We start from the raw sequence: 53,650 nt of genomic DNA, 5'->3' as shown, positions 1-53,650 counted from the left end.
GGCGATGGCGGTGTTGAAGGTGTAGCGGCGGCCGATGTCGTCGCCGGCCTTGGCGATGGTCTCGTGGATCTTGCGCCGCAGCGCCCGCTGCGCCTCGTCCAGCGCCCCCTTGTCCAGGGCCGGCGCGGGGCCGCGGCCGACGTGCGCCGCCGCCAGCCGCCAGAGCCGGCGCAGGAACCGGAAGGCGCCCTCGACGCCGGCGTCGGACCAGTCCAGGGACTGCTCGGGCGGGGCGGCGAACATCATGAACAGGCGCACGGTGTCGGCCCCGAAGCGCTCGATCATCTCCTGGGGGTCCACCGTGTTGCCCTTGGACTTGGACATCTTGGCCCCGTCCTTGAGGACCATGCCCTGGGTGAGGAGGTTGGTGAAGGGCTCGTCCGAGTGCACCAGCCCCTCGTCGCGCATCAGCTTGTGGTAGAAGCGGGCATAGAGCAGGTGCAGGATGGCGTGCTCGATGCCGCCCACGTACTGGTCCACCGGCACCCAGAAGTCGGCGCGCCGGTCGAGCATGGCCTCGCGGTTGTCGGCGCAGGCGAAACGGGCGTAATACCAGGACGACTCCATGAAGGTGTCGAAGGTGTCGGTCTCGCGCCGCGCCGCCGCGCCGCACTGCGGGCAGGTGGTCTCGTAGAACGACGGCATGCGCGCCAGCGGCGAGCCCTCGCCGGTCAGCTCCACGTCCTCGGGCAGGCGTACCGGCAGGTCCTCGTCCGGCACCGGCACCTCGCCGCAGGCGGGGCAGTGGATGATGGGGATGGGGGCGCCCCAGTAGCGCTGGCGCGAGATGAGCCAGTCGCGCAGGCGGTAGTTGACCTTGCGCTCGCCGAGGCCCCGCGCCTCGAGCCAGCCGGCGACGGCGTCGAAGGCCGCCTCGTAGTCGAGGCCGTCGAAGGGGCCGGAGTTGACGCACACGCCGCGCTCGGTGAAGGCGCCCTGCGTCAGGTCCACCGCGGAGCCGTCGGCGGGGGCGATGACCTGCCGGATGGGGATCCCGTGCCGGCGCGCGAACTCCCAGTCGCGCTGGTCGTGCCCGGGCACCGCCATGATCGCGCCGGTGCCGTAGCCCATGAGCACGAAGTTGGCCACCCACACCGGCACCTCCTCGCCGGTGACCGGATGCACGGCCTTCATGCCGGTGTCGACGCCGCGCTTCTCCATGGTCTCGAGCTCGGCCTCGGCCACCTTGGTGCGCCGGCACGACTCGATGAAGGCGGCGATGGCGGGATCGGCCTCGGCGGCCTTGAGGGCCAGCGGGTGCTCGGCGGCGACGGCGACGAAGGTGATGCCCATGATGGTGTCGGGACGCGTGGTGAAGACCCGCAGCGGCTCGTCCCAGCCCCGCACCTGGAGGCTGAACTCCACGCCCTCCGAGCGCCCGATCCAGTTGCGCTGCATGGTGCGCACCTGCTCCGGCCAGCCCTCGAGGCGGTCGAGGTCGGCGAGCAGCTCCTCGGCGTAGGCGGTGATGCGCAGGAACCACTGCGGGATCTCGCGCCGCTCCACCTCGGTGTCGCAGCGCCAGCAGCGCCCGTCGATGACCTGCTCGTTGGCGAGCACGGTCTGGTCCTTGGGGCACCAGTTCACGGGCGCCTTCCTGCGGTAGGCGAGCCCCTTGCGGAAGAGCCGCGTGAACAGCCACTGCTCCCAGCGGTAGTAGTCGGGGTCGCAGGTGGCGAACTCGCGCGACCAGTCGTAGCCGAAGCCCAGGCGCTTGAGCTGCTCGCGCATGTAGGCGATGTTGTCCCAGGTCCAGCGGGCCGGGTGGACGCCGCGCTCGATGGCGGCGTTCTCCGCCGGCAGGCCGAAGGCGTCCCAGCCCATGGGCTGCAGCACGTTGCGCCCCCGCATGCGCTGGTAGCGGGCGATGACGTCGCCGATGGTGTAGTTGCGCACATGGCCCATGTGCAGCCGCCCGCTGGGGTAGGGGAACATGGACAGGCAGTAGTACTTCTCCCCCGGGGCATCCTCGCGGGCACGGAAGGTGCCGTGCGCCTCCCAGTGGCGCTGGGCCTCGGCCTCCACCGCGGCCGGATCGTAGAACTCCTGCATCGCCTCCCCTCGCAAGCCCTTGAAGAGGCGGAAGGATACCGCAGCCGGCCCGGCTCGGCGAGGCCCGGCGCGCAGGCACGAGAAGGGCCCGCCGGGGCGGGCCCTGGGTCTCGCCTTGCGGCCGGGTTCAGGCGGCGCGGCGGCGGGCGAAGCCGAGCCCGGCGAGACCGGCGCCGAGCAGCAGCAGGCTCGCGGGCTCCGGCAGCTCGCCGGTGATCTCGAAGCGCAGCTTGCGCTCCAGCACCGGCTGCAGGTCGCCGAACGTGGTGGCGGCGAAGTCGGTGCCGTTGCCGTCGTTCCACGAGCAGTCCGCGCCGGCGCCGATGCCGAGGCAGTTCACCGCCTGGTAGCCTGCGGCGATGGCGGCGGCGGTGGCGGTGGCGGGATCCGTGCCGGTGTTGTGGAAGCCGTCGGTGGAGACGTCGATCAGCTTGCGAAAGTCCGCGCTGAACTCGCTCGCGCCGATCCCGGCAAGGAACGCATCGAGGTCCGACACCGCGAGATCGATGCCGCCGCCGATGTTGGTCAAGCCGCCGAGCTGGGACATCCCGTTGACGGCGTTCAGCACCGTGGTGCGGTCGGCCTCGCTGGAGATCCGGATCGCGGTCTGCTCGAGCTGGGCAGAGCTCGAGAACTGCACGAGGTTGATGACCACGCTGCCGTCGGCCGGGACGATGGTGGGATCGCCCAGGACCGCGGCATAGGCCGACTTCTGGGTCGCGAAGTCGGTCGCCGAGATGCTCCCGGAGCCGTCGATGACGATGCCCAGGGCGACGTTGATGGGCACGGCCCGGGCGCTGCCCATGCCCAGGGCCGCCAGCGCCGCCAGCGCGATCCCCTTGGCCCAGTGTTTCCTGTTCATGCTTCCTTCCTCCTGTGGGTGGGTGGCCCGTCCGAGACCCCGCTCCCGACGGGACAGGGTGGACACCCAAGTCCATGCACGCCCCGTGCCACACGAAAAAAGATCCGGGAAATCCGGCCCTTGCGCAGATCCCGCAGCACCCTGCGAGGGGCGGCTGTAAAGAAACCCGACACCCGCGCGCGGCAGGCACGAGAAGGGCCCGCCGGGGCGGGCCCTGGGTCTCGCCTTGCGGCCGGTTCAGGCGGCGCGGCGGCGGGCGAAGCCGAGCCCGGCGAGACCGGCGCCGAGCAGCAGCAGGCTCGCGGGCTCCGGAACCGTCGTGGGCCCGCCGGTGACGGTGATGTGGTCGTCCTCGCTGATGCTGCTGAAACCGGTCACGCCGACGGTGAAGTCGTAGGTCCCGGGAACGAGGCCGGTGATGGTCATGGAGAAGGTGCGCGACTCGCCGCCGGTCACGTCGTCGCAGCCCGCCGGGTCGGTGCAGGCGAAGCTGACGTTGAGGCCGGAGGTGTCACCGCCGGAGACGAAGAGCGAGAGGTCGAAGGTGGCGGTGGCCGTCCCCACGGCGCTGACGATGGTGCTGACGAGATCCCCGGTCGGCACCGAGACGAAGTCGTTGACCAGCGCGCCCCCCGTGGCCGTGGTGATGGCCGAGGCCTGGTTCCGCCCATCGCCGGTACCGTCCGCGAACGACCCGTCGATGCCGGTCCCCGCAGCGGTGCTGTTGAAGCCGACCACGATCACGCCCTCGCCGGTCAGGGTGGCGATGGCATCGGCGAGGGTCACCGTGTCCTGGTGGCCGAAGATATCGCCGAACCACAGGATCACCTTCTGCGCCCCGGCACGCCAGCCGGTGGCCTCGCCGCTGCCGGTCCCGGGCCCTGCGGTATCGGCGCCGTCGGTGGCCGCCTGGTGGAGGGCGTAGAGGTTCGCCTCCGCGGCGTCGCCGCCGCCGAACGCGATCCAGTTCCCCATGGCGGTGGTGGCCGCGGTGGTGCTGGTGGTGATGGGCTGGAGGACGTCGTAGGCGTTGTCGAACCCGACCCCCTCGCTGGGGTCGCCGAAGTAGCGCCCGACGCCGAAGGCGGCGTTGCTGTAGGTGGTGCTGAGGGAGCCGAGCAGGCTCGTCGCCACGCTCTGCACGTTGCCGATGACGGTGCCCATGCTGCCGGTGTTGTCGGCGAGGAAGTAGAAGTCGACGAAATCCAGGGTCGGGTCGGTGGTCACCGTCTTGCTCACCACCACCGTCTCACCCACCGCGAGGGTGTCCGTGTAGCTCGCCGGTGCGATGGCGGCGGCGTGGGCGAGACCCCACCCGCCGAAGGCCAGGGCCGCGGCCAGGCCCAATCGTGTTCCGCCTCTCATGGCGACTCCTCCTTTGCCTGCGTGGACTCCACGGCAGTCCATGCACGCGGCATGCCAGGCACGCAACCCTTTGTTTTTCCAGGATCGTTCAGGAAATCCCCGGGCGCGCTGTAAAAAAAACTGACACCGCGCAGGGGCTCGGCGGGCCCGCCCTCAGCGGCGCCTGCGGGCGGCGGCGGCCGCCACCAGCCCCAGGAGGCCGGCCAGCGCCGGCCCGTCGCCCAGCCGCGCATAGGGCCCGCGCCCGGCCATGGGCCGCACCGCGGCCCGCACCACGGCGGGGGCGAACTGCGGGCCGCGGGCGAGCACGCGCCCGTCCGGACCGATGACGGCGGAGACGCCGGTGTTGGTGGCGCGCACCAGGTAGCGGCCGGCCTCGCGGGCGCGGGCGCGGGCGATCTGCAGGTGCTGGTGGGGGGCCAGCGAGTCGCCGAACCAGGCGTCGTTGCTGACGTTGACCAGCAGCGCCGCGCCGCCGTCGCCGTGGACCAGGGCCGGAAAGGCGATCTCGTAGCAGATGGTGATCCCCAGGCGCATCCCCGCCGCCGCCACCGGCGCGGGGTCGGGGGGGCCGGGGGCGAAGTCGGACATGGGCACGTCGAGGATGCGGAACAGCCCCCCGAGCCAGGCCCGCCCCGGATAGTACTCGCCGAAGGGCACCAGATGGCGCTTGCGGTAGACCGCCCCGGCCCCGCCCCCCGCGACCACGACCCCGTTGTAGTAGGGCCCGCCGGGGGCGTCGCGCAGGGGGATGCCGGTGACCAGGGTGGTGCCGGCGGCGCCCGCCTCGGCGGCGAGGGCGTCCAGGAACCCGGCCTCCACCTCGTCCAGGAAGAGCGGCACCGCGGTCTCGGGCCAGACCACCAGGTCGGTGCCCCAGAGCGGACGGCTCATGCCCAGGTAGCGCTCCAGGGTCGGCAGCACCGCCTCCGGCGCCCACTTGACGTCCTGGGCGATGTTGCCCTGCACGACGGCGACGCTGCGCGCCGGCCCCGCAGGCCGTGTCCACGGCACCGCCCCGAGGACCGCCCCGCCCGCCACCGCCGCGGCCAGCAGGGCCGCCCCCGCCCACCTGTCGGATTTCTTGACACCCGCCGCGAACACCGCCGCCCCGGCCAGGGCCACGCCCCCCGTGCCGTAGGGGCCGAGCACGGCAAGCCAGCCCCCGAGGGGGCCGTCCACCTGCGCCACCCCCACCTCGAGCCAGGGAAAGCCGGCCCACAGCCGCGCCCGGACCCATTCGGCGAGGGCCCACAGGGCGGCGAAGGCGAGCCCCGCGCGCACCCCCCCCGCGGGCGCGAGCCGCCGCCACAGCCCCGCCGTCAGCGCCGGGAAGAGGGCGAGGAGGGCGACGAAGGCGGCGGTGGCGGCCCACGCGGTGGCGGCCCCGGTGTTGCCGTAGCGGGCGATGCTGATCCAGACCCAGGAGACGCCGACGCCGAAGGCGCCGAGGCCGAAGAGCCAGCCCCGCAGCAGGGCGCGCCCGGGGGTGGCGCCGCGCGCGAGCTGCGCCAGCGCCGCCGGCGCCAGGATCGCCAGCGGCCACCACGCCAGCGGCGCGAACCCGGCGGGGAAGACGGCGCCGGCGGCGAGGGCGGCGAGATCGGCGGCGCGGGCGCGCCCCCGGGCCGCCGCCACTCAGCCCTCCGCGCCGCCGGCGGGGGCGGGCGGCGTCACCTGCAGGAGGTGGACACGGCGGCTGTCGGCGCGCACGACGCGGAAGCGGAAGCCCTCGGTCTCGTAGACCTCGCCCGGGCGCGGCACGTGGCCGAGGCCGTGCAGCACCAGCCCGCCCACGGTGTCGAAGGTCTCGTCGTCGAGGCGGGCGCCGAAGCGCTCGTTGAAGTCCTCGATGGGGGTGACCGCCTTGACCATGAAGGTGCCGTCGTCGAGGGCGCGGATGTGGCCCTCCTCGGCGACGTCGTGCTCGTCCTCGATCTCGCCCACGATCTGCTCGAGCACGTCCTCGATGGTGACCATGCCGGCCACACCGCCGTACTCGTCCACCACCACCGCGAGGTGGTTGCGGCTGGTGCGGAATTCCTTCAGGAGCACGTTGAGGCGCTTGCTCTCGGGGATGAACACCGCCGGCCGCAGGACCTCGCGGATGTCGAAGGATCCGCCCCCCGCGGGGCAGTAGGCGAGCAGGTCCTTGGCCAGGAGGATGCCCACCACCTCGTCGCGGCTCTCGCCGATGACGGGGAAGCGCGAGTGGCCCGAGGCGACGACGTGGGCGAGGATCTCGTGGAAGGGGGCGTCACGCTCCACCACCGCCATCTGCGCGCGCGGGATCATGATGTCGCGCACGCGCATGTCGGAGACCGCGAGCACGCCCTCGATCATGGCCAGGGCGTCGGCGTCCATCAGGCCGCGGCGCTGGGCCGCGCGGAGCACCTCCACCAGCTCCTCGCGGTCGCGCGGCGCGCCGGCGAGCATCTGCCCCAACCGCTCGATCCAGGATCGTTGCGACGCCCCGTCGCCGGACCGCTCCTCGCTCACGCCCCCGCCTCCTCCGCATAGGGGTCCGGGAACCCGAGGCGGCCGAGGATCTCGCGCTCGAGCCCCTCCATCCGCGCCGCCTCCGCCTCCTCCTGGTGGTCGTGGCCGAGGACGTGCAGCACCCCGTGCACCACCAGGTGCGCCCAGTGCGCCGCCTCCGGCTTGCCCTGCTCGGCGGCCTCGCGCGCGGCCACCGGGGCGCAGAGGACGATGTCGCCGAGCAGCCCCGTCCCCGGCGCGTGGGGGAAGCTGAGCACGTTGGTGGGGCCGTCCTTGCCGCGCCAGGCGCGGTTGAGCTCGGCGCCCTCGGCCTCGTCGACGATGCGGATCACCAGCTCGCCCTCGGCCTCCCGGCCCGCCAGCGCCGCCTGCGCCCACGCCCGCAGCGCCTCGTCGCCGGGTCCGCCGGGGGCGGCCCGCTGGATGACGATCTCCACGCTCATTCCCGCCCGCCTCCGCGCTCGGCCCGCTCGTAGGCGGCGACGATGCGCTGCACCAGGGGGTGGCGCACGACGTCGCGGGAGGTGAAGAAGGTGAAGCGGATGCCCTCGACGTCGCGCAGCACCTCGATGACCTGGCGCAGCCCCGACAGCTCCGGCCGCGGCAGGTCGATCTGGGTGACGTCTCCGGTGACCACCGCGCGGGAGCCGAAGCCGATGCGGGTGAGGAACATCTTCATCTGCTCGACGGTGGTGTTCTGCGCCTCGTCGAGGATGATGAACGACTCGTTGAGGGTGCGCCCGCGCATGTACGCGAGCGGCGCCACCTCGATGACGTTGCGCTCGAGCAGCCGCGCCACGCGCTCGAAGCCCAGCATCTCGTAGAGGGCGTCGTAGAGCGGGCGCAGATAGGGGTCCACCTTCTGCACCAGGTCGCCGGGCAGGAAGCCGAGCCGCTCGCCCGCCTCCACCGCCGGGCGCACCAGCACCAGCCGCCGCACCTGCTCGCTCTCCAGCGCCGCCACCGCGCTCGCCACCGCGAGGTAGGTCTTGCCCGTGCCGGCGGGGCCGATGCCGAAGTTGAGGTCGTGCTCGGCGATGGCGCGCAGGTAGCGGCGCTGGTTGGGGCCGCGGGCGCGGATGAGGGCGCGCCGGGTGCGGATCACCACCTCCTCGCCGTCGGCCGCCGGCGCCTCCTCCCCCTCGCCCGCCCCCGCCTGCTGCAGGGCGAGGTGGACGCGCATGGGCGTGAGCGCCTCCTCGGCCGCGGCGGCGTAGAGCCGGCGCAGGACCTCCACCGCGGTGGCCGCGGCCGTGCCCTCGCCGATCACCTGGAAGTGGTTGCCGCGGTTGTTGATCTCGACGCCGAGGCGGCGCTCCACCTGGCGCAGGTGCTCGTCGAACTGCCCGCACAGGTTGGCGAGTCGGCGGTTGTCGGCGGGCTCGAGGACGACGCTGAGGGATTGCGGACGCGCGCTCAAGGGCTCGAAGGATCAGTTCCAGCCGGCCGCCTCGCCGCCGTGCGCGAGCACCCCGCGCAGGGAGTTGGGCAGGGCCTCGGTGATGCGCACCTCGACGAAGCGGCCGATCAGCGACGAGGGGGCGGGGAAGTTGACGACGCGGTTGTTCTCCGTGCGCCCGGCGAGCTCCCCCGTGCCGCGCCGGGCGGGGCGCTCGGCCAGCACCCGCTGCACCGTCCCCACCATGGCCGCGGCGATGGCCTGCTCGCTCGCGCGCAGCCTCGCCTGCAGCCGCGCCAGCCGCGCGCGCTTGACCTCGTCCGGGACCTGGTCGGGATAGGCCGCGGCGGGGGTCCCCGGCCGCGGGCTGTACATGAAGCTGAAGGAATGGTCGAAGCCCACCTCGTCCACCAGCCGCAGGGTGGCCTCGAAGTCGGCCTCGGTCTCGCCGGGGAAGCCGACGATGAGGTCGGTGGAGAGGGTGAGGCCGGGGCGGGCCTCGCGCAGGCGGCGCACCTTCTCGAGATACTCGGCCACGGTGTGGCCGCGCTTCATGCGCGCGAGCACCCGGTCCGAGCCGCTCTGCACCGGCAGGTGCAGGTGCGAGACCAGCTCCGGGACGGTGGCGAAGGCCTCGATCAGGTTCTCGTCGAGCTCCACCGGATGCGAGGTGGTGAAGCGGATGCGGCCGATGCCGTCCACCGCCGCCACCGCGGCGACGAGCATCGCCAGGTCGGCCTCGCCGCCGTCGGCGCGGGGGCCGCGGTAGGCGTTGACGTTCTGCCCGAGCAGGGTCACCTCCCGCACGCCCTGGGCGGCGAGGGCCCGCACTTCGGCCAGCACGTCCTCGAAGGGGCGGCTGACCTCGTCGCCGCGGGTGTAGGGGACGACGCAGTAGGTGCAGTACTTGCTGCAGCCCTCCATCACCGAGACGTAGGCCGTCGGCCCCTCGGCGCGCGGCGCCGGCAGGCGGTCGAACTTCTCGATCTCGGGGAAGGAGACGTCCACCGCCGCCCGCCGCTGCCGGCGCGCCGCCTCGATCATCTGCGGCAGGCGGTGCAGGGTCTGCGGCCCGAAGACCACGTCCACGTAGGGGGCGCGGGTGCGGATCGCCTCGCCCTCCTGGCTTGCGACGCAGCCGCCGACCCCGATCACCACCTCCGGGCGGGCGGCCTTGAGGGCGCGCCACTGGCCGAGCTGCGAGAAGACCTTCTCCTGCGCCTTCTCGCGCACGGAGCAGGTGTTGAGGATCAGCACGTCGGCCTCCTCCGGCCGCTCGGTGCGCTCGAGCCCGTGCGCGGCGGCGAGCAGATCGGCCATGCGGGCCGAGTCGTACTCGTTCATCTGGCAGCCGAAGGTCCGGATGTAGACCTTGCCCATGGGGCGCACGCGGCGGGGCTCAGAAGGGGATGTCGTCGTCGAGGTCGCCGTCGTCGGCCGCCGGCGCGGCGCGCCCGGCAGGCTCCGCCTCAGGACGGTCGAAGCCGGCGCTGCCGCCGCCGCGCGAGTCGAGCATCTGCATCTCGTTGGCGACGATCTCGGTGGTGTAGCGGTCCCGCCCCTCGCGGTCCTGCCACTTGCGGGTGCGCAGCCGTCCCTCCACGTAGATCTTGGCCCCCTTGCGCAGGTACTCGCCGGCGATCTCGGCGAGCTTGCCGAAGAAGACGACGTTGTGCCACTCCGTGTGCTCCTGCTGCTCCCCGGTCTGGCGGTCGCGCCAGCTGTCGGTGGTGGCCAGGCGCACGTTGGCGACCGCGCCGCCGCTCGGCATGTAGCGCACCTCGGGGTCGGCGCCGAGGTTGCCGATGAGGATGACCTTGTTGACGCCTCTGGCCATGCGCTGGGCCTCGCTCCCTGGAAGGACAAGGGGGAAGTTTACGCCGCGGCCACCGAAAATTCACGCACCGAGGCCGGGTCGAAGCGGGCGGGGTCCACCTTGAGATAGGCGAGTTCCTCCTCGGCCACCACCACCGCCTCCACCACCCCGGGCAGGGCCGCAAGCCGCGTCGCGAGCAGCGCCGCCTCGTCGGCCTCGAGCCGGCCCACCGGCACCAGCACGCTGCGCCGCGCCGGCGGGGGCCGCATCCCCAGCGCGGCCGCCAACCACAGGACCAGCAGCCCGAGGGCGGCGAGGAACACCGCCGGCAGGCCGAAGCGGCCGCTCACCCACCCGCCCAGGGCACCGCCCACGAAGGCCCCCAGGAACTGGCTGCTGGAGTAGACCCCCATCGCGGTGCCCTTGCCGTCGGGGCGCACCGTGCGCGAGACCAGCGACGGCAGGGTCGCCTCGAGGACGTTGAAGCCCCAGAAGAAGACCGCCAGGGCGAGGGCCGCGGGGACGAGCCGCCCGTGCCCCGCCCAGAGGAGGAGCTCGGCCAGGGCCAGCAGGACGATGGCGCCGAGGAAGACCGCCCGCATGCGGCCGCGCCGCTCGGCGAGGATCACCAGCGGCACCATGCCCGCGACCCCCGCGGCCATGGCCCCGAGGTAGAGCCAGCCGTGGGCCGCAGGCGCAAGCCCGGCCTCCGACCGCAGCAGCGGAGGCAGCGCGACGAAGGTCGCCGTGAGCACCGCGTGCAGGGCGAAGATGCCGAGATCCAGGCGCAGCAGCTCCGGCTGCGCCAGCACCCGGACGAGCTCGCCCGGCACCGGCTCGGTGTCGCGGTGGCGGCTCGAGCGCGCCGGGTCCGGGACCACGCCGTGGATGACGGCGATGCCGAGGAGGGCGAGCACGCCGGTGAGCCAGAAGATGCCGGGAACGCCGATCCAGGCCGCAAGCGGCGGCCCCGCCACCATGGCCAGGGCGAAGGAGAGGCCGATGCTCATCCCGACCCCGGCCATGGCCTTGGTGCGCTGCTCGTCCCGGGTCAGGTCCGCGAGCAGCGCCATCAGCGCCGCCGCGACGGCGCCCGCACCCTGCAGGGCGCGGCCCAGGATCACGCCCCAGATCCCGTCGGCGGTGGCCGCGACCACGCTGCCCGCGGCGAAGACCACGAGCCCCGCCGTGATCACGCGCTTGCGCCCGAGGCGGTCCGAGAGCAGCCCGAAGGGGATCTGCAGCAGCGCCTGGGTGAGCCCGTAGGCGCCGATGGCCACCCCCACCAGGGTCGGCGTGACCCCCTCCAGGTGCCCGGCGTAGAGGGCGAACACGGGCAGGATCATGAACAGCCCCGCCATGCGCAGGCCGAAGACCAGCGCCACCGCGGCGGTGGCGCGGCGCTCGCCGGGGGTCATGCCGGCGTCCGGGACCGTCTGTGGGTTGCGTTGGCTCATGGCGGAAAGCCGCCGTATAGTAGCAGATTCGCCCGCTCGGGCATCCCACGGGGGCAGCACGCCCATGGACGTGATCCGCATCCGCGGCGCCCGCACCCACAACCTCAAGGACATCGACCTCGAGCTTCCGCGCGGCCGCCTGGTGGTGATCACCGGCCCGTCGGGCTCGGGCAAGTCGTCCCTCGCCTTCGACACCCTCTACGCCGAGGGCCAGCGCCGCTACGTGGAGTCGCTCTCCACCTACGCGCGCCAGTTCCTGGCGGTGATGGACAAGCCCGACGTGGACGCCATCGAGGGGCTCTCACCCGCCATCGCCATCGGCCAGCACAGCCCCGCGCGCAACCCCCGCTCCACCGTGGGCACCGTCACCGAGATCCACGACCACCTGCGCCTGCTCTACGCCCGCGCCGGCACACCGCACTGCCCCGAGCACGGGCTCGCCCTCGAGGCCTGGACGGTGAGCCAGATGGTGGACCGCATCCTCGCCCTGCCCGAGGGCAGCCGCTGGATGCTGCTCGCACCGCTGCGCGGCGAGGACCCCGCGGCCGCCCTCGAGCGGCTGCGCCGGGAGGGCTTCGTGCGCGTGCGCGTCGACGGCGCGCTGCGCGAGCTGGAGGAGGCCGAGGCGGCGGCGGGGGCGGAGATCGAGGTGGTGGTGGACCGCTTCCGCATCCGCGCGGGGCTGCGAAGCCGCCTCGCCGACTCCCTGGAGACCGCCCTCGCCCTCGGCGAGGGGATCGTGCGCGTCGCGCCCCACGACGGCGGCGAACCGATCCTGCTCGCTGCCCGCCACGCCTGCCCCCGCTGCGACTTCACCGTCCCCCCCCTGGAGCCGCGGCTCTTCTCCTTCAACAACCCCGCGGGGGCCTGCCCCGCCTGCGGTGGCCTCGGCAGCGAGACCTTCTTCGATCCGGCGAAGGTGGTGACCGACCCCGCCCGCAGCCTCGCCTCCGGCGCGATCCGCGGCTGGGATTGCCGCAACGCCCACTACTTCGAGCTCATCCAGGCCCTCGCCGCGCACTACGGCTTCGACCCCGAGACCCCCTTCGCCGCGCTTCCGGCGCGGGTCCGCGACGTGCTGCTGTGGGGCAGCGGCGCCGAGGCGGTGCCCGTGCGCCGGCGCGGACCCGACGGACGCCTGCGCGAGGAGCGCCGCCCCTTCGAGGGCGTCATCCCCAACCTCGAGCGGCGCTACCGCGAGACCGCCTCGCCGGTGGTGCGCGAGGAGCTCGGCCGCTACCGCAGCGAGCGCCCGTGCCGGGCCTGCGGCGGCACCCGCCTCAACGCCGCCGCCCGCGCCGTGGAGGTGGCCGGGCGGACGCTGCCCGAGGTCGCGGCGCTGCCGGTCGCCGAGGCCCTCGCCTGGTGCCGGGGCCTCGCCCTGTCCGGCCGGCGGGCCGCGGTCGCTGCACCGATCCTGCGCGAGATCGAGCGCCGGCTGGGCTTTCTCGTCGACGTCGGCCTCGGCTACCTCACCCTCGACCGCCCCACCGACACCCTCTCCGGCGGCGAGGCCCAGCGCATCCGCCTCGCCGGCCAGATCGGCGCCGGCCTCGTGGGCGTGACCTATGTCCTGGACGAGCCCTCCATCGGGCTGCACCCCCGCGACCACGCGCGCCTGCTCGGGACCCTGTGCCGGCTGCGCGACCTCGGCAACACGGTGATCGTGGTGGAGCACGACGAGGCCACCATCCGCGCCGCCGACCACGTGGTGGACATGGGCCCGGGGGCGGGGGTGCACGGCGGGCGGGTCATCGCCGAGGGGCCGCCCCAGGCCCTCGCGCGCAACCCGGACTCGCTCACCGGGGCCTATCTCTCCGGACGGCGCGCGATCCCGGTGCCGGCGCGGCGGCGCACCCCCGACGGGCGCCGGCTGCGCATCCGCGGCGCCCGCGGCCACAACCTGCGCGGCATCGACGTGGACATCCCCCTGGGCCTGCTGGTCTGCGTCACCGGGGTCTCGGGCTCGGGCAAGTCCACCCTCGTCCACGACACCCTCGCCCGCCACGCCGCGCGCGTGCTCAACGGCGCCGCCGGCCCCGACCCCGAGCCCTTCGACACCATCGAGGGGCTCGAGCACCTGGACCGCCTGATCGAGATCGACCAGGGCCCCATCGGGCGCACCCCGCGCTCCAACCCCGCCACCTACGCGGGGCTGTTCGCGCCGATCCGCGAGCTCTTCGCCGCCACCCCCGAGGCACGCGCCCGCGGCTACGGCCCCGGCCGCTTCAGCTTCAACGTCCGCGGCGGGCGCTGCGAGGCCTGCCAGGGCGACGGGCTGGTGCGGGTGGAGATGCATTTCCTGCCCGACGTCTACGTCCCTTGCGAGGTCTGCGGCGGGCGCCGCTACGACCGCGAGACCCTCGAGATCCGCTACAAGGGCCTCAGCATCCACGATGTGCTGGAGATGACGGTGGAGGAGGCCCGCGCGGTCTTCGCCAACATCCCCGCCCTCGCGCGCCGGCTCGACGTCCTTCTCGAAGTCGGCCTCGGCTACCTCCGCCTCGGCCAGAGCGCCACCACCCTCTCCGGGGGCGAGGCGCAGCGGCTCAAGCTCGCGCGCGAGCTGGCCCGCCGCGACACCGGCCGCACCCTCTACATCCTCGACGAGCCCACCACCGGCCTGCATCTCGACGACATCGCGCGGCTGTTGGAGGTGCTGGAGCGGCTGGTGGCGCACGGCAACACCGTGCTCGTCATCGAGCACCAGCTCGACGTGGTCAAGCGCGCCGACTGGATCATCGACCTCGGCCCCGAGGGCGGGGCCGGCGGCGGCGAGGTGGTGGCGTGCGGCCCGCCGGAGGCGGTGGCCGAGGCCGCCCGCTCCCACACCGGCCGCTTCCTCCGCCCCCTGCTCGCGGCGGGCGCGGCCGCCGCCCCCTGAGGCGCCCTCAGGCCCGCTCCACCGCCACCGGGTCGCCGACCCGCAGCCCGAGCCGCGCCGCCGCCGAGCCGCCGTGGACCGCGATCTCCACCAGCCCCATGGAGTCCACGTACCAGAAGGCGGCCCCCGGGGGCACCTCGCCGAAGGTGCGCGCCCGGCGCAGGCGCCGCCCCGCCGCCACGAGCACCGCGCCGCCCGCCACCGCGCCCGCCCGCAGGCCGGTGACGCAGTTGCCGTAGGGATCGACGTAGATCACCTCCGCGGGCTCGTCGGCGACGCCGTGGTCCGGGGCCGGCACCGGGGCCATGTCCAGCGGGGCGCCGCGCGCAAGCCGCGCCGCCGCCGGCGCGAAGAGGTCGCGGCCGTGGAAGGTGTCGGAGAGCCGCGACGGGCGCCAGCGGATCTCGTGCCAGCGCCCCCCGCCGAGCCGCCGCACCGCAGGCTCCATGAGCCCGTTGTCCGGCCCCACCAGCCACCGCCCCGCCGTCCGCACCGCGAGCGCCCGCCGCGCCGTGCCGACCCCGGGGTCCACCACGCAGAGCCAGACCGCGGGCGGCGGCACGGTCTCCACCAGCGCCGCCAGCAGGACCGCCGCGGCACCCGCGCGCATGGCCGGCGCGTCCTCCATGATGCGCACCGCCGCCACGCCCGGGGCCTCGCGCGCGAGCACCGCCTCCACCTGCCCGGTGTAGGGCCCTCCGGGCCCGAAGTCGGTGAAGAGGAGGATCATGGGGTCCTGACGCGCGCGGGGCCGGAGCATGCGCCCCGGCCCCGCCTGCGGCCCGCGGCGGGCGGACTCAGTCGGCCGCGGCCTCGGCCACGGGCCGGTCCACCAGCTCCACGATGGCCATGGGCGCGCTGTCGCCGGGGCGGTAGCCGCACTTGAGGATGCGCAGGTAGCCGCCCGGGCGCTCCCGGTAGCGGGGACCCAGCTCGTTGAAGAGCTTCGTCACCACCTCGCGGTCGCGCAGCCGCGTGAAGGCCAGGCGGCGGTTGGCGACGCTGTCGCGCTTGGCCAGGGTGATGAGCGGCTCGGCCACGCGCCGCAGCTCCTTCGCCTTGGGCAGGGTGGTGCGGATCACCTCGTGCCGCAGGAGCGAGGCCGCCATGTTGCGGAACATGGCCTTGCGATGGCTGCTCGTGCGGTTGAGTTTCCGGCCGGCTTTGCGATGACGCATCTCGCTATCTCCCCCTCCGTCACACCCCGCCGGGGCCCGTCTCGTCGTCGCGCTTCAGCCCCGGCGGCGGCCAGTTCTCCAGCTTCATGCCCAGGGAGAGTCCCTTGGAGGCCAGCACGTCCTTGATCTCGGTGAGCGACTTCTTGCCCAGGTTCGGGGTCTTGAGCAGCTCCACCTCGGTCTTCTGGATGAGGTCGCCGATGTAGCGGATGTTCTCGGCCTTGAGGCAGTTGGCCGAGCGCACCGTGAGCTCCAGATCGTCCACCGGGCGCAGGAGGATGGGGTCGATCTGCGGCTGCGGCTTCGCCTTCTCGGCGGCGGCCGCCGCACCGCCCTCCAGCGCCACGAAGACGCTCAGCTGATCGCGCAGGATCCGGGCCGCCTCCCGCACCGCCTCCTCGGCGTCGATGGTGCCGTTGGTCTCGATCTCGAGGACGAGGCGGTCGAGATCGGTGCGTTGCTCCACGCGCGCGGCCTCGACCCGGTAGGCCACCCGCCGCACCGGGCTGAAGCTGGCGTCGAGCTGGAGCCGCCCGATGGGACGGTCCCCCTCCTCCTCGCCACCCCGACGGGCGGTGGCCGGCTGGTAGCCGCGCCCGCGCGCCACGTAGAGGGTCATGTTGAGCTCGCCGGCCTTGGTCAGGTGCGCGATCTCCAGCTCGGGATTGACCACCTCTACGTCGTGGTCGAGCTGGATGTCGCCGGCGGTGACGGGCCCCGGACCCTTCTTGCTCAGGCGCAGCACCGCCTCGTCGCGTGCATGCATGCGGATGGCCAACTGCTTGAGGTTGAGCAGGATCTCGAGCACGTCCTCCTGCACCCCCTCGATGGTGGTGTACTCGTGGAGCACGCCCTCGATCTCGGCCTCCACCACCGCCGCCCCGGGCATGGACGAGAGCAGCACGCGCCGCAGCGCATTGCCCAGGGTGTGACCGAAGCCCCGCTCCAGGGGCTCGATGACCACCCGCGCCTGCCGCCCGTCGACGGCCTGCACGCTCACGGTGCGCGGCTTGAGAAGTTCTGCCAGAGCTGCCATGCGTGTTCCTCTCCCGGCCGGCGCCCGCCGGCCTCAGGCATTACTTGGAGTAGAGCTCGACCACCAGCGCCTCGTTGAGGTCCTGCGGCAGGTCGGCCCGCTCCGGCACGGCCTTGAAGACGCCCTCGAGCTTGTCGGCGTCCACCTCGACCCAGTCCGGGATCCCGCGCTGCTGCGCGAGCTCCATGGCGGCGCGGATGCGCATCTGGTTGCGCGCCCCCTCGCGCACCGCGACCACGTCGTTGGGCCGCACCTGGTAGGAGGGGATGTTCACCTTGCGGCCGTTGACGCTGACGGCGTTGTGCCGCACAAGCTGGCGCGCCTCGGCGCGCGAACTCGCGAACCCCATGCGATAGACGACGTTGTCGAGGCGGCGCTCGAGCAGCTGCAGCAGCGCCTCGCCGGTGTTGCCCTTGCGCCGCGAGGCCTCCTTGTAGTAGTTGCGGAACTGCCGCTCCAGGACGCCGTAGATACGCCGCAGCTTCTGCTTCTCACGCAGCTGCAGGGCGTAGTCGGTGGGGCGGCCGCGCCGCTGGCCGTGCTGGCCCGGCGGGTAGTTGCGGCTCTCCACCGGGCACTTGCTGGTGTAGCACTTCTCCCCCTTGAGGAAGAGCTTGCCGCCCTCGCGGCGGCAGAGCCTGCACTTCGGTCCGATGTACTTGGCCACTTCCGTCCTCCGCTGCTAGACGCGGCGCTTCTTTGGGGGCCGGCACCCGTTGTGCGGGATCGGCGTGACGTCGGCGATGCTGGTGATGCGGAAGCCCAGCGCGTTCAGCGCCCGCACGGCGCTCTCGCGCCCGGGACCCGGCCCGCGCACGCGCACCTCCAGGTTGCGCACGCCGTACTCGCGCGCCGCGTTGCCCGCCTTCTCGGCCGCGGTCTGCGCCGCGAAGGGCGTGCTCTTGCGCGAGCCCTTGAAGCCCGCCGCCCCCGCCGACGCCCAGGTCAGCGTGTTGCCCTGGCGGTCGGTGATGGTGACGATGGTGTTGTTGAACGAGGCGTGCACGTGCGCGATCGCGTCGGCGACGCTCTTCTTGACCTTCTTGCGGGTACGTCCGCTCGGCTTGGCCATGTCCCTCTCCCAACCGATCAGCGCTTGGCGCCGATGGCGCGCCGCGGCCCCTTCCGCGTGCGCGCGTTGGTCCTCGTGCGCTGGCCGCGCACCGGCAGCCCGCGGCGGTGGCGCAGGCCGCGGTAGCAGCCGAGGTCCATGAGCCGCTTGATGCTCATGGCCACCTCCCGGCGCAGATCGCCCTCGACCTGGTACTTGCCCACCTCGGCGCGCAGGCGGTCGAGCTCCTCCTCGGTCAGCTCGCGCACCTTGACGTCGGGCCGCACCCCGGCGGCCTCGCAGATCCTGCGCGCCCGCGTGCGCCCGATCCCGTAGATGTAGGTCAAGGCGATGACGGTATGCTTGCGATCCGGTATGTTGACACCGGCGATTCGTGCCATAGGAATCCTACCCCCTGGGAAACGCCCCGGTCGCGGGAAAGCGCGGAATCGTAGCGCGCCCGCGGCGTCAAATCAACCGTGCGCTCAGCCCTGGCGCTGCTTGTGCCGCTTTTCCTTGCAGATGACCCGCACGCTGCCGTGGCGCCGGATGATCTTGCAGTGGCGGCAGATCCGCTTCACCGATGCCTGAACCTTCATTGCTCTGTCCCCTCGAGAATGTCTACGGGATGTTCCCGCCTCAGCGCACGACGCCGGCGCGGCCGTGGCCCTTGAGGTTGGCCTTGCGCATGAGGCTGTCGTACTGGTGCGAGACGAGGTGGGCCTGCACCTGGGCCATGAAGTCCATCACCACCACGACGATGATGAGCAGCGAGGTGCCGCCGAAGTAGAACGGCACGTTCCAGTAGAGGATCAGGAACTCCGGCAGCAGGCTCACCGCGGTGATGTAGAGGGCCCCCACCAGCGTCAGCCGCGTCATCACCTCGTCGATGTAGCGGGCCGTCTGCTGGCCCGGGCGGATGCCCGGGATGAAGGCGCCGGACTTCTTGAGGTTCTCCGCCGTCTCCTTGCTGTTGAAGACGAGCGCGGTGTAGAAGAAGCAGAAGAAGATGATGGCCACCGAGTAGGCGAGGATGTAGAGCGGCTGCCCGGGCGAGAGGGTGGCGCTGAGGTCGCGCAGCCAGCCCATGCCCTCGGTGCTGCCGAACCAGCTTCCCAGGGTCGCCGGGAAGAGGATGATGCTGGAGGCGAAGATGGGCGGGATGACGCCGGCCATGTTGATCTTGAGCGGCAGGTGGCTCGACTGCCCGGCGTAGACCCTGCGCCCCTGCTGGCGCCGCGCGTAGTTGACCGGGATGCGCCGCTGCGCCCGCTCCATGAAGACCACGAAGGCCGTCACCGCCACCGCGAGCACGAACAGCGCCAGGATCGCGCCCGGCCCCAGCTCGCCGGTGCGCCCGAGCTCCAGCGTGCCGCCGATGGCGCGCGGCAGGCCCGCCACGATGCCGGCGAAGATGATGAGGGAGATGCCGTTGCCGACCCCGCGCTCGGTGACCTGCTCGCCGAGCCACATGAGGAACATGGTCCCGGTGACGAGGCTGATGGTGGCGGTGAAGACGAAGCCGAAGCCCGGATTGATGACGATGGACTGGCCGCCGACGCTCTGGTTCTGCAACGCAATCGCGACCCCGATGGCCTGGAACGTGGCGAGCCCCAGGGTGGCGTAGCGGGTGTACTGGGTGATCTTGCGCCGTCCGGCCTCGCCCTCCTTCTTGAGCCGCTCCAGCGTCGGCACCACCACCGTGAGCAGCTGCAGGATGATGGAGGCCGAGATGTAGGGCATGACGCCGAGGGCGAAGATGGTCAGCCGCTGCAGCGCCCCCCCGGAGAACATGTTGAACATGTCGAGGATGGTGCCGCGCTGCTGGTCGAAGAGCGCCGCCAGCGCCTGCGGGTCGATCCCGGGCACCGGGATGTGGGTGCCGATGCGGTAGACCACGAGCGCGCCGAGGACGAAGAGCAGGCGCTGGCGCAGCTCGGTGATGCGCCCGAGATCGCCCAGACCCGCCCCCCGGCTGCCGGCGCGCGCCATCGCCTCAGTCCTCGATGCGGCCGCCCGCGGCCTCGATCGCGGCCCGCGCCCCGCGGGTCACCGCGAGCCCCTTGACCGTCACCGGCCGGGCGAGCTCCCCGGTGGCGACGACCTTGACCCACTTCGTGCGCCCCGGCACCAGCCGCGCCTTGCGCAGGGCCGCCAGATCCACCACCTCGCCCTCCACGCGGGCGAGGTCGGCGAGCCGCACCTCGGCCCAGTAGCGGGCCTTGCGCGAGCGGAAGCCCACCTTCGGCAGGCGGCGCTGCAGCGGCATCTGGCCGCCCTCGAACCCGACCTTGCCGAGCCCGCCGGCGCGCGCCTTCTGCCCCTTGTGGCCCTTGCCGCAGGTCTTGCCCCAGCCCGAGCCGATGCCGCGTCCGACGCGCTTGCGCCCGGGGCGGCTCCCGGGGGCCGGCTGCAGGGTGTTCAGTCGCATCGTCAGACCTCCTCCACCTTGAGAAGGTAGGCCACCTTCCGGATCATGCCCCGGATCGCCGGGGTGTCCTCCAGCTCCACCGTCTGGTGCATGCGCCGCAGCCCCAGCCCGGCGATGCAGGCCCGATGCTTGGGGATGCGCCCGTAGCGGCTGCGCACCAGGGTGACGCGAAGCTTCTTCCCCTCGGCCATGGCGCTCACTCCAAGATCTCCTTGACCGGCTTGCCCCGCTTGGCGGCCACGTACTCGGGATCCACCATCTCGGCGAGGCCCTTGACCGTGGCGCGCACGACGTTGATGGGGTTGCGCGAGCCGATGCTCTTGGCGAGCACGTCCTGCACCCCGAGCACCTCGAACACCGCGCGCATGGCGCCGCCGGCGATGATGCCGGTACCCTTCGAGGCCGGCTGCATGAACACCTTGGAGGCGCCGTGCTCGGCCTCCACCGGGTGCTGCAGCGTGGTGCCGTTGAGGCGCACCGTGACCATGTTGCGGCGCGCCTTCTCCATCGCCTTCTGGATCGCCACCGGCACCTCGCGCGCCTTGCCGAGGCCGAAGCCCACGCGCCCGGCGCCGTCGCCGACCACGGTGAGCGCGGTGAAGCCGAACTGGCGCCCGCCCTTGACCACCTTGGCGACGCGGTTGATCGCGATCAGCTTCTCGCGCAGCCCGTCGTCGCGCTCCATCTCCGTCCTCGCCATCTTGCGCTCCCCGCCGTGTTCAGAACTCGAGGCCGGCCTCGCGCGCGGCCTCGGCCAGCGCCTTCACCCGGCCGTGGTACTTGAAGCCGGAGCGGTCGAAGGCGACCCGGGTGATCCCCTTGGCCTTCGCCCGCTCGGCCACCGCGCGCCCGACCGCGCGGGCGGCCTCGACGTTGCCGGTGCCGGCAAGTCCCTCGCGCACCTCCTTCTGCAGCGTCGAGGCGGCGGCCACCACCTCCCCGCCCGTGGGCGCGATCACCTGGGCATAGATGTGCCGCGGCGTGCGATGGACGGTCAGCCGATAGACGCCCAGCTCCCGGATCTTCATCCGGGTGCGGCGCGCACGGCGCATGCGAGCAGCCTTCTTGTCCATCCCGAATACCACCCTACTTCTTCTTCGCTTCCTTGCGGACGATGACCTCGTCCGCGTAGCGGATGCCCTTGCCCTTGTACGGCTCCGGCGGCCGGTAGGCGCGGATCCGCGCCGCCACCTGCCCCACCTGCTGCTTGTCCACCCCCCGCACCACGATCTCGGTCGGGCTCGGGGTCTCGATGGTGATCCCCTCCGGCACCGCGAACGCAACCGGATGCGAGAAGCCCAGGGTGAGGTTCAGCACCTTGCCCTGGGCCTGGGCGCGGTAGCCCACACCGACGAGCTGCAGGCGCCGCTCGAAGCCCTCGCTCACCCCCCGCACCATGTTCGCGACCAGGGCCCGCGTGGTCCCCGCCAGGGCCCAGCCCTGCGGGTGCCCGTTGCGCGCGGCGAAGCGCACCTCGCCGTCGCCGATGCTCACCTCCACGGCCTCGTGCACCCGCCAGCGCAGCTCGCCCTTCGGCCCCTTGACCGCCACCTCGCCTTCGGCGAGCGTGACCTCGACGCCCTTCGGGATCTGGACCGGACTCTTCGCCACCCTCGACATCGCCGACCCCCTCAGGCCACGTAGCACAGGACCTCGCCGCCCTCGCCGATGCGGCGCGCGGCACGGTCCGACATGACGCCCTTCGAGGTCGAGACCACGGCGATGCCGAGGCCGCCGAGGACCTTGGGCAGCTCGTCCTTGCCCCGGTACACCCGCAGGCCCGGCTTGCTCGCCCGCTCGATGCGCTCGATCACGGGGCGCCCCTGGAAGTACTTGAGCTCCACGACCAGCACCGGCTTGCCGTCCGCCTCTTCGCGGCGGTAGCCGGCGATGTAGCCCTCCTCGTGGAGAACCCGGGCGATGGCCTCCTTCAGCTTCGAGGCCGGCGCGCGCACCTCGCGCTTGCGGGCCCGCTGGCCGTTGCGGATCCGGGTCAGGAAGTCGGCGATGGGATCGCTCATGCTCATGGTTTGAAGGCTCCGCTGTCCTGGGCCGACGTGCTCACCAGCTGGCCTTGACGAGACCCGGCACGTCACCGCGCATCGCCGCCTCGCGCAGCTTGTTCCGCGCGAGCCCGAACTTGCGGTAGTAGCCGCGCGGACGCCCGGTCAGCCCGCAGCGGTTACGCAGCCGCACGGGGCTGGCGTTGCGCGGGATGCGCTGCAGCTGCTCGATGGCCCAGCGCCGCTGCTCGGCGTCGGTCTTCGGGTCGCGGATGACGGCCTTGAGCTCGGCGCGCTTGCGCGCGTAGCGCTCCGCGAGCCGCTGCCGCTTGGCCTCGCGCGCGATGACGGACTTCTTGGCCATGGCTTGTCGTCAACCTCTCACTTGCGAAACGGGAACCGGAACGCCTCGAGCAGGGCACGGGCCTCCTCGTCGGTGCGCGCCGAGGTGGTGATGGTGATGTCCATGCCCCGCACGGCGTCGATCTTGTCGTAGTCGATCTCCGGGAAGATGATCTGCTCGCGCACGCCGAGGCTGTAGTTGCCGCGCCCGTCGAAGGCCCGCGGGTTGAGGCCGCGGAAGTCGCGGATGCGCGGGATGGCGATGTTGATGAGCCGGTCCAGGAACTCGTACATCCGCTCCCGGCGCAGCGTCACCTTGCAGCCGATGGGCCAGCCCTGGCGGACCTTGAACCCCGCCACCGACTTGCGCGCCCGCGTCACCACCGGCTTCTGCCCGGCGATGCGCGCCATGTCCTCCACGGCGTGCTCGATCACCTTGCGGTCGGAGACCGCCTCGCCCACCCCCATGTTGAGGGTGATCTTCACCAGCCGCGGCACCTGCATCACGGAACGGTAGCCGAACCGCTCCATGAGCTGCGGCACCACGGTCTCTTTGTAGTATTCCTGAAGCCTCGCCATGTCCCCTGCTCCGGGCCCGGTGTGTCTTGCTGCCTCGCCGCGCCGCCCCTCAGACGTCCACCACCTCGCCGGTGGACTTGAAGTAGCGGACCTTGCGGCCGTCCTCGAGGAACTTGAAGCCGACGCGGTCGGCCTTCTTGGTCTGCGGGTTGTACAGCGCCACGTTGGAGACGTGCAGCGGCGCCTCCTTCTCCAGGATGCCGCCCTGCTCGCCCCGCAGCGGGTTGGGCTTGACGTGCTTCTTGACCATGTTGACGCCCTCGACGATCACCCGATCGTCGGGCAGCACCCGCAGCACCGCGCCCCGCCGGCCCTTGTCCTTGCCCGCCAGCACCACGACCTCGTCGCCCTTCCTGATCTTCCGCATCGTCGGCCTCCGCCTCAGAGCACCTCGGGGGCGAGGGAGATGATCCGCGTGAAGCGCTCCCCGCGCAGCTCGCGCGTGACCGGGCCGAAGATGCGCGTCCCGATCGGCTGCAGCTGGTTGTTGAGCAGCACCGCCGCGTTGCTGTCGAAGCGGATGACCTGCCCGTCGGGCCGCCGCACGCCCTTGCGGGTGCGCACCACGACCGCGTTGTAGACCTCGCCCTTCTTGACCTTGCCGCGCGGGATCGCCTCCTTCACGGTGACCTTGATGATGTCACCGATGCCGGCGTAGCGGCGCTTCGACCCCCCGAGCACCTTGATACACATCACCTTGCGGGCGCCGCTGTTGTCCGCGACGTCCAGCATCGTCTGCATCTGGATCATGGCCTAGCGTCCCTCTTGTCGCCGCCGCTCAGTCCAGCCGCTCGGCCCGCTCGACGATCTCCACCAGGCGCCAGCGCTTCAGACGCGACAGCGGCCGCGTCTCCTGGATGCGCACGGTGTCGCCCTCACGGCAGGCGTTGTCCTCGTCGTGGGCATAGACCTTGGTGGAGCGGCGTACGTACTTGCCGTACAGCGGGTGCTTGACGCGCCGCTCGATGAGCACCGTCACCGTCTTGTCCATCTTGTCGCTGACGACGCGGCCGACGATGGTCCGCGCCCGGCGCTCGCCGTTGTGCACCTCGCTCATGACTCGCTACCCGTCTTCTCCCGCAGCACGGTCTTGACCCGGGCGATGTCGCGCCGGACCCTCTTGAACAGATGCGGCCGCGGCTGCTGCCCCGACCCCTGCTGCATGCGCAGGTTGAACTGCTCGCGCAGCAGCCCGTAGAGCTCCTCGCGCAGCTCCTCGACGGACTTCTCCCGCAGCTCGCTCGCCTTCATCAGAGCACCGTCCTCGTCACGAAGGTGGTCTGCACCGGAAGCTTCGCCGCCGCCCGGCGGAAGGCCTCGCGCGCCACCTCCTCGGAAACGCCCTCGATCTCGTAGAGCATCGTCCCCGGCTGGACCTTGGCGACCCAGTACTCGACGTTGCCCTTGCCCTTGCCCATGCGGACCTCCACCGGCTTCTGCGTCACCGGCACATCGGGGAAGATCCGGATCCAGATCTTGCCGCCGCGGCGCACGTGGCGCGTGATCGCCCGGCGGGCGGCCTCGATCTGGCGCGCGGTGATGCGCCCCCGGGTCGTCGCCTTGAGCCCGTACTCGCCGAAGCTGACGCGCCCGCCGCGCCAGGCCAGGCCGCGGTTGCGCCCCTTCTGCTGCTTGCGGAACTTGGTCCTTTTCGGCTGCAGCATCGGCCCACCCCCTTACTTGCTCGCCGCCTTCTTGGCCTCGGCCGGCTCCTCGGCGGGCTCGTCGCCGAAGACCTCGCCCTTGAAGATCCACACCTTGACGCCGATCACGCCGTAGGTGGTGCGCGCCTCGGCGAAGCCGTAGTCGATGTCGGCGCGCAGGGTGTGCAGCGGCACCCGCCCCTCGCGGTACCACTCGCTGCGCGCGATCTCGGCGCCGTTGAGGCGGCCGGCGACGTTGATGCGGATGCCCTTGGCCCCGAGCCGCATGGCGTTGCCCACGGCCCGCTTCATGGCGCGACGGAACATGATCCGCCGCTCGAGCTGCTGGGCCACGCTCTCGGCGACGAGCTGCGCGTCGAGCTCGGGCTTGCGGATCTCGGCGATGCGGATCTGCACCGGCACCCGCATCAGCGCCGCCACCTCCTGGCGCAGCCGCTCGATGTCCTCGCCCTTCTTGCCGATCACCACGCCGGGCCGCGCGGTGTGGATGGTGATGTAGGCGCTCTTGGCCGGGCGGTCGATCTGGATGCGGCTCACCGACGCCTGCGCCAGGCGCTTCTTCAGGAACTCGCGCACCCGCAGGTCCGTGTTCAGGTACTCGGGGAACGTGCGCCGGTCGGCGTACCAGCGCGAGTTCCAGTCCTTGATGATGCCCAGGCGGATGCCCGTGGGATGAACCTTCTGCCCCATTCCCCTGCCCTCAGTGGTCGCCGACGGCGACGGTGATGTGGCTGGTGCGTTTGAGGATGCGCGTCGCGCGCCCGCGCGCCCGCGCCCGGAACCGCTTGTAGGTCGGGCCCTCGTCGACGCAGATGCGCGCGACCTTGAGCTCGTCGACGTCGGCGCCCTCGTTGTGCTCGGCGTTGGCGATCGCCGAGACGAGCACCTTCTCGATGATGCGCGCCGCCTTCTTGCGGCTGAAGCGCAGGATGTTGAGCGCCTCGCCCACCGGCTTGCCCCGGATCTGGTCCGCCACGAGCCGGCCCTTCTGCGCCGAGATCCTCGCGTAACGCAGCCTCGCTACCGCTTCCATGAGTCCACCCCGCCCTGTCAGCGCTTCTTGGCCTTCTTGTCCGCGGCATGCCCGCGGAAGGTCCGCGTCGGCGCGAACTCGCCCAGCTTGTGGCCGACCATGTTCTCGGTCACGAGGATGGGCACGTGCTGGCGCCCGTTGTGCACGGCGATGGTCAGCCCCACCATCTCCGGGATGATGGTCGAGCGCCGCGACCAGGTCTTGATCGGGCGCTTGCTCCCCTCCGCGCGCGCCTTCTCCACCTTCCGCAGAAGGTGCAGGTCGACGAACGGTCCTTTCTTTACCGAGCGTGGCACCGTGAAACCCCTATCGGCTACTTCTGGTAACGACGGCGCACGATCATGCGATCGGTGCGCTTGTTGCGACGCGTCCTGTGCCCCTTGGTGGGCACGCCCCACGGCGAGACCGGATGGCGGCCGCCCGAGGTCCGCCCCTCGCCGCCGCCGTGCGGGTGATCCACCGGGTTCATGGCGACGCCGCGCACGGTCGGCCGGATCCCTCGCCAGCGCTTGGCCCCGGCCTTGCCCAGCTTCTCGAGGTTGTGCTCCGGATTGGAGACGACCCCGATGGTGGCGCGGCAGTCCACGTGGACCTTGCGCATCTCGCCGGAGCGAAGCCGCAGCGTGGCATAGCTGCCCTCGCGCGCCACCAGCTGCACCGCGGCCCCGGCCGCGCGCGCAAGCTGCGCCCCCTTGCCCGGCTGCAGCTCCACGCAGTGCACCGTGGTGCCCACCGGGATGTTGCGCAGGGGCAGGCAGTTGCCGGGCTTGATGGGGGCGTCGCGCCCGGAGCGGATCTCGTCGCCCGGCTTCACCCCCTGCGGGGCGATGATGTAGCGGCGCTCGCCGTCGGCGTAGAGCACCAGCGCGATGTGGGCGCTGCGGTTCGGGTCGTACTCGAGCCGCTCGACCCGCGCCGGGATGCCGTCCTTGTTGCGACGGAAGTCGATGATGCGGTAGCGCTGCTTGTGCCCGCCGCCGCGGTGGCGCACGGTGATGCGCCCGGCATTGTTGCGCCCGCCGGTCTTGGTCTTCTTCTCCACCAGCGGCTCGTACGGCGCGCCCTTGTGCAGGCCGGGGGTGACGACGCGCACCACATGGCGGCGCCCCGGCGAGGTCGGCTTCGCTTTGACCAGCGGCATCGCTCCCTACCCCTCAGTCCTGGCCCATGAAATCGATCTCGTGCCCCTCACGCAGGCGCACGTACGCCTTCTTCCAGTCCGGCCGCCGACCCGGGGTGCGCCCGAAGCGCTTGCGCTTGCCGTGCACGTTGACCACCCGCACCGAGTCGACCTCCACCTCGAACATGGTCTCCACCGCCCGCTTGATCTCGGGCTTGGTGGCGTCGCGCGCGACCCGGAAGGCGTACTGGCGGTGCGCGTCCGCGATCCGCGTACTCTTCTCCGTGATCACGGGCGCCAGAAGGATCTTCATCAGCCGCTCGCGGTTCATGCCAGCCACCCCTCCAGGTGCCTCACCGCCCCCTCGGTCATGAGCACCTTGTCGTAGCCGATGAGCGAGACCGGATCGATCGCCCGCGCGTCGCAGACCCCCACCCCGACGAGGTTGCGCGCGGCGAGGTAGAGCTTCTCGTCCAGCTCCTCGACCACGATCAGCACCTCGCCCAGCCCCCAAGCGTCGAGCCGCGCGCGCAGCGCCTTCGTCTTCGGCTCCTCGACCCCGAACTCGGGCACCACGAGGAGCCGCTCCTGGCGCACCAGCTCGGACAGGATCGCGCGTATTGCGCCCCGATACATCTTGCGGTTGACCTTCTGCTCGTAGCTTCGCGGGCGCGCCGCGAAGGTCACGGCGCCGCCCCGCCAGAGCGGGCTGCGGATGCTGCCGTGGCGGGCGCGGCCCGTGCCCTTCTGTCGCCACGGCTTGCGGCCGCCGCCGGAGACCTCCGAGCGGGACTTCTGCGCCTTGGTGCCGACGCGGGCGCCGGCGAGATAGGCCACCACCACCTGGTGCACCAGGGCCTCGTTGAACGGACGCGCGAAGACCGCGTCCGAGACCTCGAGGCTGCCGCTCACCGCGCCGTCGCCCGGATTGCGAACACTGAGCTCCATCGCCAACCCCCTCACGAGCGGGCCTTCACGGCCGGCCGCACGATCACGTCGCCGCCCCGCGCACCCGGCACCGCGCCCTTGACCAGCAGCAGGTTGCGCTCGGCGTCCACCCGCACCACGGTGAGGTTCTGCACCGTGCGGCGCACGTCGCCCATGTGCCCGGCCATGCGCTTGCCCTTGAAGACGCGTCCCGGCGTCTGGTTCTGGCCGATGGAGCCCGGCACCCGGTGGGAGAGCGAGTTGCCGTGGGTGGCGTCCTGGGAGCGGAAGTTGTGCCGCTTGATGGTGCCCGCGAACCCCTTGCCGATGCTGGTGCCGGTGACGTCCACCTTCTGCCCCGCCTCGAAGAGGTCCACCTTGAGCTCCGCCCCGACCTCGATGCCCTCGCCCTCGCCCTCGGCGAGCCGGAACTCCCACAGGCCGCGGCCCGGCTCCACCCCGGCCTTGGCGAAGTGCCCCGCCTCGGGCTTGTTGACCCGCTGCGGCTTGCGCCGCCCCGTGGTCACCTGGACCGCGCGATAGCCGTCGCGCTCCACCGTGCGCACATGGGTCACCCGGTTGGGCTCCACCTGGATCACGGTGACCGGGACGACCTCGCCCTCCTCGGTGAAAAGACGGGTCATCCCCAGCTTTCTGCCTACCAGTCCCAGCGCCATCTCTCTATCCCCGATCCGGCCCGCCTCAGCCGAGGCGGATCTGGACGTCGACCCCCGCCGCCAGATCCAGCTTCATGAGCGCGTCGACCGTCTTGTCCGTCGGCTCCACGATGTCGAGGAGCCGCTTGTGGGTGCGGATCTCGTACTGGTCGCGCGCGTCCTTGTTGACGTGCGGCGAGATCAGCACCGTGTAGCGCTCCTTCTTGGTGGGCAGCGGGATCGGGCCCCGCACCACCGCGCCGGTGCGCTTGGCGGTCTCGACGATCTCGCGCGCCGACTGGTCGATCAGCCGGTGATCGAACGCCTTCAGACGAATGCGGATCCGTTGCTTCACTGCCATTGCCTGTCGAGCCTCAAGCCTGTTTGCCCTGAAGGGACCGCTCCGCGATCGCCGCCGGCGCGCCCGGTGTCACTCGATGATCTTGGTGACGACGCCCGCGCCGACCGTGCGGCCGCCCTCGCGAATCGCAAAGCGCAGCCCCTCCTCCATCGCAATCGGCGCAATCAGCGACACCGTCAGCTTCACGTTGTCGCCCGGCATCACCATCTCCACACCCTCCGGCAGATCCACCGCACCCGTCACATCCGTCGTGCGGAAATAGAACTGCGGACGATACCCACCAAAAAACGGCGTGTGACGACCACCCTCCTCCTTGGACAGCACGTACACCTCCGCCTCAAACTTCGTGTGCGGCGTGATCGAACCCGGCTTGCACAGCACCTGACCACGCTCCACCTCGTCCCGCTTCGTCCCACGAAGCAGCACACCAATGTTGTCCCCCGCAACCCCCTCGTCCAAAAGCTTGCGGAACATCTCCACCCCAGTCACCGTCGTCTTCTGCGTCGGACGAAGGCCCACAATCTCCACCTCGTCACCCACCTTCACCCGACCACGCTCCACACGACCCGTCACCACCGTCCCACGACCCGAAATCGAAAACACATCCTCAATCGGCATCAGGAACGGCTGATCAATCGGACGCTCAGGCACCGGAATGTACTCGTCCATCGCCTCCATCAGCTTCACGACAGACGGCACACCAATCTCCGACTCGTCCCCCTCCAGCGCCTTCAGCGCCGAACCCACAACCACCGGCACCTCGTCCCCAGGAAACTCATACTGACTCAGCAGGTCCCGAACCTCCATCTCCACCAGCTCCAGAAGCTCGGGATCATCCACCATGTCCGCCTTGTTCATGTACACCACGATGTACGGCACACCCACCTGCCGCGCCAGCAGAATATGCTCACGCGTCTGCGGCATCGGACCATCCGCCGCCGACACCACCAAAATCGCTCCATCCATCTGCGCCGCACCCGTGATCATGTTCTTCACATAGTCCGCATGACCCGGGCAGTCCACATGCGCATAGTGACGATTCGGCGTCTGATACTCCACATGCGCCGTCGCAATCGTGATCCCACGCGCACGCTCCTCCGGCGCATTGTCAATCTGATCATACGCCTTGAACTCGGCACCACCCCACTTCTCCGCCGACACCTTCGTAAGCGCCGCCGTCAGCGTCGTCTTGCCATGGTCCACATGACCAATCGTCCCCACATTCACGTGCGGCTTCGTACGCTCAAACTTCTGCTTGGCCATCGCTCTACCCCTTCGATGTCGTTCTTCTGTCCCGAGGGCGGCCTCAGGAGGCCTTCTTGATCACGGCCTCGGCGACGTTCGCCGGCGCCTCGGCGTACTTCGCGAACTCCATGGTGTAGGTGGCGCGCCCCTGGGTCATGGAGCGCAGAACCGTCGCATAGCCGAACATCTCCGCCAGCGGCACCTCGGCGCGCACAATCTTGCCCGCCGGCGCGTCCTCCATCCCCTGGATCAGGCCGCGGCGCCGGTTGAGGTCGCCCATGACGTCGCCCATGTAGTCCTCGGGCGTGACCACCTCCACCTTCATGATCGGCTCGAGCAGAACCGGATCGGCCTTGAGCACACCCTCCTTGAAGGCCATGGAGCCGGCGATCTTGAAGGCCATCTCGCTGGAGTCCACCTCGTGGTAGGAGCCGTCGTAGAGGGTGACCTTGACGTCCACCACCGGGTAGCCGGCGAGCACGCCGTTCTCCATCGCCTCCCGCACACCCTTGTCCACCGCCGGGATGTACTCGCGCGGCACCACGCCGCCGACGATGGCGTTCTCGAACACGTAGCCGGCGCCGCGCTCGAGCGGCTCAAGGCGCAGCCAAACGTGGCCGTACTGGCCGCGGCCGCCGGTCTGGCGCACGAACTTGCCTTCCTGCTCCACCGCGCGGCGGATGGTCTCGCGGTAGGCGACCTGGGGGGCACCGACGTTGGCCTCGACGCCGAACTCGCGCTTGAGCCGGTCGACGATGATCTCCAGATGCAGCTCGCCCATGCCGGAGATGATGGTCTGGCCCGACTCCTCGTCGGTGCGGACACGGAAGGAGGGGTCCTCCTGCGCGAGCTTGCCCAGCGCGATGCCAAGCTTCTCCTGATCGGCCTTGGTCTTGGGCTCCACCGCCACCGAGATCACCGGCTCGGGGAAGTCCATGCGCTCGAGCACGATGACGTCGTTGGGGCTGCAGAGGGTGTCGCCGGTGGTGACGTCCTTGAGGCCGACGCAGGCCGCGATGTCGCCGGCGCGCACCTCCTTGATCTCGTCGCGGTGGTTGGCGTGCATCTGCAGCAGCCGCCCGATGCGCTCGCGCTTGCCCTTGACCGAGTTGTACACGGTATCCCCCGAGGTGAGCACCCCGGAGTAGACGCGGATGAAGGTGAGGGTGCCGACGTAGGGGTCGGTGGCGATCTTGAAGGCGAGCGCCGAGAACGGCGCCTCGTCGCTGGCCTCGCGGGTGGCCTCGGTGCCGTCCTCGCGATGGCCGCGCACGGGCGGGATGTCCACCGGCGAGGGCAGGTAGTAGAGGACGGCGTCGAGAAGGGGCTGCACGCCCTTGTTCTTGAAGGCGGAGCCGCACAGCACCGGCACCACCTCGTTGGCGATGGTGCGCGCGCGCAGGCCGGCGCGGATCTCGTCCTCGGAGAGCTCGCCGCCCTCGAGGTACTTCTCCATGAGCTCCTCGTTGGCCTCGGCGGCCGCCTCCACCAGCCGCTCGCGCCACGCCTGGGCGGTCTCGGCGAGATCCGCCGGGATCTCCTCCTCGTGGTACTTGGCGCCCAGGGTCTCCTCGTCCCAGATGATGGCCTTCATGCGCACGAGATCGACCACGCCGACGAAGCCGTCCTCGGCGCCGATGGGGACCTGCACCGGGACCGGGTTGGCGCCGAGGCGCTCGCGGATCTGCTGCACCACGCGCTGGAAGTTGGCCCCGGCGCGGTCCATCTTGTTGACGAAGGCGATGCGCGGCACGCCGTACTTGTTGGCCTGGCGCCACACCGTCTCCGACTGCGGCTCCACCCCGCCGACCGCGCAGAAGACCGCGCAGGCCCCGTCGAGCACCCGCAGCGAGCGCTCCACCTCGATGGTGAAGTCCACATGCCCCGGGGTGTCGATGATGTTGATGCGGTGCTCGGGGAACTGCCCCGACATGCCCCGCCAGAAGCAGGTGGTGGCGGCCGACGTGATGGTGATGCCGCGCTCGCGCTCCTGCTCCATCCAGTCCATGGTGGCGGCGCCGTCATGGACCTCGCCGATCTTGTGGGACCGACCGGTGTAGTAGAGGATGCGCTCCGTGGTCGTGGTCTTGCCGGCATCGATGTGGGCCATGATGCCGATGTTGCGGTAGCGCTCGATGGGAGTCTTGCGGGCCACGGCTCGTACCTGCCTCTGCGCCTCTGGGGTTTACCAGCGGTAGTGGGAGAAGGCCTTGTTGGCCTCCGCCATGCGGTGGGTGTCCTCGCGCTTCTTCACCGCCGCGCCGCGGTTCTCCACCGCGTCGAGGATCTCGCCGGCGAGCCGCTGCGCCATGGACTTCTCGCCGCGCTTGCGGGCGGCCTCGATCATCCAGCGCATCGCCAGCGCCGTGCGCCGCTTGGGCCGGATCTCCACCGGCACCTGGTAGGTGGCGCCGCCGACCCGCCGCGACTTCACCTCGACCACCGGACGGACGTTGTCCAGGGCCTGCTCGAAGACCTCCACGGGATCCTTCCCGCTGCGCTCGGCCACCAGCTCGAGCGCACCGTAGACGATGCGCTCGGCCACGGACTTCTTGCCGCGCGTCATGACGCGGTTGATGAACCGGGCAAGGACCTGACTCCCGTACTTGGGGTCCGGAAGCACCTCGCGCTCGGTGACGACTCTTCTCCTGGGCATGGCCGCCTCGATCCCCGTCTGGATTAACGCTTGGGCCGCTTGGCCCCGTACTTGGAGCGCCCCTGCCGGCGGGCCTCGACGCCGGAGGCGTCGAGGGCGCCGCGGATGATGTGGTAGCGCACGCCGGGCAGGTCCTTGACGCGCCCGCCGCGGATCAGCACCACGGAGTGCTCCTGGAGGTTGTGCCCCTCGCCGCCGATGTAGCTGGTGACCTCGTAGCCGTTCGTCAGGCGCACGCGGGCCACCTTGCGGAGGGCCGAATTGGGCTTCTTCGGGGTGGTGGTGTAGACGCGCGTGCACACGCCCCGCTTCTGCGGGCACTTCTCCAGGGCCGGGACCTTGCTCTTGGTCTTCTTGGGCCTGCGCGGCTTGCGCACAAGCTGACTCATCGTCGCCATGGACGCGAACTCCTGCCTTGGGGCCACCCTGCAAATAAAAGACAGGCCGGCGCACCGGCCTGTCGGGAGAAGCGGGATTCTAGGCACCCCTTGCGGGGCTGTCAAGGCGCGGCGCGGGGGCGCCGCGCCGGCGTCAGATCTCGGACTCCCGCAGGGCCTGACGCAGCGCCTCCTCGACCTCCTGGTGGGAGATCTGCCGCGCCCCCTCGGCCCGTTCCAGGCGCTTGCGCCGCCGCTCCTTGTGGTAGGCGAGCCCGGTCCCCGCGGGGATGAGGCGGCCGACGATGACGTTCTCCTTGAGTCCGCGCAGCTCGTCGCGCATGCCCCGCACCGCCGCCTCCGTCAGCACCCGCGTGGTCTCCTGGAAGGAGGCCGCGGAGATGAAGGACTCGGTGGCCAGCGAGGCCTTGGTGATGCCCATGAGCATCGGGCGGTAGCGCGCCGGCTCGCGGCCCTCCGCCACCACGCGGTCGTTGTCCTCCAGCAGACGCGCCCGCTCGACGATGTCGCCCCGCAGGTAGCGGGTGTCGCCCGGGTCGAGGACCTCCACCTTGCGCAGCATCTGGCGGATGATGACCTCGATGTGCTTGTCGTTGATGGTCACCCCCTGGAGGCGGTAGACGTCCTGGATCTCCTTGACCAGGTAGGCGGCGAGATCCGTCACCCCTTTGAGGCGCAGCACGTCGTGGGGGTCGAGCTCGCCGTCGACGACGATCTCGCCTCGCTCCACGTGCTCGCCCTCGAAGACGGTGACCTGGCGCCACTTGGGGATGAGCTCCTCGTGGACCTCGCCGTCGTCGCCGGTGATGACGAGCCGCTGCTTGCCCTTGGTCTCCTTGCCGAAGGAGACGGTGCCCGAGATCTCGGCGAGGATCGCAGGCTCCTTGGGCCGACGGGCCTCGAAGAGGTCGGCCACGCGCGGCAGACCGCCGGTGATGTCGCGGGTCTTGGAGCTCTCCTGCGGGATGCGCGCGAGCACGTCGCCGACGCCCACCTCGGCGCCGTCCTCGAGGTTCACCACCGCGCCCGCCGGCAGGTAGTAGTGGGCCGGGATCCTGGTGCCGGCGAGGCAGAGGTCGTTGCCCTCCTCGTCCACCAGCTTGATCATCGGGCGCAGGTCCTTGGCGGCGCTGCCCCGCTGCTTGGGGTCGATCACCACCAGGGACGACAGCCCCGTGATCTCGTCGGTCTGGCGGTTGACGGTGACGCCCTCGACGAGGTCGGAGAACCGCACGCGCCCGGCCACCTCGGTGATCACCGGGTGGGTGTGCGGATCCCAGTTGGCCACCACCTGCCCGGGCTGGACCTCGGACCCGTCCTCGACGCTGATCACGGCGCCGTAGGGGATCCGGTAGCGCTCGCGCTCGCGGCCCCGCTCGTCGATGACGGCGAGCTCGCCCGAGCGCGAGACCGCCACCAGGTGGCCGCTCTGGTGGTGGCGCACGGTCTTGACGTTCTTAAGGCGCACGGTGCCGCGGGTCTTGATCTCCACGTGGGAGACCGCGGCCGTGCCCGAGGCGGCACCGCCGATGTGGAAGGTGCGCATCGTGAGCTGGGTGCCCGGCTCGCCGATGGACTGCGCCGCGATCACCCCCACCGCCTCGCCGATGTTGACCAGGTGGCCGCGGCCGAGGTCGCGCCCGTAGCACTTGGCGCAGACCCCATAGCGGGTCTCGCAGGTGATGGGGGAGCGCACCTTGATCTCGTCGATGCCCATCTCCTCGAGCCGCTCCACCCAGCGCTCGTCGAGAAGCGTGCCCGCCGGGACCATGTCCTCGCCCTCCCCGGGGGCGTAGGTGTCCTCGGCCACCACCCGCCCGAGGACGCGCTCGCGCAGGGGCTCGACCACGTCGCCCCCCTCCACCAGCGGGGTCATCACCAGCCCCTCGGTGGTGCCGCAGTCCTCCTCGGTGATCACGAGATCCTGCGCCACGTCCACCAGACGCCGCGTCAGATAGCCCGAGTTGGCGGTCTTGAGGGCGGTGTCGGCGAGGCCCTTGCGCGCGCCGTGGGTGGAGATGAAGTACTGCAGGACGTTGAGGCCCTCGCGGAAGTTCGCTGTGATCGGCGTCTCGATGATGGTACCGTCGGGCTTGGCCATGAGGCCGCGCATGCCGGCGAGCTGGCGGATCTGGGCCGCCGAGCCGCGGGCGCCCGAGTCGGCCATCATGAAGATGGAGTTGAAGGAGGGCAGGCGCACCTTGTTGCCGTCGGCGTCCACCACCTCCTCGGTGCCGAGCTTCTCCATCATGGCGCGGGCCACCTCGTCGTTGGTCCGCGACCAGATGTCCACCACCTTGTTGTAGCGCTCGCCCTGGGTGACCAGGCCCGAGGCGTACTGGTGCTCGATCTCCTTCACCTCCTGCTCGGCGCGGGCGAGGATCTGCGGCTTCTCGTCCGGCACCGCCATGTCGTCGACGCCGATGGAGACGCCCGCCCGCGTGGCATAGTGGAAGCCGGTGTACATGAGCTGGTCGGCGAAGATCACCGTCGCCTTCAGGCCCAGGCGCCGGTAGCAGGCGTCCACCAGCCGCGAGATGGCCTTCTTGTTGAGGGTCTGGTTGATGAGGCTGAAGGGCAGCCCCTCGGGCAGGATCTCGCTGAGCAGCGCCCGCCCCACGGTGGTCTCGACGATGCCGCGCCGCTCCTCGCGGTGGCCCTCCTCGTCGACGACCACCTCGCGCAGCCGCACCTTGATCCGGGCGTGCAGGTCCACCTGGCGGCTCTCGTAGGCGCGGTGGACCTCGGCCACGTCGGCGAAGACCATGCCTTCGCCGCGTGCGTTCACCCGCTCCCGCGTCATGTAGTAGAGGCCCAGCACCACATCCTGCGTCGGCACGATGATGGGCGTGCCGTTGGCCGGCGAGAGGATGTTGTTGGTGGACATCATGAGGGTGCGGGCCTCGAGCTGCGCCTCGATGGACAGCGGCACGTGCACCGCCATCTGGTCGCCGTCGAAGTCCGCGTTGAAGGCGGTGCAGACCAGCGGGTGGAGCTGGATCGCCTTGCCCTCGATGAGCACCGGCTCGAAGGCCTGGATGCCGAGGCGGTGCAGCGTGGGGGCGCGGTTGAGCAGCACCGGGTGCTCGCGGATGACGTCCTCGAGGATGTCCCACACCTCCGGCGCCTCGCGCTCCACCATCTTCTTGGCGGCCTTGATGGTGGTGGCCAGGCCCAGGCGCTGCAGCTTGGAGAAGACGAAGGGCTTGAACAGCTCCAGCGCCATCCGCTTGGGCAGGCCGCACTGGTGGAGCTTGAGGGTCGGGCCGACCACGATCACCGAGCGGCCCGAGTAGTCCACGCGCTTGCCCAGCAGGTTCTGGCGGAAGCGCCCCTGCTTGCCCTTGATCATGTCCGCGAGCGACTTCAGCGGGCGCTTGTTGGTGCCGGTGATGGCCCGCCCGCGCCGGCCGTTGTCGAGCAGCGCGTCCACCGCCTCCTGCAGCATGCGCTTCTCGTTGCGCACGATGATGTCGGGGGCGTTGAGCTCGAGCAGCCGCTTGAGGCGGTTGTTGCGGTTGATGACCCGCCGGTAGAGGTCGTTGAGGTCGGAGGTGGCGAAGCGGCCGCCGTCGAGGGGCACCAGCGGACGCAGGTCCGGCGGCAGCACCGGCAGCACCGTGAGCACCATCCACTCCGGCCGGTTGCCGGACTCGATGAAGGACTCGATGAGCTTGAGCCGCTTAGCGAGCTTCTTGGTCTTGCCCTCGGAGTTGGTCTGCTCGATCTCCTCGCGCAGCCTGCGCGCCTCGGCCTCGAGGTCCAGCGTGCGCAGCAGCTCCAGCACCGCCTCGGCGCCCATGCGGGCGTCGAACTCGTCGCCGTACTCCTCGATGGCCTCGAGATAGGCCTCGTCGGTGAGGAGCTGGCCGCGCTCGAGCTGGGTCAGGCCCGGGTCGATCACCACGAAGGCCTCGAAGTAGAGGACGCGCTCGATATCGCGCAGGGTCATGTCGAGCAGCAGCCCGATGCGCGACGGCAGCGACTTGAGGAACCAGATGTGGACCACCGGGCTTGCGAGCTCGATGTGGCCCATCCGCTCGCGGCGCACCTTGGCCACCGTGACCTCGACGCCGCACTTCTCGCACACGACGCCGCGGTGCTTGAGCCGCTTGTACTTGCCGCACAGGCACTCGTAGTCGGCGACGGGGCCGAAGATCTTGGCGCAGAAGAGGCCGTCGCGCTCGGGCTTGAAGGTCCGGTAGTTGATGGTCTCCGGCTTCTTGACCTCGCCGTAGGACCACGACCGGATCATCTCCGGCGACGCCAGCCCGATGCGGATGGCGTCGAAGTCGTTGACCGGCCCCTGGCTCTTCAGCTGATTCAGAAGGTCTCTCATGTCGGCTCCCGAGAGCGTATGCTCCAGCTTGGCAGGGCGGCGTGCCCGCCCACCCCTGCGGTCAGTCCTGCTCCAGCTCGACGTTGATGCCCAGCGCCCGGATCTCCTTCACCAGCACGTTGAAGGACTCCGGCATGCCGGGCTCCATGCGGTGGTCGCCGTCGACGATGTTCTTGTACATCTTGGTGCGACCCTGCACGTCGTCGGACTTCACCGTCAGCATCTCCTGCAGCGTGTAGGCCGCGCCGTAGGCCTCCAGCGCCCAGACCTCCATCTCGCCGAAACGCTGACCGCCGAACTGCGCCTTGCCGCCGAGCGGCTGCTGGGTGACGAGGCTGTAGGGCCCCGTGGAGCGGGCGTGGACCTTGTCGTCGACGAGGTGGTTGAGCTTGAGCATGTACATGTAGCCCACCGTCACCGGCCGCTCGAAGGGCTCGCCGGTGCGCCCGTCGTAGAGGATGGTCTGGCCGCTGCGCGGCAGGCCCGCGAGCTCCAGCAGCTCCTTGACCTCCTCCTCGGTGGCGCCGTCGAAGACCGGGCTCGCCACCGGCACGCCGTCGCGGAGGTTCCCGGCGAGCTCCCGCAGCTCCTCGTCGCTGAGGCTGTCGAGGTCGGCAGGGCGGCCCTGCCCGGCGCGGTAGACCTTCTCCAGGAAGCCGCGCAGCTCGGCGGCCTCGGCCTGGCGGTCGAGCAGCTCGCCGATCCTGCGCCCGAGCCCCTTGGCGGCCCAGCCGAGGTGGGTCTCCAGCACCTGCCCCACGTTCATGCGCGAGGGCACGCCGAGGGGGTTGAGGACGATGTCCACCGGGGTCCCGTCCTCGAGGTAGGGCATGTCCTCCACCGGCACGATGGTGGAGATGACGCCCTTGTTGCCGTGCCGGCCCGCCATCTTGTCGCCCGGCTGGATGCGCCGCTTCACGGCGAGATAGACCTTGACCATCTTCAGCACGCCCGGGGCGAGGTCGCTGCCCGAGGTGATCTTGCGCCGCTTCTCCTCGAAGCGGCGCTCGCTCTCGGCGCGCTGCTGCGCGAGCTGCTCGGCGGCCTGCTCGAGCTGGCGGCTCGCCTCCTCGTCGCGCAGCTTGATGGCGAACCACTTCTCCCGCGGCAGCTTGCCGAGGTAGGCGGCCGTGATCTTGCTGCCCGGCTTGAGCCCCTCGGGCCCGCCCTCGGCCACCCGGCCCACCAGCAGCCGCTCCAGGCGCTGGAAGATGTCGTCCTCATAGATGCGGAGCTGGTCGCGCAGGTCCTTGCGCACGCGCTCGAGCTCGGCCCGCTCGATGGCCTTGGCACGCTCGTCCTTCTCCACGCCGTCGCGGGTCAGGACCTGGACGTCGATCACCGTGCCCTCCATGCCCGTGGGCACGCGCAGGGAGGTGTCCTTCACGTCCGAGGCCTTCTCGCCGAAGATGGCGCGCAGCAGCTTCTCCTCGGGGGTGAGCTGGGTCTCCCCCTTGGGGGTGACCTTGCCCACGAGGATGTCGCCCGCCTTGACCTCGGCGCCGATGTAGACGATGCCCGACTCGTCGAGCTTCGACAGCGCCGCCTCGCCCACGTTGGGGATGTCGGCGGTGATCTCCTCCGGCCCCAGCTTGGTGTCGCGGGCGACGCAGGTCAGCTCCTCGATGTGGATGGAGGTGTAGCGGTCCTCCGCCACCACCCGCTCGGAGATGAGGATGGAGTCCTCGAAGTTGTAGCCGTTCCAGGGCATGAAGGCGACCAGCAGGTTCTGCCCCAGGGCCAGCTCGCCCATGTCGGTGGAGGGCCCGTCGGCGAGGACGTCGCCCTTGGCGATGACGTCGCCCACCTTCACCAGCGGACGCTGGTTAATGCAGGTGTTCTGGTTGGAGCGCTGGTACTTGACGAGGTTGTAGATGTCGACCCCGGGCTCGCCGGCCACGGTCTCCTCGTCGTTGACGCGCACCACGATGCGGGCGGCGTCCACCGACTCCACCACGCCGCCGCGCTCGGCCACCACCGTCACCCCCGAATCGCGGGCGACGATGCGCTCCATGCCGGTGCCCACGAGGGGCTTCTCCGCACGCAGCGAGGGCACCGCCTGGCGCTGCATGTTGGAGCCCATGAGCGCGCGGTTGGCGTCGTCGTGCTCGAGGAAGGGGATGAGCGAGGCCGCCACCGACACGATCTGCATGGGCGAGACGTCCATGAGCTGGACGCGGTCGGGCGTGGCCAGGGTGAACTCGTTGCGGTGCCGGCACGAGACCAGCTCGTCCACCAGCCGCCCCTCCTCGTCGAGGGTGGCGTTGGCCTGGGCGATGACGTACTCGCCCTCCTCGATGCCCGACAGATAGACGATCTCGTCGGTGACCCGCCCGTCCACCACCTTGCGGTAGGGGGTCTCGAGGAAGCCGTACTCGTTGGTGCGGGCGTAGACCGCCAGCGAGTTGATGAGCCCGATGTTGGGCCCCTCGGGGGTCTCGATGGGGCAGACCCGCCCGTAGTGGGTGGGATGCACGTCGCGGACCTCGAACCCCGCCCGCTCGCGGGTCAGCCCGCCGGGCCCCAGCGCCGAGACCCGCCGCTTGTGGGTGACCTCGGACAGCGGGTTGTTCTGGTCCATGAACTGGGAAAGCTGCGAGGAGCCGAAGAACTCCTTCACCGCCGCCGAGATGGGCTTGGCGTTGATGAGCTCCTGCGGCGTCAGCTCCTCGGCCTCGGCCAGGGCCAGCCGCTCCTTGACCGCGCGCTCCACGCGCACGAGCCCGATCCGGAACTGGTTCTCGGCCATCTCGCCGACGGAGCGCACGCGCCGGTTGCCGAGGTGGTCGATGTCGTCCACCTGGCCCTTGCCGTTGCGGATGTCGACGAGCTCGCGCAGCACGTCGATGATGTCCGACAGCTCCTTGCCGTAGCGCTCGAACAGCGCCTTCGACTCGGCGTCCTTGCGGGAGGCGAAGTAGCGGCCGTCGTACAGGACCCCGGGGCCTTCCGGGGTCTTGCGCCCGACGCGCAGGTTGAACTTCATCCGCCCCACCGCGGAGAGGTCGTAGCGGTCGGCGCTGAAGAAGAGGCCGTGGAAGAGGTTCTCGGCGGCCTCCATGGTCGGCGGCTCGCCGGGGCGCATCATGCGGTAGATCTCCACCAGCGCCTCGGCCTGGCTGCGGGTGGGGTCGATGCGCAGGGTGTTGGCGATGTAGGGGCCGCGGTCGACGTCGTTGACCCAGAGGATGTCCAGCTCTTTCACGCCCTTGGCGAAGAGCTCGCCGGCGAGCTCCTCGGTGAGCTCGGCGTTGGCCGGCGCCAGCACCTCGCCCGTCTCGAGATCGACGATGCTGCGGGCGAGGATCTTGCCCTCGAGATAGCGGCGGGGGGCGCGGACGACCTTGGTCCCCGCCTTCTCCATGTCGCGCAGGTGCCGCGCGGTGATGCGCCGCCCCTCCTCGACGACGACCTTGCCGGCGGCGTCCCGCAGATCGAAAGCGGCCAGCTCGCCGCGCAGACGCTCGCGGTCGAAGTCGAACTCCACCCCGTCTTCCCGCAGGCGGATGCGGGTGTGCTCGAAGAAGATCTCGAGCATGTCCTCGGTGTCGTAGCCGAGCGCCCGCAGCAGCACCGTCGCCGGCAGCTTCCGCCGTCGGTCGATGCGCGCGAAGATGCAGTCCTTGGGGTCGAACTCGAAGTCGAGCCAGGAGCCGCGGTAGGGGATCACCCGGGCCGAGAAGAGGAGCTTGCCCGAGGAATGGGTCTTGCCCTTGTCGTGCTCGAAGAACACGCCCGGGGAGCGGTGCAGCTGCGAGACGATGACCCGCTCGGTGCCGTTGATGATGAAGGTGCCGGTGGGGGTCATGAGCGGGAGGTCGCCCATGTAGACCTCCTGCTCGCGGATGTCCTTGACCGCCCGCGCCTCGCCGCCGGCGTCCTTGTCGTAGATCACCAGCCGCAGCTTGACCCGCAGGGGCGCGGCATAGGTCAGCCCGCGGACCCGGCACTCCTTGATGTCGTAGGGCGGCTCACCGAGGCGGTACTCCACGTACTCGAGCGCGGCGTTGCCCGAGTAGGAGGTGATCGGAAATACGGACTGGAAGGCCGCGTGCAGCCCGACGTTGCGGCGCTCGGCCGGCGGCACGTCCGCCTGCAGGAACTGCCGGTACGACGAGAGCTGGATGTCCAGGAGGTAGGGGACCTCGAGGACGCTGCGGCGCTTGCCGAAGTCCTTGCGGATCCGCTTCTTCTCGGTGAATGAGTAGGCCATGGTCTTCCTCAGGCTGCGACTACGGGGCCCGGCGGACGGCGGGGGCGGCGCCGGCGCGCCGCCCCCCGGTCCGGCAACAGGAAAAGGCCGGCGGCCCCATGGCCGCCAGCCCCGTCCGCGGCGACGCTGTCACCTTCCGCGCGGACGTCACTTCACCTCGACGGTGGCGCCAGCCTCCTCGAGCTGCTTCTTGATCTCCTCGGCCTCGTCCTTGGACACCCCCTCCTTGACCGGGTTCGGGGCGCCCTCGACGAGATCCTTGGCCTCCTTGAGGCCGAGGCCGGTGATGGCGCGCACCGCCTTGATCACCGCCACCTTGTTGGAGCCGAAGCTCTGGAGGATGACGTCGAACTCGGTCTTCTCCTCGGCCGCGGCACCGGCATCGCCGCCCGCGGCGGCGCCCGCCATGGGCACCGCGGCCACCGCGGCGGCGGCGCTCACGCCGAACTTCTCCTCCATGGCGGCGATGAGGTCCACCACCTCCATCACCGTCATGTTCGCGATCGCCTCGAGGATCTCCTCTTTGGACACAGCCATGGTCTTGCTCTCCTGTCTTCGTGGGCCGGGACGTGGCCCGGATCCGGTCGGGGTTGGTCAGGCGGCCTGCTTCTGGTCGCGGATCGCGGCCACCGTGCGCACCAGCTTGCCCGGCACCTCGTTGAGGGTGCGCGCCAGCTTCTCCACCGGCGCCTTCATCACCGCCATCAGCATGCTGATCGCCTCGTCGTAGGTGGGCAGGCTCGCGACGCGGTCGAGCTCCGACCCGTCGTAGACCTGCCCCCCGAGCGCGACCATGCGGGGCACGAGCCGGTCGTGGGCCTTGGCGAAGTCGCGCACCACGCGCGCCGCCGACGCCGGATCGTTCTGCGAGAACGCCAGCAGCAGCGGACCCGTCAGCCCGTCCCGCATGCATGCGAAGTCGGTGCCCTCGAGGGCGCGGCGGGCCAGCGTGTTCTTGACCACCCGCAGGTAGACGCCGGCCTCGCGCGCCTTGCGCCGAAGCTCGGTCATCTGCGCCACGGTGAGGCCGCGATACTCGGCCGCCACGGCCGAGTGCGCGCTGGCCGCGACCTGGGCGACCTCGGCGACGACCGCCTTCTTCTGCTCCAGGTTGAGGCTCATGTCACCTCCCGTCTCGACACCTCGCGGTGTCTCAACGCCTCGCGGCACCCCGCGCCGCGGGGGCCGCACCCGTTACGGTGTCCGCCGCCAGGGGCTGGCGCCGGCAGCACCGTCTGCGCAGGCCGCGGACCCTCCCGGTCCCGATTAAGGGCGGCTCCCGCCCGCCTGCGGTCTCGGACGGCCGCCGGTGGCTCGCGCCGGCGACCCGACCGCCCCGCCGCCTCAGACGGAGAGGCTCGCCCGGTCCACGGCGAGCCCCGGACCCATCGTCGTCGACAGGGTGATCTTCTTCATGTAGGTGCCCTTGGCCGCGCTGGGCTTGGCCTTCTGCAGGTCCCCGAGCAGGGCCTCGAGGTTCTCCTTCAGCGCCTTCGGCTCGAAGCTGACCTTGCCGATGGTGCAGTGGATGATGCCGGCCTTGTCGGTGCGGTAGCGCACCTGGCCCGCCTTGGCGTTGCGCACCGCCTGGGCCACGTCCGCGGTCACGGTGCCGACCTTGGGGTTCGGCATCAGCCCCCGCGGGCCGAGGATCTTGCCGAGCTGACCCACCACGCGCATCGCGTCGGGCGTGGCGATGACCACGTCGAAGTCGAGCTCCCCGCCCTTGATCCGCTCGGCCAGGTCCTCGAAGCCGACGATGTCGGCGCCGGCCTCGCGCGCCGCCTCCGCCGCGGCGCCCTGGGCGAAGACCGCCACCCGCACCTTGGCGCCGGTGCCGTGGGGCAGCACCGTCGCGCCCCGCACCACCTGGTCGGACTTGCGCGGATCCACTCCGAGGTTCACCGCCACGTCCACCGACTCGTCGAACTTGACGCTGGAGAGCTCCTTGAGGAGCTGGATCGCCTCCTCCACCGGGTACTGCCGGGTGCGGTCGATGCGCTCGCGGATCTGCCGCATGCGCTTGGAACGCCTCGCCATCGCCTCAGCCCTCCACGATCTCGATGCCCATGCTGCGCGCACTCCCCGCGATGGTGCGCTTGGCCGCCTCCATGTCCGAGGCGGTCAGGTCGGGCATCTTCGTGCGGGCGATCTCCTCCACCTGCGACCAGGTGACCTTGCCCACCTTGTCGCGGTTCGGCACGCTCGAGCCCTTCTCCACGCCCGCCGCCTTCTTGAGCAGCACCGAGGCCGGCGGCGTCTTCGTGACGAACGTGAAGGAGCGGTCCGAGTAGACCGTGATCACCACCGGGATGGGCAGACCCGGCTCCAGGTTCTGCGTCTGGGCGTTGAACGCCTTGCAGAACTCCATGATGTTGACGCCGTGCTGGCCCAGCGCCGGGCCCACCGGCGGGCTGGGGTTGGCCTGCCCGGCCTTCACCTGCAGCTTGATGTACGCGGTTACCTTCTTGGCCATCGCTTACTCCCTCGGGTCCTGGCGCCTTGCGGCTCCCCGACGCCCCGACCGGGGCTGCGGCGGGATCAGGTCTTCTCGACCTGCCCGAACTCGAGCTCCACCGGGGTGGAGCGACCGAAGATCACCACCCCCACACGGAGGCGGTTCTTGTCGTAGTTGACCTCCTCGACGACACCGTTGAACTCGGCGAAGGGCCCGTCGATCACACGCACCACCTCGCCGGGCTCGAAGAGGATCTTCGGACGCGGCTTCTCCGCGCCCTCGCGCACGCGGTTCAGGATCGCCTCGGCCTCCTTGTCCGTGAGCGGCGTCGGCCGGTCGCTGGTGCCGCCGATGAAGCCCAGCACCCGCGGGCAGCTGCGCACCAGGTGCCAGGTCTCGTCGGTCATCTCCATCTGGACCAGCACGTAGCCCGGGAAGAACTTGCGCTCGCTGCGCCGCTGCTGGCCCATGCGCATCTCCACCACCTCCTCGGTGGGGACCAGGATCTCGCCGAACTTGTCCCCGAGGCCCGAGCGGGCGATGCGCTCCTCCAGCGCCCGCTTGACCTGCTGCTCGAAGCCCGAGTAGACGTGGACCACGTACCAGCGCTTCGCCATCAGGCCGCCCCCCTGTGCACCAGCAGCCTCACCCCCCAGGCAAGGAACATGTCCAGCAGCCACAGGATGACGGCCACCACCAGGACCATCCCCATCACCAGCAGCGTCGTCTGCATCGTCTCCTGCCGCGTGGGCCAGACCACCTTGCGCAGCTCCGTGCGCGCCTCCTGGGCGAAGAGCCACGCCCGCCGCCCCGGATCCGTGCGCAGCCCCAGCGCCAGCGCCACCAGCACCACCGCGAGCAGCCCGACGACGCGCAGCAGCAGCGACGCCTGCTCGTCGAAGTAGTGGAAGCCGACCACGCCGGCCAGCACCAGCGCCGCGGCGAGCACCAGCTTCGCAGTGTCGCCGCGCGACACCTGACCCTCGACCTTCGCGCTCATGGATGGAACCGCCCGCCCCGCGCCGCGGCGCTCAGAGACAAAAAATGGCAGGCCAGGAGGGAATCGAACCCCCAACCTGCGGTTTTGGAGACCGCCGCTCTGCCAATTGAGCTACTGGCCTGCGCGCAACCCTGCGCCCGGTCGCGGCGCCTCCGCGCCGCGACCCGCGCCTGCAATCACTCGATGATCTTGGTGACGACGCCCGCGCCGACCGTGCGGCCGCCCTCGCGAATCGCAAAGCGCAGCCCCTCCTCCATCGCAATCGGCGCAATCAGCGACACCGTCAGCTTCACGTTGTCGCCCGGCATCACCATCTCCACACCCTCCGGCAGATCCACCGCACCCGTCACATCCGTCGTGCGGAAATAGAACTGCGGACGATACCCACCAAAAAACGGCGTGTGACGACCACCCTCCTCCTTGGACAGCACGTACACCTCCGCCTCAAACTTCGTGTGCGGCGTGATCGAACCCGGCTTGCACAGCACCTGACCACGCTCCACCTCGTCCCGCTTCGTCCCACGAAGCAGCACACCAATGTTGTCCCCCGCAACCCCCTCGTCCAAAAGCTTGCGGAACATCTCCACCCCAGTCACCGTCGTCTTCTGCGTCGGACGAAGGCCCACAATCTCCACCTCGTCACCCACCTTCACCCGACCACGCTCCACACGACCCGTCACCACCGTCCCACGACCCGAAATCGAAAACACATCCTCAATCGGCATCAGGAACGGCTGATCAATCGGACGCTCAGGCACCGGAATGTACTCGTCCATCGCCTCCATCAGCTTCACGACAGACGGCACACCAATCTCCGACTCGTCCCCCTCCAGCGCCTTCAGCGCCGAACCCACAACCACCGGCACCTCGTCCCCAGGAAACTCATACTGACTCAGCAGGTCCCGAACCTCCATCTCCACCAGCTCCAGAAGCTCGGGATCATCCACCATGTCCGCCTTGTTCATGTACACCACGATGTACGGCACACCCACCTGCCGCGCCAGCAGAATATGCTCACGCGTCTGCGGCATCGGACCATCCGCCGCCGACACCACCAAAATCGCTCCATCCATCTGCGCCGCACCCGTGATCATGTTCTTCACATAGTCCGCATGACCCGGGCAGTCCACATGCGCATAGTGACGATTCGGCGTCTGATACTCCACATGCGCCGTCGCAATCGTGATCCCACGCGCACGCTCCTCCGGCGCATTGTCAATCTGATCATACGCCTTGAACTCGGCACCACCCCACTTCTCCGCCGACACCTTCGTAAGCGCCGCCGTCAGCGTCGTCTTGCCATGGTCCACATGACCAATCGTCCCCACATTCACGTGCGGCTTCGTACGCTCAAACTTCTGCTTGGCCATCCGACGATCTCCCGTCTCTGGTGCCGTGCTCGCGGCTTGCTCGCGTCCTGCCGACCTCAGCGCCGGCGGAAGATGGAGCCCATAACCGGACTTGAACCGGTGACCTCTTCCTTACCAAGGAAGTGCTCTACCACCTGAGCTATATGGGCCTTGCGATCGCTCGAAGCCATCCAAGCGAATGGAGCGGGTGATGGGAATCGAACCCACGTCATCAGCTTGGAAGGCTGAGGTTCTACCATTGAACTACACCCGCGGCGTAGCGTCCCGGGCGGTCCGTGCCGCCCTGCAACCTGGTGGAGGGGGAAGGATTCGAACCTCCGAAGGCTGAGCCAGCAGATTTACAGTCTGCCCCCTTTGACCGCTCGGGAACCCCTCCGGGCTGACGAAGCCGCATATTGTGCGAGCCCCCCGGGGAGCTGTCAACACCCCTGGATACCCCCCAAGGGACGAGCCATTGTATCCATTCCGGCGTATTCTGGAAGCCCCGCCTATCCGACAGGATGTGCGGGGTATTGCAGCCACCAAGGGGGGATGATCCGCATGTCCGCCAACAAGAAGCTCCTTGCGCTCGCCGTCTGCGCCGCCCTCGCCGCCCCGGCGGCGCGGGCCACCAACGGCTACTTCGCCCATGGCTACGGCACCAAGACCAACGGACTTGCCGGCGCCGGGGTGGCCCTGCCCCAGACCGCCATGGCCGCGGCCAGCAACCCCGCGGGCATGGTGCTGGTGGGCAGCCGCATGGACCTCGGCGCGGCCCTGTTCAACCCCAACCGCAGCTACGAGGTCTCCTCGATCACGGGAGGGCTCGGCGCCAACGGCGGCATCTCCGGAAGCAGCGTCGACAGCGAGCGCACCCTGTTCCTCATCCCCCACTTCGGACGCAACTGGATGCTGGGCGAGGAGGCCTCCTTCGGCGTCACCGTCTACGGCAACGGGGGCATGAACACCACCTGGCGCGCCGACGAGACACCCTTCGGGCTCGGGACCTTCGGCCAGGCGGGCAGCCCTGCAGGCGACGCCGGCGTCGACATGGCGCAGCTCTTCGTCGTCCCCACCTACGCCCGCAAGTTCGGCGAGCACGCCGCCTGGGGCGCGAGCCTCGTCCTCGCCTACCAGCGCTTCAAGGCCTTCGGCCTCAAGAACTTCGCGATGCTGTCCACCGACCCGGACCACCTCACCGACCTCGGCTACGACAGCTCGGCGGGCTGGGGCGCCAAGGTCGGCATCCTCGGCGAGGTGGCACCCGGGCTCACCCTCGGGGCCTCCTACCAGAGCACCATCTCCATGGATTCCTTCGACAAGTACCGGGGGCTGTTCGCCGAGCACGGCGACTTCGACATCCCGCCCACGGCCACCGTCGGCCTCGCCTGGCAGACCTCGCCCCGCTCGACCCTCGCCGTGGACGTGCAGTGGATCGCCTACAGCCAGATCGACTCGGTGGGCGACCCGCTGCAGCCTGCCCTCAACCAGTGCCTCGGCGCCGTCATGGGCGGCACCCCGGCCTCCGCCGTCTCCTCGTGCCTCGGCGGCAGCCGGGGGCCGGGCTTCGGCTGGGACGACATCACCGTCGTCAAGATCGGCTACCAGTGGCAGACCGGGCCGCGCTGGACCTGGCGGGTCGGCTTCAGCCACACCGAGCAGCCCATCCCCAGCTCCGAGGTGCTGTTCAACATCCTCGCCCCGGGCGTGATCGAGAACCACGTCACCTTCGGCTTCACGCGCAAGATCGGCGAGAAACGCGAGCTCAACTTCGCCTTCATGTACGCCCCGGAAAAGACGGTCTCGGGGGTCAACACGCTCGGCGCCCCGTCCGGGCAGGACGTGGAGCTGGCGATGGATCAGTTCCAGCTCGAGCTGAGCTACGGGTGGATGTTCTGAGGCGGTCTTGCAAGGCCGCGGGAGCAGGGGCCCGCAAGGGCCCCTTGCTCGTTCCCGCTCACGGCCGGGGGGGCGCATGCAGCCGGCTCATCGCCCGCCCCAGCGCCCCCTCGGCGACGAGGGGGAAGACCTCGAGGGCCCGCGCCACCGCCTCCTCGATGGCGCGCCGCTCCTCGGGAGGGGGCCGGCGCAGCACGTAGGCCACCACCTCGTCGCGGTGCCCCGGATGGCCGATCCCCAGGCGCAGGCGCCGGAACGCCGGCGAGCCGAGCCGGGCGATGATGTCGCGCAGGCCGTTGTGGCCGCCGTGGCCGCCCCCCTGCTTGAGCCGCGCCGTGCCCGGCGGCAGGTCGAGATCGTCGTGGGCGACGAGGATCGCCTCGGGCGGGATGCGGAAGAAGCGGGCCAGCGCCGCCACCGCCTCGCCGCTGTGGTTCATGTACGTGGTGGGGACGGCGAGGCGCAGGTCGGCCCCGGCGATCACCCCGCGCCCGACGCGGGCGCGGAAGCGCGCCTCCTCGCGCAGGGCCACGCCGTGGGCGCGCGCGAGGGCCTCGACGAACCAGGCGCCGGCGTTGTGGCGGGTGTCCTCGTAGCGCGGCCCCGGGTTGCCGAGGCCGACCACGAGCGCAAGGGGCTGCGACATGGCGGAAGCGGGGATGCGGTCCGGGCGCGGCCGCGCCCGGACCGCGAGGGCTCATGCCTCCTCTTCCTCCCCGGCCTCCTCGCCCGCCTCCTCGACGGGCCCGCGGCCGTGGACGGAGACCACCACCTCGTCGACCCCCCCGTGGCGCAGGGCGTAGAGCTCGACCCCGGGCGGGAGCTCGAGCTCGCTCAGATGGATCAGGCCGCCGAGCTCGAGCCCCGAGAGATCCACCTCGATGAACTCGGGCAGGTTCTCCGGCGTGCACTCCACCTCCACCTCGGCCAGGTGGTGGCTGACGATGCCGCCCGCGCGCACCCCCGGGGCCTGGCTCTCGTTGACGAAGTGCAGCGGCACGTGGACCCGGATCGTCTCGCCCGCCACCACGCGCTGGAAGTCCACGTGCAGCACCAGCGGCTTGGCCGGATGGCGCTGGAGATCCTTCAGGACCACCCGCTCGGTCCGCTCCCCGATCCGCAGCTCGATGACGTGGGAGTAGAACGACTCGTGCTCCAGGTGCTTGGCGAGCTCGCGATGGTCGACGGCGATGGGCGTCGGCTCGGCGTGACCGCCGTAGACGATGCCCGGCACCTTGTGCGCGCGACGCAGGCGGCGGCTCGCACCTTTCCCCTTGTCGCTGCGCAGCTCGGCTTCGAGCGTGAAGACATCCTTCATGGTCGTGCTCCTCGTTGACGGCACCGCCGCCGCCCCGCGACCAGGGCCGCGGCGGCCTTCCCCGCGGGGTCCCGGGACCCCGCACCCTGCCGGCCTGCGCCGGCGCGCCCGCCCCCGACGGGCGGGACGCTCGCGGGCGCCCGGCCCGCTCAGTCCATGTAGAGGGAGCTGACGGACTCCTCGCGGTTGATGCGCCGCATGGTCTCGGCCAGCATCCCGGCGATGGTGAGCTGACGGATCCTCGGGCACGCCGCCGCGCGCTCGCCCAGGGGGATGGTGTCCGTGACCACCAGCTCGTCCAGCTCCGAGGCCTCGATGTTCTCCACCGCCCGGCCCGAAAGCACCGGGTGCGTGCAGTAGGCCACCACCCGGCGCGCCCCCCGCGCCTTGAGGGCGCGCGCCGCCTGGCAGAGGGTGCCGGCGGTATCCACGAGGTCGTCGATGATGATGCAGGTGCGGCCCTCGACGTTGCCGATGATGTGCATCACCTTGGCCTCGTTGGGACGCGGGCGGCGCTTGTCGATGATGGCGAGATCGGCGTCGTCGAGCCGCTTCGCCAGGGCCCGAGCCCGCACCACCCCGCCCACGTCGGGCGAGACCACGATGAGGTTCTCGTAGCGCTGGCGCCAGATGTCGCCGAGGAGGATCGGCGAGGCGTAGATGTTGTCCACCGGCAGGTCGAAGAAGCCCTGGATCTGGTCGGCGTGCAGATCCACCGTGAGCACCCGGTCGAAGCCGACGCCGGCGATCATGTTGGCCACCATCTTGGCCGAGATGGGCACCTTCACCGAGCGCGGCCGGCGGTCCTGGCGCGAGTAGCCGAAGTAGGGGATCACCGCCGTCAGCCGGTAGGCGGAGGCCCGCCGCACGGCGTCCGCCATCAGCAGCAGCTCCATCAGGTGGTCGTTGGCCGGCGCGCAGGTGGGCTGGATGATGAAGACGTCCTGCCCGCGCACGCTCTCCATGATCTCCACCATGATCTCGCCGTCGCTGAAGCGGCCCACCACCGCCTTGCCCAGCGGCAGGTTGAGATGGGCGGCGACGGCCCGGGCGAGCGCCGGATGGGCGTTGCCCGTGAAGATCATCATGCGGCTCTCAGGCACGGCGGCCTCCTCGCAACCCCTGCTCCCCCCGGATCCTCCGGCCCCCGCCCGAGGCCGCCGTCCCCGCTCCGCCGCGGCCCCGCGGTGCCGTTGCTGGCTGGGGCGCCAGGATTCGAACCTGGGAATGCGGGGACCAAAACCCCGTGCCTTACCGCTTGGCGACGCCCCAGTTGGCGGCGCGCTATTCTACCGCGGCACGCCCGCGCGGTCGCCGAGCCGCTCGCGCAGCGGCGAGCGGTTGCACCCCCGGGCGACGATGGCCCGCCACGGCGCCGGCAGCCCGCGCGCCGCCGCGCGGGCCGCGCCCTCCTCGTCGAAGGCGGCGAAGACGCACCCCCCGGTCCCCGAGAGCCCCGCCGGGGCCCGCGCCCGCAGCCAGTCGAGCGCCCGCCCCACCTCGGGACAGAGCCGCCGCACCACCGCCTCGCAGTCGTTGCCGCGCTCGCCCGAGAGAAAGCCGCGTATTGTCGTTGGGGGCGAATCGCGGGTCAAGGCGGGGTCGGCGAAGACCCGCGCCGTGGCCACCGCCGCCCCCGGCCAGACCACCAGATACCAGGGCTCGGGCGGCGATACCGGCGTCAGCCGCTCCCCCACCCCCTCGGCCCAGGCCGCCCGCCCGCGGACGAAGACCGGCACGTCGGCGCCGAGGCCGAGGGCAAGCTCGCACAGGGCCTCGGTGCCCAGCCCGCAGCCCCAGAGGCGGTCGAGGGCGCAGAGCACGGTGGCGGCATCGGAGCTCCCCCCGCCCAGGCCGCCGCCCGCCGGGATGCGCTTGTGGAGGACGATCTCGGCCCCGAGCCGTACCCCCGCCGCCCGCTGCAGCGCGCGCGCCGCCCGCACCGCAAGATCCCGCTCGGGGTCGAGACCCGCCACCCCCCCGCGTCGCACCACCGCCCCGTCGCGGCGCACCCGCAGGCCCACCGCGTCGCCGTAATCGAGGAACTGGAAGACGGTCTGCAGCTCGTGGTAGCCGTCGGCGCGCCGGCCGACGATGCGCAGCATCAGGTTGAGCTTGGCCGGCGCCGGCCAGAAGCCGGGACCCAGGGCCGAAAGCCGCATCAGCCCGCCTCCCCGGGGCGCCAGCGCTCCACCGCGATGCGCACCTCGGCCTCGCCCCCGCGGGCGAAGAGGACCCGCGGCAGGATCCACGGGCCCGCCGCCTCGTAGCCCCGGTACTCCACCTCCCAGCCGCCCTGACGCAGCCGGCGCAGCCGCCCCTCGCGGTCGAGCTCACGGCGCGCCGCGGCACCGGGCTGGGGCAGCCCCACGACCCAGTAGCGCAACGCCTCCACCGGCACCGCCACCCCCAGCTCGGCGGCGAGGAGCGCGGCGGCGTCCGCGGCCCGCCGCTCGCCGCCGTCGCTTGCCACGAGCCGCACCCCGGCCGCATCCAGCTCGATCCGCAGGGCCCCGCCGCCGAGCGGCGCCGTGAGCACGATGGCGTCGCCGCCCACCCCGTGGTGCCAGCGCAGCGAGGCGCTGAGGCTGCGCCCATCGGCCTGCGCCGTCATCCGCCCCACCAGGGTCCAGGCCTCGAGCGCCGCAAGGCGCGCCGCGTGCCCGCGCCAGGCCCGCTCGCGCGCCGCCTCCGGCACCGGCGGCAGGCTCTGGCAGGCGGCCAGCAGGAGTAAGGCGGCCGCCGCCGCCCCCGCCCGCATCACTGCAGGAAGCGCTCCATCACCCGTCGCACCACCTCCGCGTCGGGGGCGCGGTGGCGGGCGTCGGCCCAGATCTTGCGGGCCTCCTCGCGGTAGCCCCGCACCCACAGGACCTCCCCGAGGTGGGCGGCGATCTCCGCGTCCCAGCCCTGATCCAGGGCCCGGCGCAGGTAGCGCGTGGCCTCCTCCAGCCGCCCCAGCCGGTAGAGCACCCAGCCCATGCTGTCGAGGATCGCGGGATCGTCCGGGCGCAGCCGCAGCGCCCGCTCGATGAGCCGGTAGGCCTCCTCGTAGCGCGTGGTGCGATCGGCCAGGGTGTAGCCGAGGGCGTTGAGGGCGCCGGCGTCGTCGGGATCGGCGGCGAGGATGCGCCGCAGATCCGCCTCGGCGATCTCCACCCGCCCCAGCTCGGCCGCCACGAGGGCGCGGGTGTAGAGCAGGTCGCGGTGGTCCGGATCCTCGGCCAGCGCCTCGCCGAGCAGCGCCAGGGCCTCCTCGCGGCGGCCGGCCTCGCGCAGGATGTCCGCCTCCGCGAGCACCACCGCCGCGGCCTGCGCCGGATGCTCCGCCCGCAGCCTGCGCAGCCGCGCAAGCGCCGCCTCCACCTCCCCCGCCCGCGCCTCGAGCACGGCCCGGCGCAGCGCCGCCTCCATCCGGTAGCGGCCGCCGCGCACCTTCCCGTACCACGCCATCGCCTCCTCGGTGCGGCCGGCGCGCTCGGCGATCTGCCCGAGGAAATAGGCCGCCTCGCCGGTGCGCACGTCCATCGCCACCAGCCGCCGCAGCAGCCGCTCCGCCTCCGCGGTCTCCTCGGCGCGCAGCGCGAGGAGGGCCAGTGCGTAGAGGACCTCGCCGTCGTCGGGGCGTTCGCGCAGCAGCCGCCCGAACTCCTCCCGCGCCTCGTCGAGGCGCTCGAGCCGCACCAGCAGACGGGCGCGAATCAGCCGCAGCGCAGGCGCCGGATGGGTGCGCAGGACGTCGGCCAGGCGCGCCGCCGCCTCCTCGCCGCGCCCCGCCGCGAGACGGACCTGGACCGCGAGCTCCCAGGCCTCCGACCAGTCCGGCCGCCGCGCCAGCGCCTCGTCCACCGCCCGCAGCGCCGTCTCCCGATCCCCCCGGCCCGCGGCCAGCGCCGCCACCAGGTAGTGGGCCTCGGCGCGCTCGCCATGCGCCTGCGCAAGCCACTGCGCAAGCTCCGCCGCCGCCTCCCGGTCGGGCTCGCGCGCCAGCACCGCAACCAGCGTCCGCCAGGCCTGCTCGTCCCCGCCCGCGGCCTCGAGGAGCGCCTCCGCCGCCCGC

General features: G+C 71.1%; 60 protein-coding genes and 5 tRNA genes (2 of these 65 running past the window's edge). 2 read left to right on the top strand and 63 right to left on the bottom strand.

Annotation, left to right across the window (positions count from 1 at the left end):
• From leuS to EDC57_RS03775, 10 genes are all read right to left on the bottom strand, one after another.
• Window positions 1-2,052 carry the 5' portion of a leucine--tRNA ligase gene (gene leuS / locus EDC57_RS03820; protein ID WP_123400390.1) on the bottom strand. It extends 402 nt beyond the left edge of the window, so only the first 2,052 of its 2,454 coding nucleotides appear in the window; the start codon lies at window positions 2,050-2,052; its stop codon lies off the left edge, out of view.
• A gap of 127 nt (window positions 2,053-2,179) precedes the next feature.
• Window positions 2,180-2,914 carry a vWA domain-containing protein gene (locus tag EDC57_RS12910; RefSeq protein WP_211331900.1) on the bottom strand — a complete coding sequence of 245 codons (735 nt, stop codon included), beginning with the start codon at window positions 2,912-2,914 and terminating at the stop codon, window positions 2,180-2,182.
• A gap of 237 nt (window positions 2,915-3,151) precedes the next feature.
• Complete coding sequence (locus tag EDC57_RS03810) at window positions 3,152-4,279, bottom strand: PEP-CTERM sorting domain-containing protein (RefSeq protein ID WP_170165025.1); 1,128 nt, start codon at window positions 4,277-4,279, stop codon at window positions 3,152-3,154.
• 153 nt (window positions 4,280-4,432) lie between these two features.
• Window positions 4,433-5,917 carry an apolipoprotein N-acyltransferase gene (gene lnt / locus EDC57_RS03805; RefSeq protein WP_123400386.1) on the bottom strand — a complete coding sequence of 495 codons (1,485 nt, stop codon included), beginning with the start codon at window positions 5,915-5,917 and terminating at the stop codon, window positions 4,433-4,435.
• Window positions 5,918-6,778: a CorC family transporter gene (locus EDC57_RS03800; protein ID WP_245995114.1), complete on the bottom strand. Its 861-nt coding sequence runs from the start codon at window positions 6,776-6,778 to the stop codon at window positions 5,918-5,920. It lies immediately after the preceding gene.
• On the bottom strand, window positions 6,775-7,221 hold the full coding sequence (gene ybeY, locus EDC57_RS03795) for an rRNA maturation RNase YbeY (protein WP_123400382.1): 447 nt from the start codon (window positions 7,219-7,221) through the stop codon (window positions 6,775-6,777). The genes EDC57_RS03800 and ybeY overlap by 4 nt, the downstream gene beginning before the upstream one ends.
• On the bottom strand, window positions 7,218-8,198 hold the full coding sequence (locus tag EDC57_RS03790) for a PhoH family protein (protein ID WP_123400380.1): 981 nt from the start codon (window positions 8,196-8,198) through the stop codon (window positions 7,218-7,220). The genes ybeY and EDC57_RS03790 overlap by 4 nt, the downstream gene beginning before the upstream one ends.
• A 12-nt stretch (window positions 8,199-8,210) precedes the next feature.
• On the bottom strand, window positions 8,211-9,557 hold the full coding sequence (gene miaB / locus EDC57_RS03785) for a tRNA (N6-isopentenyl adenosine(37)-C2)-methylthiotransferase MiaB (protein WP_123400378.1): 1,347 nt from the start codon (window positions 9,555-9,557) through the stop codon (window positions 8,211-8,213).
• Between the two features lie 19 nt (window positions 9,558-9,576).
• Entirely contained in the window at window positions 9,577-10,014 is a 438-nt protein-coding gene (gene ssb / locus EDC57_RS03780) for a single-stranded DNA-binding protein (RefSeq protein ID WP_123400376.1), read from the bottom strand.
• A 38-nt stretch (window positions 10,015-10,052) separates the two neighbouring features.
• Window positions 10,053-11,450, bottom strand: a complete 1,398-nt coding sequence (locus EDC57_RS03775; protein ID WP_245995113.1) for an MFS transporter — start codon at window positions 11,448-11,450, stop codon at window positions 10,053-10,055.
• 64 nt (window positions 11,451-11,514) lie between these two features.
• Between EDC57_RS03775 and uvrA the strand changes: the two genes are divergently transcribed.
• Window positions 11,515-14,334: an excinuclease ABC subunit UvrA gene (uvrA, locus tag EDC57_RS03770; RefSeq protein WP_123400372.1), complete on the top strand. Its 2,820-nt coding sequence runs from the start codon at window positions 11,515-11,517 to the stop codon at window positions 14,332-14,334.
• 7 nt (window positions 14,335-14,341) lie between these two features.
• On the opposite strand, the gene EDC57_RS03765 is transcribed toward uvrA, so the two are convergent.
• The 46 genes from EDC57_RS03765 to EDC57_RS03540 form a co-directional block, all read right to left on the bottom strand.
• Entirely contained in the window at window positions 14,342-15,094 is a 753-nt protein-coding gene (locus EDC57_RS03765) for an SAM hydrolase/SAM-dependent halogenase family protein (RefSeq protein ID WP_245995112.1), read from the bottom strand.
• Between the two features lie 37 nt (window positions 15,095-15,131).
• Window positions 15,132-15,512 (bottom strand): 50S ribosomal protein L17, encoded by a 381-nt coding sequence (rplQ, locus tag EDC57_RS03760; protein WP_123400370.1) that lies wholly within the window; start codon window positions 15,510-15,512, stop codon window positions 15,132-15,134.
• Window positions 15,513-15,531: 19 nt separating this feature from the next.
• Window positions 15,532-16,548 carry a DNA-directed RNA polymerase subunit alpha gene (locus EDC57_RS03755; protein ID WP_123400368.1) on the bottom strand — a complete coding sequence of 339 codons (1,017 nt, stop codon included), beginning with the start codon at window positions 16,546-16,548 and terminating at the stop codon, window positions 15,532-15,534.
• 40 nt (window positions 16,549-16,588) lie between these two features.
• Window positions 16,589-17,215 (bottom strand): 30S ribosomal protein S4, encoded by a 627-nt coding sequence (rpsD, locus tag EDC57_RS03750; protein WP_123400366.1) that lies wholly within the window; start codon window positions 17,213-17,215, stop codon window positions 16,589-16,591.
• A gap of 15 nt (window positions 17,216-17,230) precedes the next feature.
• Window positions 17,231-17,620, bottom strand: coding sequence for a 30S ribosomal protein S11 (rpsK, locus tag EDC57_RS03745; protein ID WP_123400364.1), 390 nt, complete (start codon window positions 17,618-17,620; stop codon window positions 17,231-17,233).
• Between the two features lie 17 nt (window positions 17,621-17,637).
• Window positions 17,638-18,000 carry a 30S ribosomal protein S13 gene (rpsM, locus tag EDC57_RS03740; RefSeq protein ID WP_123400361.1) on the bottom strand — a complete coding sequence of 121 codons (363 nt, stop codon included), beginning with the start codon at window positions 17,998-18,000 and terminating at the stop codon, window positions 17,638-17,640.
• A gap of 84 nt (window positions 18,001-18,084) precedes the next feature.
• On the bottom strand, window positions 18,085-18,198 hold the full coding sequence (rpmJ, locus tag EDC57_RS03735; RefSeq protein WP_123400359.1) for a 50S ribosomal protein L36: 114 nt from the start codon (window positions 18,196-18,198) through the stop codon (window positions 18,085-18,087).
• Between the two features lie 40 nt (window positions 18,199-18,238).
• Window positions 18,239-19,591: a preprotein translocase subunit SecY gene (secY, locus tag EDC57_RS03730; protein ID WP_123400357.1), complete on the bottom strand. Its 1,353-nt coding sequence runs from the start codon at window positions 19,589-19,591 to the stop codon at window positions 18,239-18,241.
• Between the two features lie 4 nt (window positions 19,592-19,595).
• Window positions 19,596-20,030: a 50S ribosomal protein L15 gene (rplO, locus tag EDC57_RS03725; protein WP_123400355.1), complete on the bottom strand. Its 435-nt coding sequence runs from the start codon at window positions 20,028-20,030 to the stop codon at window positions 19,596-19,598.
• 2 nt (window positions 20,031-20,032) lie between these two features.
• The gene (gene rpmD, locus EDC57_RS03720) at window positions 20,033-20,221 is read right to left on the bottom strand and encodes a 50S ribosomal protein L30 (RefSeq protein ID WP_123400906.1); all 189 of its coding nucleotides are present in this window, start codon (window positions 20,219-20,221) and stop codon (window positions 20,033-20,035) included.
• Between the two features lie 5 nt (window positions 20,222-20,226).
• Entirely contained in the window at window positions 20,227-20,730 is a 504-nt protein-coding gene (gene rpsE, locus EDC57_RS03715) for a 30S ribosomal protein S5 (RefSeq protein WP_123400353.1), read from the bottom strand.
• Between the two features lie 19 nt (window positions 20,731-20,749).
• The gene (gene rplR, locus EDC57_RS03710) at window positions 20,750-21,103 is read right to left on the bottom strand and encodes a 50S ribosomal protein L18 (protein ID WP_123400351.1); all 354 of its coding nucleotides are present in this window, start codon (window positions 21,101-21,103) and stop codon (window positions 20,750-20,752) included.
• Between the two features lie 13 nt (window positions 21,104-21,116).
• Entirely contained in the window at window positions 21,117-21,650 is a 534-nt protein-coding gene (rplF, locus tag EDC57_RS03705; protein WP_123400349.1) for a 50S ribosomal protein L6, read from the bottom strand.
• A gap of 11 nt (window positions 21,651-21,661) precedes the next feature.
• A complete protein-coding gene (gene rpsH / locus EDC57_RS03700; RefSeq protein ID WP_123400347.1) occupies window positions 21,662-22,057 on the bottom strand; it encodes a 30S ribosomal protein S8 in 396 nt (131 codons plus the stop codon).
• Window positions 22,058-22,091: 34 nt separating this feature from the next.
• Window positions 22,092-22,397: a 30S ribosomal protein S14 gene (gene rpsN, locus EDC57_RS03695; RefSeq protein ID WP_123400345.1), complete on the bottom strand. Its 306-nt coding sequence runs from the start codon at window positions 22,395-22,397 to the stop codon at window positions 22,092-22,094.
• A 17-nt stretch (window positions 22,398-22,414) separates the two neighbouring features.
• Window positions 22,415-22,954 (bottom strand): 50S ribosomal protein L5, encoded by a 540-nt coding sequence (gene rplE, locus EDC57_RS03690; RefSeq protein WP_123400343.1) that lies wholly within the window; start codon window positions 22,952-22,954, stop codon window positions 22,415-22,417.
• Window positions 22,955-23,003: 49 nt separating this feature from the next.
• Window positions 23,004-23,321, bottom strand: a complete 318-nt coding sequence (rplX, locus tag EDC57_RS03685; protein WP_123400341.1) for a 50S ribosomal protein L24 — start codon at window positions 23,319-23,321, stop codon at window positions 23,004-23,006.
• 14 nt (window positions 23,322-23,335) lie between these two features.
• Window positions 23,336-23,704 carry a 50S ribosomal protein L14 gene (gene rplN / locus EDC57_RS03680; RefSeq protein WP_123400339.1) on the bottom strand — a complete coding sequence of 123 codons (369 nt, stop codon included), beginning with the start codon at window positions 23,702-23,704 and terminating at the stop codon, window positions 23,336-23,338.
• A 28-nt stretch (window positions 23,705-23,732) separates the two neighbouring features.
• Entirely contained in the window at window positions 23,733-24,011 is a 279-nt protein-coding gene (gene rpsQ, locus EDC57_RS03675) for a 30S ribosomal protein S17 (RefSeq protein WP_123400337.1), read from the bottom strand.
• A complete protein-coding gene (rpmC, locus tag EDC57_RS03670) occupies window positions 24,008-24,205 on the bottom strand; it encodes a 50S ribosomal protein L29 (RefSeq protein ID WP_123400335.1) in 198 nt (65 codons plus the stop codon). The genes rpsQ and rpmC overlap by 4 nt, the downstream gene beginning before the upstream one ends.
• Entirely contained in the window at window positions 24,205-24,618 is a 414-nt protein-coding gene (rplP, locus tag EDC57_RS03665) for a 50S ribosomal protein L16 (protein WP_123400333.1), read from the bottom strand. Before rplP ends, rpmC begins: the two co-directional genes overlap by 1 nt.
• 12 nt (window positions 24,619-24,630) lie before the next feature.
• Window positions 24,631-25,308: a 30S ribosomal protein S3 gene (rpsC, locus tag EDC57_RS03660; RefSeq protein WP_123400331.1), complete on the bottom strand. Its 678-nt coding sequence runs from the start codon at window positions 25,306-25,308 to the stop codon at window positions 24,631-24,633.
• Between the two features lie 10 nt (window positions 25,309-25,318).
• The gene (gene rplV / locus EDC57_RS03655; protein ID WP_123400329.1) at window positions 25,319-25,651 is read right to left on the bottom strand and encodes a 50S ribosomal protein L22; all 333 of its coding nucleotides are present in this window, start codon (window positions 25,649-25,651) and stop codon (window positions 25,319-25,321) included.
• A gap of 17 nt (window positions 25,652-25,668) precedes the next feature.
• Window positions 25,669-25,947, bottom strand: a complete 279-nt coding sequence (gene rpsS, locus EDC57_RS03650) for a 30S ribosomal protein S19 (RefSeq protein ID WP_123400327.1) — start codon at window positions 25,945-25,947, stop codon at window positions 25,669-25,671.
• Window positions 25,948-25,964: 17 nt separating this feature from the next.
• A complete protein-coding gene (gene rplB / locus EDC57_RS03645) occupies window positions 25,965-26,792 on the bottom strand; it encodes a 50S ribosomal protein L2 (protein WP_123400325.1) in 828 nt (275 codons plus the stop codon).
• 13 nt (window positions 26,793-26,805) lie between these two features.
• Window positions 26,806-27,102 carry a 50S ribosomal protein L23 gene (gene rplW, locus EDC57_RS03640; protein ID WP_123400323.1) on the bottom strand — a complete coding sequence of 99 codons (297 nt, stop codon included), beginning with the start codon at window positions 27,100-27,102 and terminating at the stop codon, window positions 26,806-26,808.
• Window positions 27,099-27,719, bottom strand: a complete 621-nt coding sequence (gene rplD, locus EDC57_RS03635) for a 50S ribosomal protein L4 (protein WP_123400321.1) — start codon at window positions 27,717-27,719, stop codon at window positions 27,099-27,101. The genes rplW and rplD overlap by 4 nt, the downstream gene beginning before the upstream one ends.
• 11 nt (window positions 27,720-27,730) lie before the next feature.
• A complete protein-coding gene (gene rplC / locus EDC57_RS03630) occupies window positions 27,731-28,375 on the bottom strand; it encodes a 50S ribosomal protein L3 (RefSeq protein WP_123400319.1) in 645 nt (214 codons plus the stop codon).
• Window positions 28,376-28,400: 25 nt separating this feature from the next.
• Window positions 28,401-28,715 carry a 30S ribosomal protein S10 gene (rpsJ, locus tag EDC57_RS03625; protein WP_123400317.1) on the bottom strand — a complete coding sequence of 105 codons (315 nt, stop codon included), beginning with the start codon at window positions 28,713-28,715 and terminating at the stop codon, window positions 28,401-28,403.
• A gap of 69 nt (window positions 28,716-28,784) precedes the next feature.
• On the bottom strand, window positions 28,785-29,978 hold the full coding sequence (gene tuf, locus EDC57_RS03620) for an elongation factor Tu (RefSeq protein ID WP_123400294.1): 1,194 nt from the start codon (window positions 29,976-29,978) through the stop codon (window positions 28,785-28,787).
• Window positions 29,979-30,021: 43 nt separating this feature from the next.
• Window positions 30,022-32,115 (bottom strand): elongation factor G, encoded by a 2,094-nt coding sequence (gene fusA / locus EDC57_RS03615; protein ID WP_123400315.1) that lies wholly within the window; start codon window positions 32,113-32,115, stop codon window positions 30,022-30,024.
• A 30-nt stretch (window positions 32,116-32,145) separates the two neighbouring features.
• Window positions 32,146-32,616, bottom strand: a complete 471-nt coding sequence (gene rpsG / locus EDC57_RS03610) for a 30S ribosomal protein S7 (RefSeq protein WP_123400313.1) — start codon at window positions 32,614-32,616, stop codon at window positions 32,146-32,148.
• A 23-nt stretch (window positions 32,617-32,639) separates the two neighbouring features.
• Window positions 32,640-33,014 carry a 30S ribosomal protein S12 gene (gene rpsL / locus EDC57_RS03605; RefSeq protein WP_123400311.1) on the bottom strand — a complete coding sequence of 125 codons (375 nt, stop codon included), beginning with the start codon at window positions 33,012-33,014 and terminating at the stop codon, window positions 32,640-32,642.
• Between the two features lie 133 nt (window positions 33,015-33,147).
• Window positions 33,148-37,353 carry a DNA-directed RNA polymerase subunit beta' gene (rpoC, locus tag EDC57_RS03600; RefSeq protein ID WP_123400309.1) on the bottom strand — a complete coding sequence of 1,402 codons (4,206 nt, stop codon included), beginning with the start codon at window positions 37,351-37,353 and terminating at the stop codon, window positions 33,148-33,150.
• Window positions 37,354-37,414: 61 nt separating this feature from the next.
• A complete protein-coding gene (gene rpoB / locus EDC57_RS03595; protein WP_123400307.1) occupies window positions 37,415-41,566 on the bottom strand; it encodes a DNA-directed RNA polymerase subunit beta in 4,152 nt (1,383 codons plus the stop codon).
• Window positions 41,567-41,713: 147 nt separating this feature from the next.
• Window positions 41,714-42,103, bottom strand: a complete 390-nt coding sequence (rplL, locus tag EDC57_RS03590) for a 50S ribosomal protein L7/L12 (protein WP_123400306.1) — start codon at window positions 42,101-42,103, stop codon at window positions 41,714-41,716.
• 57 nt (window positions 42,104-42,160) lie between these two features.
• Window positions 42,161-42,688, bottom strand: a complete 528-nt coding sequence (gene rplJ / locus EDC57_RS03585) for a 50S ribosomal protein L10 (RefSeq protein ID WP_123400304.1) — start codon at window positions 42,686-42,688, stop codon at window positions 42,161-42,163.
• 222 nt (window positions 42,689-42,910) lie between these two features.
• Window positions 42,911-43,606, bottom strand: coding sequence for a 50S ribosomal protein L1 (rplA, locus tag EDC57_RS03580; RefSeq protein ID WP_123400302.1), 696 nt, complete (start codon window positions 43,604-43,606; stop codon window positions 42,911-42,913).
• Window positions 43,607-43,610: 4 nt separating this feature from the next.
• Window positions 43,611-44,042, bottom strand: a complete 432-nt coding sequence (rplK, locus tag EDC57_RS03575; protein WP_123400300.1) for a 50S ribosomal protein L11 — start codon at window positions 44,040-44,042, stop codon at window positions 43,611-43,613.
• Between the two features lie 65 nt (window positions 44,043-44,107).
• Window positions 44,108-44,641, bottom strand: a complete 534-nt coding sequence (gene nusG, locus EDC57_RS03570; protein ID WP_123400298.1) for a transcription termination/antitermination protein NusG — start codon at window positions 44,639-44,641, stop codon at window positions 44,108-44,110.
• Window positions 44,641-45,024, bottom strand: coding sequence for a preprotein translocase subunit SecE (secE, locus tag EDC57_RS03565; RefSeq protein WP_123400296.1), 384 nt, complete (start codon window positions 45,022-45,024; stop codon window positions 44,641-44,643). The genes nusG and secE overlap by 1 nt, the downstream gene beginning before the upstream one ends.
• Before the next feature lie 45 nt (window positions 45,025-45,069).
• A tRNA-Trp gene (locus EDC57_RS03560) sits at window positions 45,070-45,145 on the bottom strand.
• Between the two features lie 55 nt (window positions 45,146-45,200).
• A complete protein-coding gene (gene tuf, locus EDC57_RS03555) occupies window positions 45,201-46,394 on the bottom strand; it encodes an elongation factor Tu (RefSeq protein ID WP_123400294.1) in 1,194 nt (397 codons plus the stop codon).
• 73 nt (window positions 46,395-46,467) lie between these two features.
• Window positions 46,468-46,543, bottom strand: a tRNA-Thr gene (locus EDC57_RS03550).
• A gap of 30 nt (window positions 46,544-46,573) precedes the next feature.
• A tRNA-Gly gene (locus EDC57_RS03545) sits at window positions 46,574-46,647 on the bottom strand.
• A 38-nt stretch (window positions 46,648-46,685) separates the two neighbouring features.
• Window positions 46,686-46,770: transfer RNA gene (locus EDC57_RS03540), tRNA-Tyr, on the bottom strand.
• 164 nt (window positions 46,771-46,934) lie between these two features.
• Here EDC57_RS03540 and EDC57_RS03535 point away from each other — a divergent pair.
• Entirely contained in the window at window positions 46,935-48,272 is a 1,338-nt protein-coding gene (locus EDC57_RS03535) for an OmpP1/FadL family transporter (RefSeq protein WP_123400905.1), read from the top strand.
• Window positions 48,273-48,330: 58 nt separating this feature from the next.
• On the opposite strand, the gene pth is transcribed toward EDC57_RS03535, so the two are convergent.
• The 7 genes from pth to EDC57_RS03500 form a co-directional block, all read right to left on the bottom strand.
• Window positions 48,331-48,918, bottom strand: coding sequence for an aminoacyl-tRNA hydrolase (pth, locus tag EDC57_RS03530; RefSeq protein ID WP_123400292.1), 588 nt, complete (start codon window positions 48,916-48,918; stop codon window positions 48,331-48,333).
• 51 nt (window positions 48,919-48,969) lie between these two features.
• Window positions 48,970-49,590: a 50S ribosomal protein L25/general stress protein Ctc gene (locus tag EDC57_RS03525; protein WP_123400290.1), complete on the bottom strand. Its 621-nt coding sequence runs from the start codon at window positions 49,588-49,590 to the stop codon at window positions 48,970-48,972.
• 149 nt (window positions 49,591-49,739) lie between these two features.
• Window positions 49,740-50,678 (bottom strand): ribose-phosphate diphosphokinase, encoded by a 939-nt coding sequence (locus EDC57_RS03520; RefSeq protein ID WP_123400288.1) that lies wholly within the window; start codon window positions 50,676-50,678, stop codon window positions 49,740-49,742.
• A 109-nt stretch (window positions 50,679-50,787) separates the two neighbouring features.
• Window positions 50,788-50,862, bottom strand: a tRNA-Gln gene (locus tag EDC57_RS03515).
• A gap of 17 nt (window positions 50,863-50,879) precedes the next feature.
• The gene (gene ispE, locus EDC57_RS03510; RefSeq protein ID WP_123400286.1) at window positions 50,880-51,752 is read right to left on the bottom strand and encodes a 4-(cytidine 5'-diphospho)-2-C-methyl-D-erythritol kinase; all 873 of its coding nucleotides are present in this window, start codon (window positions 51,750-51,752) and stop codon (window positions 50,880-50,882) included.
• Window positions 51,752-52,351, bottom strand: a complete 600-nt coding sequence (lolB, locus tag EDC57_RS03505; RefSeq protein ID WP_123400284.1) for a lipoprotein insertase outer membrane protein LolB — start codon at window positions 52,349-52,351, stop codon at window positions 51,752-51,754. The genes ispE and lolB overlap by 1 nt, the downstream gene beginning before the upstream one ends.
• Window positions 52,351-53,650, bottom strand: the 3' portion of a protein-coding gene (locus tag EDC57_RS03500) for a tetratricopeptide repeat protein (protein WP_123400282.1). The gene runs 404 nt beyond the window's last position; only the last 1,300 of its 1,704 coding nucleotides appear in the window; its start codon lies off the right edge, out of view; it ends in the stop codon at window positions 52,351-52,353. The genes lolB and EDC57_RS03500 overlap by 1 nt, the downstream gene beginning before the upstream one ends.

The organism is Inmirania thermothiophila (assembly GCF_003751635.1).
Taxonomy (GTDB): Bacteria; Pseudomonadota; Gammaproteobacteria; order DSM-100275; family DSM-100275; genus Inmirania; species Inmirania thermothiophila.
The sequence above is the reverse complement of the archived record's forward strand: the minus strand, read 5'-3'. Positions and strand labels throughout refer to the sequence as shown.

Bases quoted from the DNA above. Each gene is read 5' to 3' on its own strand.
- rplQ (WP_123400370.1), bottom strand. From the start codon at position 15,512: ATGCGTCATCGCAAAGCCGGCCGGAAACTCAACCGCACGAGCAGCCAT.
- rpsN (WP_123400345.1), bottom strand. From the start codon at position 22,397: ATGGCCAAGAAGTCCGTCATCGCGCGCGAGGCCAAGCGGCAGCGGCTC.
- EDC57_RS12910 (WP_211331900.1), bottom strand. From the start codon at position 2,914: ATGAACAGGAAACACTGGGCCAAGGGGATCGCGCTGGCGGCGCTGGCG.
- tuf (WP_123400294.1), bottom strand. From the start codon at position 29,978: ATGGCCAAGCAGAAGTTTGAGCGTACGAAGCCGCACGTGAATGTGGGG.
- rpsQ (WP_123400337.1), bottom strand. From the start codon at position 24,011: ATGAGCGAGGTGCACAACGGCGAGCGCCGGGCGCGGACCATCGTCGGC.
- ssb (WP_123400376.1), bottom strand. From the start codon at position 10,014: ATGGCCAGAGGCGTCAACAAGGTCATCCTCATCGGCAACCTCGGCGCC.
- rpsL (WP_123400311.1), bottom strand. From the start codon at position 33,014: ATGGCGACGATGAGTCAGCTTGTGCGCAAGCCGCGCAGGCCCAAGAAG.
- rplR (WP_123400351.1), bottom strand. From the start codon at position 21,103: ATGGACAAGAAGGCTGCTCGCATGCGCCGTGCGCGCCGCACCCGGATG.
- rplB (WP_123400325.1), bottom strand. From the start codon at position 26,792: ATGCCGCTGGTCAAAGCGAAGCCGACCTCGCCGGGGCGCCGCCATGTG.
- rpmJ (WP_123400359.1), bottom strand. From the start codon at position 18,198: ATGAAGGTTCAGGCATCGGTGAAGCGGATCTGCCGCCACTGCAAGATC.
- secE (WP_123400296.1), bottom strand. From the start codon at position 45,024: ATGAGCGCGAAGGTCGAGGGTCAGGTGTCGCGCGGCGACACTGCGAAG.
- EDC57_RS03765 (WP_245995112.1), bottom strand. From the start codon at position 15,094: ATGCTCCGGCCCCGCGCGCGTCAGGACCCCATGATCCTCCTCTTCACC.
- ybeY (WP_123400382.1), bottom strand. From the start codon at position 7,221: ATGAGCGTGGAGATCGTCATCCAGCGGGCCGCCCCCGGCGGACCCGGC.
- rplF (WP_123400349.1), bottom strand. From the start codon at position 21,650: ATGTCGAGGGTGGCGAAGAGTCCGGTCCAGATCCCGAAGGGCGTCGAG.
- pth (WP_123400292.1), bottom strand. From the start codon at position 48,918: ATGTCGCAGCCCCTTGCGCTCGTGGTCGGCCTCGGCAACCCGGGGCCG.
- miaB (WP_123400378.1), bottom strand. From the start codon at position 9,557: ATGGGCAAGGTCTACATCCGGACCTTCGGCTGCCAGATGAACGAGTAC.
- rplJ (WP_123400304.1), bottom strand. From the start codon at position 42,688: ATGAGCCTCAACCTGGAGCAGAAGAAGGCGGTCGTCGCCGAGGTCGCC.
- EDC57_RS03755 (WP_123400368.1), bottom strand. From the start codon at position 16,548: ATGGCAGCTCTGGCAGAACTTCTCAAGCCGCGCACCGTGAGCGTGCAG.
- rplK (WP_123400300.1), bottom strand. From the start codon at position 44,042: ATGGCCAAGAAGGTAACCGCGTACATCAAGCTGCAGGTGAAGGCCGGG.
- EDC57_RS03525 (WP_123400290.1), bottom strand. From the start codon at position 49,590: ATGAAGGATGTCTTCACGCTCGAAGCCGAGCTGCGCAGCGACAAGGGG.
- rplE (WP_123400343.1), bottom strand. From the start codon at position 22,954: ATGGCGAGGCTTCAGGAATACTACAAAGAGACCGTGGTGCCGCAGCTC.
- nusG (WP_123400298.1), bottom strand. From the start codon at position 44,641: ATGGCGAAGCGCTGGTACGTGGTCCACGTCTACTCGGGCTTCGAGCAG.
- rplO (WP_123400355.1), bottom strand. From the start codon at position 20,030: ATGCGACTGAACACCCTGCAGCCGGCCCCCGGGAGCCGCCCCGGGCGC.
- uvrA (WP_123400372.1), top strand. From the start codon at position 11,515: ATGGACGTGATCCGCATCCGCGGCGCCCGCACCCACAACCTCAAGGAC.
- ispE (WP_123400286.1), bottom strand. From the start codon at position 51,752: ATGCGGCTTTCGGCCCTGGGTCCCGGCTTCTGGCCGGCGCCGGCCAAG.
- rpsJ (WP_123400317.1), bottom strand. From the start codon at position 28,715: ATGGCAGTGAAGCAACGGATCCGCATTCGTCTGAAGGCGTTCGATCAC.
- EDC57_RS03535 (WP_123400905.1), top strand. From the start codon at position 46,935: ATGTCCGCCAACAAGAAGCTCCTTGCGCTCGCCGTCTGCGCCGCCCTC.
- EDC57_RS03810 (WP_170165025.1), bottom strand. From the start codon at position 4,279: ATGAGAGGCGGAACACGATTGGGCCTGGCCGCGGCCCTGGCCTTCGGC.
- tuf (WP_123400294.1), bottom strand. From the start codon at position 46,394: ATGGCCAAGCAGAAGTTTGAGCGTACGAAGCCGCACGTGAATGTGGGG.
- rpsH (WP_123400347.1), bottom strand. From the start codon at position 22,057: ATGAGCATGAGCGATCCCATCGCCGACTTCCTGACCCGGATCCGCAAC.
- rpoB (WP_123400307.1), bottom strand. From the start codon at position 41,566: ATGGCCTACTCATTCACCGAGAAGAAGCGGATCCGCAAGGACTTCGGC.
- rplV (WP_123400329.1), bottom strand. From the start codon at position 25,651: ATGGAAGCGGTAGCGAGGCTGCGTTACGCGAGGATCTCGGCGCAGAAG.
- rplC (WP_123400319.1), bottom strand. From the start codon at position 28,375: ATGGCGCTGGGACTGGTAGGCAGAAAGCTGGGGATGACCCGTCTTTTC.
- rpmC (WP_123400335.1), bottom strand. From the start codon at position 24,205: ATGAAGGCGAGCGAGCTGCGGGAGAAGTCCGTCGAGGAGCTGCGCGAG.
- secY (WP_123400357.1), bottom strand. From the start codon at position 19,591: ATGGCGCGCGCCGGCAGCCGGGGGGCGGGTCTGGGCGATCTCGGGCGC.
- rpsM (WP_123400361.1), bottom strand. From the start codon at position 18,000: ATGGCACGAATCGCCGGTGTCAACATACCGGATCGCAAGCATACCGTC.
- rpsG (WP_123400313.1), bottom strand. From the start codon at position 32,616: ATGCCCAGGAGAAGAGTCGTCACCGAGCGCGAGGTGCTTCCGGACCCC.
- rpsK (WP_123400364.1), bottom strand. From the start codon at position 17,620: ATGGCCAAGCCGAGCGGACGTACCCGCAAGAAGGTCAAGAAGAGCGTC.
- rplD (WP_123400321.1), bottom strand. From the start codon at position 27,719: ATGGAGCTCAGTGTTCGCAATCCGGGCGACGGCGCGGTGAGCGGCAGC.
- lolB (WP_123400284.1), bottom strand. From the start codon at position 52,351: ATGCGGGCGGGGGCGGCGGCGGCCGCCTTACTCCTGCTGGCCGCCTGC.
- EDC57_RS03775 (WP_245995113.1), bottom strand. From the start codon at position 11,450: ATGAGCCAACGCAACCCACAGACGGTCCCGGACGCCGGCATGACCCCC.
- rplL (WP_123400306.1), bottom strand. From the start codon at position 42,103: ATGGCTGTGTCCAAAGAGGAGATCCTCGAGGCGATCGCGAACATGACG.
- EDC57_RS03520 (WP_123400288.1), bottom strand. From the start codon at position 50,678: ATGATGATCTTCACGGGCAACGCCCATCCGGCGCTCGCCCGGGCCGTC.
- rplN (WP_123400339.1), bottom strand. From the start codon at position 23,704: ATGATCCAGATGCAGACGATGCTGGACGTCGCGGACAACAGCGGCGCC.
- rpmD (WP_123400906.1), bottom strand. From the start codon at position 20,221: ATGGCCGAGGGGAAGAAGCTTCGCGTCACCCTGGTGCGCAGCCGCTAC.
- rpsE (WP_123400353.1), bottom strand. From the start codon at position 20,730: ATGGCGAGGACGGAGATGGAGCGCGACGACGGGCTGCGCGAGAAGCTG.
- rpsC (WP_123400331.1), bottom strand. From the start codon at position 25,308: ATGGGGCAGAAGGTTCATCCCACGGGCATCCGCCTGGGCATCATCAAG.
- rplX (WP_123400341.1), bottom strand. From the start codon at position 23,321: ATGCGGAAGATCAGGAAGGGCGACGAGGTCGTGGTGCTGGCGGGCAAG.
- rpoC (WP_123400309.1), bottom strand. From the start codon at position 37,353: ATGAGAGACCTTCTGAATCAGCTGAAGAGCCAGGGGCCGGTCAACGAC.
- rplA (WP_123400302.1), bottom strand. From the start codon at position 43,606: ATGGCGAGGCGTTCCAAGCGCATGCGGCAGATCCGCGAGCGCATCGAC.
- rplP (WP_123400333.1), bottom strand. From the start codon at position 24,618: ATGCTGCAGCCGAAAAGGACCAAGTTCCGCAAGCAGCAGAAGGGGCGC.
- rplW (WP_123400323.1), bottom strand. From the start codon at position 27,102: ATGAACCGCGAGCGGCTGATGAAGATCCTTCTGGCGCCCGTGATCACG.